This is a genomic window from Streptomyces sp. NPDC026673 (assembly GCF_040638135.1).
Taxonomy (GTDB): Bacteria; Actinomycetota; Actinomycetes; order Streptomycetales; family Streptomycetaceae; genus Actinacidiphila.
Genome location: NZ_JBEZXR010000067.1, coordinates 1 through 48,777, shown reverse-complemented (window position 1 = coordinate 48,777; position 48,777 = coordinate 1). Strand labels below are relative to the sequence as shown.

Annotated in this window: 23 protein-coding genes; 12 read left to right on the top strand and 11 right to left on the bottom strand. The window is 71.8% G+C overall.

All coding sequences use genetic code 11. The annotated features are described in order from the left end of the window. Positions 1–117: 117 nt before the first annotated feature. A complete protein-coding gene (locus tag AB0F62_RS32970; protein WP_361807813.1) occupies positions 118–414 on the bottom strand; it encodes a hypothetical protein in 297 nt (98 codons plus the stop codon). Between the two features lie 49 nt (positions 415–463). Beyond that, on the bottom strand, positions 464–1,330 hold the full coding sequence (locus AB0F62_RS32965; RefSeq protein WP_361807810.1) for a hypothetical protein: 867 nt from the start codon (positions 1,328–1,330) through the stop codon (positions 464–466). Between the two features lie 182 nt (positions 1,331–1,512). Here AB0F62_RS32965 and AB0F62_RS32960 point away from each other — a divergent pair, with 182 nt between their 5' ends. Both AB0F62_RS32960 and AB0F62_RS32955 read left to right on the top strand, forming a co-directional pair. Then, positions 1,513–19,428, top strand: coding sequence for a hypothetical protein (locus tag AB0F62_RS32960; protein ID WP_361807807.1), 17,916 nt, complete (start codon positions 1,513–1,515; stop codon positions 19,426–19,428). A 12-nt stretch (positions 19,429–19,440) separates the two neighbouring features. After that, on the top strand, positions 19,441–21,975 hold the full coding sequence (locus AB0F62_RS32955; protein WP_361807804.1) for a right-handed parallel beta-helix repeat-containing protein: 2,535 nt from the start codon (positions 19,441–19,443) through the stop codon (positions 21,973–21,975). A 25-nt stretch (positions 21,976–22,000) separates the two neighbouring features. Here AB0F62_RS32955 and AB0F62_RS32950 read toward each other — a convergent pair whose 3' ends face one another. Beyond that, positions 22,001–23,770 (bottom strand): MOSC and FAD-binding oxidoreductase domain-containing protein, encoded by a 1,770-nt coding sequence (locus AB0F62_RS32950; protein WP_361807801.1) that lies wholly within the window; start codon positions 23,768–23,770, stop codon positions 22,001–22,003. A 235-nt stretch (positions 23,771–24,005) separates the two neighbouring features. On the opposite strand from AB0F62_RS32950, the gene AB0F62_RS32945 reads away from it, so the two are divergent. Beyond that, the gene (locus AB0F62_RS32945) at positions 24,006–24,779 is read left to right on the top strand and encodes a GNAT family N-acetyltransferase (protein WP_361807798.1); all 774 of its coding nucleotides are present in this window, start codon (positions 24,006–24,008) and stop codon (positions 24,777–24,779) included. Between the two features lie 11 nt (positions 24,780–24,790). Here the strand turns inward: AB0F62_RS32945 and AB0F62_RS32940 are convergent, their stop codons facing one another. Next, complete coding sequence (locus tag AB0F62_RS32940) at positions 24,791–25,702, bottom strand: helix-turn-helix transcriptional regulator (RefSeq protein ID WP_361807795.1); 912 nt, start codon at positions 25,700–25,702, stop codon at positions 24,791–24,793. A gap of 162 nt (positions 25,703–25,864) precedes the next feature. On the opposite strand from AB0F62_RS32940, the gene AB0F62_RS32935 reads away from it, so the two are divergent. Further along, complete coding sequence (locus AB0F62_RS32935) at positions 25,865–26,701, top strand: arylamine N-acetyltransferase (RefSeq protein ID WP_361807792.1); 837 nt, start codon at positions 25,865–25,867, stop codon at positions 26,699–26,701. A gap of 51 nt (positions 26,702–26,752) precedes the next feature. On the opposite strand, the gene AB0F62_RS32930 is transcribed toward AB0F62_RS32935, so the two are convergent. Then, entirely contained in the window at positions 26,753–27,805 is a 1,053-nt protein-coding gene (locus tag AB0F62_RS32930) for a sulfite oxidase (protein WP_361807819.1), read from the bottom strand. Between the two features lie 91 nt (positions 27,806–27,896). Continuing rightward, positions 27,897–29,189 (bottom strand): GAF domain-containing protein, encoded by a 1,293-nt coding sequence (locus tag AB0F62_RS32925; protein WP_361807789.1) that lies wholly within the window; start codon positions 29,187–29,189, stop codon positions 27,897–27,899. 173 nt (positions 29,190–29,362) lie between these two features. On the opposite strand from AB0F62_RS32925, the gene AB0F62_RS32920 reads away from it, so the two are divergent. Beyond that, positions 29,363–30,886: an aldehyde dehydrogenase family protein gene (locus AB0F62_RS32920; protein ID WP_361807786.1), complete on the top strand. Its 1,524-nt coding sequence runs from the start codon at positions 29,363–29,365 to the stop codon at positions 30,884–30,886. A gap of 76 nt (positions 30,887–30,962) precedes the next feature. Here the strand turns inward: AB0F62_RS32920 and AB0F62_RS32915 are convergent, their stop codons facing one another. After that, entirely contained in the window at positions 30,963–34,490 is a 3,528-nt protein-coding gene (locus tag AB0F62_RS32915; RefSeq protein WP_361807783.1) for a DNRLRE domain-containing protein, read from the bottom strand. 552 nt (positions 34,491–35,042) lie between these two features. Between AB0F62_RS32915 and AB0F62_RS32910 the strand changes: the two genes are divergently transcribed. Together AB0F62_RS32910 and AB0F62_RS32905 are read left to right on the top strand one after the other, a co-directional pair. Beyond that, positions 35,043–41,669, top strand: coding sequence for an RHS repeat-associated core domain-containing protein (locus AB0F62_RS32910; RefSeq protein WP_361807816.1), 6,627 nt, complete (start codon positions 35,043–35,045; stop codon positions 41,667–41,669). 101 nt (positions 41,670–41,770) lie between these two features. Continuing rightward, on the top strand, positions 41,771–42,673 hold the full coding sequence (locus AB0F62_RS32905) for a hypothetical protein (protein ID WP_361807780.1): 903 nt from the start codon (positions 41,771–41,773) through the stop codon (positions 42,671–42,673). A gap of 33 nt (positions 42,674–42,706) precedes the next feature. On the opposite strand, the gene AB0F62_RS32900 is transcribed toward AB0F62_RS32905, so the two are convergent. Next, on the bottom strand, positions 42,707–43,453 hold the full coding sequence (locus AB0F62_RS32900) for an STAS domain-containing protein (RefSeq protein ID WP_361807777.1): 747 nt from the start codon (positions 43,451–43,453) through the stop codon (positions 42,707–42,709). Between the two features lie 560 nt (positions 43,454–44,013). On the opposite strand from AB0F62_RS32900, the gene AB0F62_RS32895 reads away from it, so the two are divergent. Next, positions 44,014–44,208, top strand: coding sequence for a hypothetical protein (locus AB0F62_RS32895; RefSeq protein WP_361807774.1), 195 nt, complete (start codon positions 44,014–44,016; stop codon positions 44,206–44,208). Here the strand turns inward: AB0F62_RS32895 and AB0F62_RS32890 are convergent. Both AB0F62_RS32890 and AB0F62_RS32885 read right to left on the bottom strand, forming a co-directional pair. Continuing rightward, positions 44,186–44,452 (bottom strand): DUF4235 domain-containing protein, encoded by a 267-nt coding sequence (locus tag AB0F62_RS32890; protein WP_361807771.1) that lies wholly within the window; start codon positions 44,450–44,452, stop codon positions 44,186–44,188. The genes AB0F62_RS32895 and AB0F62_RS32890 overlap by 23 nt on opposite strands. Continuing rightward, entirely contained in the window at positions 44,449–44,865 is a 417-nt protein-coding gene (locus tag AB0F62_RS32885; protein WP_361807768.1) for a DUF3618 domain-containing protein, read from the bottom strand. The genes AB0F62_RS32890 and AB0F62_RS32885 overlap by 4 nt, the downstream gene beginning before the upstream one ends. 334 nt (positions 44,866–45,199) lie before the next feature. On the opposite strand from AB0F62_RS32885, the gene AB0F62_RS32880 reads away from it, so the two are divergent. The 3 genes from AB0F62_RS32880 (at position 45,200) to AB0F62_RS32870 (ending at position 46,433) form a co-directional block, all read left to right on the top strand. Further along, on the top strand, positions 45,200–45,550 hold the full coding sequence (locus AB0F62_RS32880) for a hypothetical protein (RefSeq protein ID WP_361807765.1): 351 nt from the start codon (positions 45,200–45,202) through the stop codon (positions 45,548–45,550). 158 nt (positions 45,551–45,708) lie between these two features. Continuing rightward, positions 45,709–46,119 (top strand): hypothetical protein, encoded by a 411-nt coding sequence (locus AB0F62_RS32875; RefSeq protein ID WP_361807762.1) that lies wholly within the window; start codon positions 45,709–45,711, stop codon positions 46,117–46,119. 125 nt (positions 46,120–46,244) lie between these two features. Then, a complete protein-coding gene (locus AB0F62_RS32870) occupies positions 46,245–46,433 on the top strand; it encodes a hypothetical protein (protein WP_361807759.1) in 189 nt (62 codons plus the stop codon). A gap of 142 nt (positions 46,434–46,575) precedes the next feature. Here the strand turns inward: AB0F62_RS32870 and AB0F62_RS32865 are convergent, their stop codons facing one another. Then, entirely contained in the window at positions 46,576–46,863 is a 288-nt protein-coding gene (locus tag AB0F62_RS32865) for a hypothetical protein (RefSeq protein WP_361807756.1), read from the bottom strand. 362 nt (positions 46,864–47,225) lie between these two features. Here AB0F62_RS32865 and AB0F62_RS32860 point away from each other — a divergent pair, with 362 nt between their 5' ends. Then, positions 47,226–48,605 (top strand): MFS transporter, encoded by a 1,380-nt coding sequence (locus AB0F62_RS32860; RefSeq protein ID WP_361807753.1) that lies wholly within the window; start codon positions 47,226–47,228, stop codon positions 48,603–48,605. The last annotated feature ends 172 nt before the right edge of the window (positions 48,606–48,777 follow it).

The window sequence follows — 48,777 nt, the reverse complement described above, 5'->3', positions numbered from 1 at the left end:
GATCCGGCCCCCCGGGTGAGGTAACGCCACGTCAGGGGGCCGGGGAAGCCGTCGGCCTGATCGCCCTTCCAGCCAGCCGGGTGGGATGCTTCCCACCCGGCCCTTCGCGTGCGGCCGCTACTTCTTGAAGTTGCTCGCGACCTGGGAGTCGAAGTCCTCGGCGCCCTTGGCGATGGAGGTGAACGCCTCGCCGAAGTTCTCCAGGCCGTGGATGGCCTGGGTGAGGCTGCTGGTGAACTGGGTGTAGGCGTCACGGATGGCCCCGCTGGCCTGGGGCAGCACCAGCTCGTCGTTGAGCATGCTCTCGACCTGGCCCTTCAGGCCCTCGAGCCGGGCCATCCACTCGGTGCAGGTGGACGCGTGCGCCGCCGCCCGCTGCCGGACGTCCTCGGGAACGATGTGAATCGCAGGCATTGCATCGCCTTTCTTCTCTGATGACGGGCCTGTGGGGGGATGTTCCCGATCAGGCGATCTTGGGGTTGGTTCCGCCGTGGGTACCCGGGTTCTGCGGGTGGGTGTCCGGGTTGTTGGGGTTCTTCGGGTCGTCGGGGTCTCCGCCGGGCTTGTCGCCGCCGGAGTACGTCCACTCCGGCGTCTTGCCGTCGGAGCCCTTCGGGCCGCGGGTGTACTCGGTGTGGCCGCCGTCGCTGTTCGTGACGGTCATGGTGCCGCTGCCGTCACTCTTGACGTTGGCCACCGTGTGCGCGGTACTGCCGTCCGGGTACGTGGTGTCCGTCGTGTAGCTGTCGCCGTTGTAGTTGGTGGTGGAGGTGTACTTCTTGCCGTCGTACTCGACGGTGGTCACCTCCTTGGTGACGTGGCCGTCCTTGTCGACCTCCACGTGCGAGTCGATGTGGCCGCGGTTGGTGTCCAGGTGGAAGTCGGGCGGCGTGTCACCGGGGTCCGTCGCGGAGCAGAAGTCCGGCAGCTCGCCAGGCCCCTTGCATTCGTCCAGATGCTGCTGCTTGTACTCCCACTGCCTCTTCTGATCCCGCCAGTTCTGCACGTGCAGGTTGGCGCTCATCACACCGATCTGGCCGCCCAGCTCGGAGTCGAACTCCCGGAACGCCTCTCCCACGGAGCCGAAGGCCGCGGCGAGCTCCTTGATGCCCTTGTCCGCGCGCCCCATCGTGCTGCTGGCGTTGGTGTGGAAGGTCGACATCGCGGTGGCCACCGCCTCATTGCCGAGTACCGTCAGCGCCTCGCCGTAGCCCGAGCTCAGCCGGCCGAAGATGCCCTTCTTGATGAGCGGGTCGATCTCGCCCGCCAGGGTCTCCAGGCGCTGCTTGGCGTCGTTGAGGACGTCGTAGTCGATTTTGATCTCGGGCACGGGGGACCTCCGGTCGGCCCTTGGAGAATCCGGTCACCTCGACCACGCACCACGCCCCCCGCCGGTTCACGGTGGCGCGCGGGTTTGACCCACGTCACATGAACCACCCGCGTGTCCCGCGCGTGGTCCACATGGAGAGCTCTGCCGTGCTCCTCCGCTCCGACCTGGGAGGGATCCCCCACATGCCTCGCCCGAGCGACTGGAACGTGGTCGGTCTCCACGGGGACCCCACTCCGGGAGACCCGGCCCAGATCCGTCAGCTGGTCACGGACCTGTCCACGATCGGTTCGCAGGCGAGGTTCATCGCGACGGCCATCGACGAGGTGATGAACACCGCCGACAGCAGCGTCTTCGCCGGGCAGACCGCGGACGCCCTGCGCGGCAAGATCGACGACCGGCTGCGCAACCACATCAACGACGTGGCCGACTCCTTCGAAGAGGTCTCCCGCACCCTGGGCGACTGGGCGAACAGGGTCGAGGAGGCCCAGGGCAAGGCCGACGGTGCCCTGTCGGCCGCCCGCGGCCTGCCGCAGGACGACCCGCAGCTGGAGGTGCACCGGCAGACCGCCCAGAGCGCGGGTGCGGAACTCGGCGAGCACGGAAACACCGTCGCCGGCGTGATCAACAAAGCCTCCGACATCCGGCTGCCGATCTCGGATTGCCAGGTCTTCTGGGAGATGTTCCAGATCCTGGCGATCATCCTCATCGTCCCGGCGCTGATCTTCGGTGGTCCGATCGCCCTGCTCGCCTTCGGCGTCAACATGACGCTGTTCGTGAAGGCCGCCATCGACTTCGCCCGCGGTGACATCGGCTTCCTCGACCTGTTCCTCGCCGGGCTCGGCATCATCGCCCCCACCACCAAGGCGCTGCCGATCTTCAGCATCGGCAAGCTCATCAAGGGCGGCGTCACCGCCGGCCTCCAGTGGGGCCGCGGCAGCATGCTGTCCCTGCGGGACATCATCAGCGGGTTCCGGTTCGCCACCGTCTTCACCGGGCTCCGGGACGTGGCGCGGATGAGCCTGACGTGGGTGCGCCAGGGCGGCCTGTGGGTCATGCAGAACTTCCACAACCTGCCCGCGCTCGCCGGCTCGGTGTTCGTCAAGAACGGGCTCGTCGTCGTGCAGGGCATCCGCGCCATTCCCACGGTGGTGCGCGGCTGGTCGACGGCCGTACGGGCCGGCGCTCCCGGGGCGTGGAACAACTTCCGCCTCTTCACGCAGGAGACCTGGAGCAGCCAGATGGGCGGCGCCAAGTGGACGCGCCTGCTCCTTCCCGTGACGCACACCGACATCGCGGAGTACGGGCTCAAGGGCGCCCTGCGCATGGGCTTCTGGGACCGCGGTGTCACGGGCCGGGGCGTGTGGGACCTGCCGGTGGGCGGCACGGCCGCGCACACCGCGAGCGCCGTGCCGATCGGCCCGCACGGCGCGACCCCGCACTTCGACGTCGCGCACGCCAACATCAACATGGCCCGGATGGACCTCTCCGACGTTCGCCTCGGCAACTTCGGCGACGCCCACACGTCCATCCGCCCGGCCTCCTTCTCCGTGGCGCCCATCGAGACCGTCGACCTGAGCGGGCTGCGGGTCGGCACGATGAACCCGGTCTCGGTGCACGGGGCGACCTCGCTGGTCGACGGCTCGACGTCCGGCTTCCGGGCCGTCCGGCACATGGACGACGTGGTCGACATCGCCGGCACGCAGCTGAACCGGATGAAGATCGACGCCTTCGACGTGACGCCCGGCCACATGACCGAGGGACTCGGCGTGAGCGCGGCGGCCCCGGGCGGCCACGTGACGCACTCCTCCGGCCTGTACGTCCCCGGCTCCGCGGGAACCCCGGCCGTGCACGAAGGCGTGGACATCGCCGCCCTGGCCGCCAAGGGGAACGGCAACCTGCTCGCGCAGGGCCAGATCGGCATCCTGACGGCACCGCAGGGCACCGGCGCGCTGCACACCGCCCTCACCGGCGTGCCCGCGCCCGCCCCGGGCACCACGGCGGTCCACGACCTCCTGGCCGCCCCCGGCACCCCGGGCGCGGGCGCCGCGCACACCGCGCTGACCGGTGTCCAGGCCCCGCCGAGCGCTGCCGGTGCCCACGACCTCCTGGCGGCGCCGGGTGTGCCGGGCGGCGCGCACGGCCCGGTCACCGGGGTCCCGGGGCACCAGAACGGCGCGGTCGCCGGAGGATCGGCGTTCGACCTGCTGGCGGCAGGCCCGAAGGCCACGCCGAACAACCCGGTCCCCACGCACATCGGATCCGCCCTCGGCGACAACGTTGCCGACGCCGCGCGCGCCCACCAGGCCCATCTGACCCTCGACGAGATCGTGCACCCCGCCGGCAGCGGCCGGCCCGGTTCCGCGGTCACCGACACCGCGCCCGGTTCCGCCGCCCACGCGGCCCCCGCTCCCGGCGCGCCCAAGGGCGGCGTGCACGGAACGCCCCCCAAGGACGCGGCCCGCTCCGCGCTCGACCTCCTCGACGACGGCCGGGGCGTCCGCCCCGTCGACGGCCCGGCCTTCGCCGGCGCGCCCGGAACCGGGAAGGCCGTGGACGCCGACGCGGGCCACGCCTTCGCCGGCGCGCCCGCGCGGAGCACCGACGACGTGGTCGTCACCCCGGGCACGCACGACAAGGTCGCGGTCACCGGGGACGGACACCTCGCGGTGCCGCTGCGTCAGGACTCCGCCCCGGTCCCGCCCGCGAAGTCGGGCGGCGGCCGCGTGCACTCGCACGAGACGGAACTGTTCCACGAGGTCAACCTGAAGCTGGGCAAGATGGGGTCCGGCGCGGTGACGGTGGAGACCGTGACCGCCGCCCGCCAGGTGCTGGAGGACCTCCGCGGCGCCGGCTTCACCAAGGTCGACGTCCGGGCGCAGGCCGACCAGCTGGCCGTGCACCTCCACGGCCAGGAACGCGGGAAGCTCCCGGGAGGCGCGCACCCCTCGGATCTCGACGACGAGCTGAAGATGCCGGGATCCTGGCCTTCCGAGAACGAGGTCCCCCAGGTCACGTCGCGGCCGGCGCCCGAGAGCGAGCGGGTGAAGATCGAGCACGTGCCGTCGGGTTCGCACTGGGAGATCAAGCCCAAGAGGGACGACATCAGTCGCGCGCTCATTCCGGACGCCGAGGACCTGGCGGTGGCCCACTGGCTGCGCAATTCGGAGGACGTCCATGTGTGGGACACGGCCACGGCAAGCCAGGCACGGCAGGAGTTCGATACCGCGCTGCGGGATCTGGACGACCTCAGGAACGCGCGGAACCAGGCCGGCACCGACGACGACTTCGGCAAGGCCCTCCAGCACCAGGAAGAGACGTTCCTGGAGAACCAGAAGCTGTTCGAGCTCCTGAGCGGGCGTCCGGAACTGCAGAGGCTGCAGGAGCCGCAGTTGGCGGCCGTGATCATGATCGAGCGGCGCGCCCTGCGGAGCCTCGACAGCGACCGGAAGCTGCTGACGGACAATCTGCTCAGCTGGAACAAGGAGCGCTCCCTCTGGAAGTGGGCGGAGGGGTACGTCGAGAACGGCAAGGTTCCCGAGGGCCTGATCGACTCCGTCCAGAAGCACCTGCAGCAGGGCATGCCCCTGACCGTCAACCGGAACCTGGCCGAACTGAAGGGCGCCACGCCGCTCCTGGACGTGATGATCCAGGACAACAAGGCCCTCTTCCGCAACGTGTGGGAGGTCAAGGGCACCGACCCCGGCCAGGTGTCGTACCTGAACGCCCGTGGTCCCGCCGAGGAGTCGCTGGGTTACCCGGCGACCGTCAAGCGGACGACGAACGCGTCCGGGAGTTACCCGGGTCTGGAGGGCCAGAAGTTCGCGCCGGGTCCCGGAGACCGCGGGACGCTCCCGCACTACGCCGCCGTCACGTCCGACTTCCGCCCACAGGGCGCCTCGCGCTACGGCTCGGCGGTCTTCCACCTCAAGCCCGAGGTGGTCCAGCGGGCCACCTTCACGCCGGGGGACAGTTTCGGACGGGGTCTGGAGGGCGCCGAGGGCGTCACCGGCCTCGGCAACATGCTGCCGCTGATGAACAACGGCCGCGCGGGGCTGGTGCGCCTGGCGTTCGCCGAGGCGACCGACTTCACGTTCGACGCCGAGTTCCGCCAGCTCCGTGACACGGGCAAGCTGGAGGAGCACCTGTCGAGGGCCGGGTACTTCGAGGCCCAGATCCACGGCGGCGTGACGTGGCAGGACCTCGACCGCGTCGTGCTCTTCGAGGACGGCCGGGGTGCGGCCGCGATGCTGGACGACCAGATGAAGCTCCAGCAGTTCGCCCGTGACAACGGCTTCTCCTTCACCGTCGTCCTCGGGCCGGACGCCAAGGCGGCACACGCCGGTGGCACGCACGTCACCGTTCCGGACACCTCTCCGGCTCCGGGCGGAGCCCTGTCCGCTGCTCCCTCCCCGGCCCCGGCCCCGGCCCCCGCCGCCGTCACCGACGCCACCGCCGGCGCACCGGGCGCCCTCACCGACGCGGGCCGCGGTGGCGGCCGGATGAGCGTGTCGGACTTCGGGCGTCTGGCCGACATCGAGGGCGCGCGAGTCGAGAGGATCCTGGGGCCGGCCGGTGGAGAGCTGCGCCGCACATGGGGGGAGCTCGTGGCCGCCCGCAACGACCAGGGCGACGCGATCTCGCGGTTGCGCCATCCCGGCGACGCCAGCACCTCGACCGGCCCGGGCGTGACCGATCTGACACTGCAGCACCAGATCGATGCCGCCAAGGCGCGGATCGACGCCGCGTGGAACAGGCTCACCGAACTCCACGGCGATCCCGCGCACATCGACGCGCAGATGAACGAACTCTTCGCCGACGGTGCCAAGATCCGGGGCACCGGTGTCGGCGCCGGCCATGGTGCGACGGGACCTGTCGGCACCCCCCACCTCGACGCCAATGGCGCCACCGGCAACCCGGTCGACGCCCACGCGACGACCGACGAGGTGCTCACCGGCGGCAGCCACGGATCCACCCGCGGGACGGGCACGTTCGACGGCCCGCTCCACGGTGACGTGCGGATCACCTCAGGCGACGGACACACCGTCGCTCCGCCGCGCCAGGAACCGGCACCGGCACCGGCACCGGCGACCGGGTCGGGCGGCGGGCGCGTGCACTCGCATCAGGCGGAACTGTTCCACGAGGTCAACCTCAAGCTGGGCAAGATGGGCGCGGACGCCGTGACGGTGGAGACCGTGACCGCCGCGCGCCAGGTGCTGGAGGACCTCCGCGGCGCGGCCTTCACCAAGGTCGACGTCCGGGCGCAGGCCGACCAGTTGGCCGTCCACCTCGCGGGCCCGGAACGCGGGAAGCTCCCCGGCGGCGTCAGGCACACGGACTTCGCCGACGACGCGCCCGCCACCCCGGGGCCGGGCGGGCACCACGCGCCGCCCGTCCCGCCGAGGCCCGAGAGCGGCCTGCTCGCGGGGCTCGACGACCTGGTCCTGGACGACACCGGAGCGCCGGTGCGTTCGCGCTTCGACTTCGACGACGACTCGGTGCCGGGCTCCCCGGTCGGCGAGCACGGCACCGATGACCTGGACGGCTTCTCGGAGTTCGTCGACCTGATCCGCCCGCTGCGGCAGCACGTGGAGCGGGCCATCGACAACCCCGCCGCGGACATCGAGGTGGCCCTCGTCGCCAGCCCCGGAGGCCGGACCTGGCGCGAGTTCTCCGACGACGTCGGCCACGCCATGGTGGCCGTGATCCTGCCGGGCGAGCGGCAACCGCTCACGATCGGCTTCTACCCCGAGGACGGGAACCTCTTCGGCAAACCGGGTGCCATCGTCAACGACGCCGAATACCTCGTATCCGGGCACGTCCGCGTACTCGGCACCTACCGGATCACGGCGGCGCAGCTGTTCGACGGGTACCGCTACGCGATGGCCAACTCCGGTGCCGTGTACGACCTGTTCCGCTACAATTGCGTGCGGTTCGCCGAGGGCTTCGTCTCCGCCGCGCTCGGCAAGTCCGTGGCGGACCTGTGGGTGGCGGCCCCGTACCGCCTCGTCGACACGATGCTGCGCCGCGACGGCGCGTGGCACTGGGCGGACGGCACGTCGCCCGTGGCCAAGCTGACCGCCGACGACACGATCCGGTACCAGGACGCCTTCGGGGAGGTGGAGGACTGGCGGCGTGTCGACCCGGACGGGGCGCGAGACGCCACCGACCAGGCGAAGACCTTCGTGTTCTTCGACCACCAGCGTCCCCTGATCGACGGCAACATCGCGACCGTTCCGCAGAAGGAACGTCTCGCGATCCTCGGCCAGTTCGAGAAGATGATCACCCACACCATCCTCACCTCGGGTGACGACGCGGGACGCCAGCTGTCGCGCCAGCTGGGCGAGACGTACGGCACGCTCCGTCCGGGGCTGTCCGACCTGCCGGGACCGTCCGTGACGGTGCCCGCCGCCGACGACTCGCTCTCCGGGATCGGGCGGGGTTCCGTCGACAGCGTGCCGGAGCCGGTGCCGAGCCCCGGTGGGTCGGCCGCGGGGGACTCCGCCGGTCACCTGCCGCCGTCCTCGGTGCACTACCCGTCCGACGTGCAGCACCTGTTCGGCGAGATCGACGACATGCTGCACGAGATGGGCATGTTCCGGCACTCGGTGGACGACCTGCCGTCCGGTCCCCCGTCACCCGTGCACCCCGGGACCGGCGGTGACGTCCACGTCGGCACCGGCGGGGACGACGTCGTTCGGTTCATGGACGAAACACGGCCGGTGCGGCAGCACCTGGAGCACGCGATCGCCGACCCCGCCGCCGACATCCGGCTGGTCCTGGGGACCGACGGCTCGACGGGCGCCCGTTCGCTGACGGTCTGGCTGCCGGGCCGTGACGCGCCGGTGTCCCTGGGCCCCGGCGCGCCGGGCGAACCCGGTGTCGTCCGCGGCACCGCCGACGGGGCCCCGGCGGGTGGGACGCACGTCCTGGAGGAGCACCGGATCACGGCGGCACAGCTGGAGAACGCCTATCTGTACGCGGCTCGGAACCTGCCGCTGTGGCACACCGACGCGGGCCGGTTCACCGACGGGTTCATGGACGCGGTGCTCGACGCGCGGCCCGCGGCGCCCGAGGGTTCGGTGGGCACGGCGGTCCACGACGTCCCGGACACACCCCCTGCGGTGGGGGACAAGGGGAAGGGCAAGTCGCCCACCGGCACCGGCACCGGCACCGGCACCCTGGACACCACCGGTACCGGATCGGACCACGGCGGCGTGCGCGGGAACTCCGCGGACGACCTGTCGGAGATCGACGCGTCGGCCGCCATCACCGACGCCCGCCGCGAGCTGATCAACGCCCGGACGATCCGCGACGACCTGCAGACGCGCTACGTGGACGGCGTCGGCACCTCGGCCGAGGTCGACGGCGTCCGCTACCTCGAGTCGTGGCAGCAGGTCAGGCAGGCCGACGCCGCTCTGGCCCAGGCGGAGGCCCACTGGAACGACCTGACCGGCGGAGCGCCGCTCCCCGAGGTGCAGGCCTACACCGGCCACGGCCTCGGCGGCGGCGCGCCGCGCCTGCCGGAAGGACTGCGTTCGCTGCTGCACCTCAAGGGCCGCGGCGACGTACTCCCGCCGGCTCCCGAGGGAGTCGTGCAGTCCGTGGACCACGTCCCGTCGGCGACCCACGTCGTCACCCCCCTGGAGGGCGGCACGTTCAGCCACGCCCTGGTGCCCAGCGGCCAGGACCTGACGGTGGCCCACTGGCTGAGCGAACCGCAGTCGGCCCACGGCTGGCCCAAGGGCCAGGGCAAGGAGGCCTACGAAGGCGACCTCAAGGCCCACCAGGACATCCTGTCCAAGGGGCTGGCGGGCGCGGAGCACGACGACGCGCTGAAGTCGGTGCTGCAGCAGCAGAAGAACTCGTTCGACGAGAACGTGCGGCTGTTCCAGGCTCTCGAGGGCCGTACGGAACTGCGGAACCTCCGCATGCCGCAGCTCTCCGCGATCGTCATGGCCGAACGGCGCGCCATCCGCACGCTCGCGGCGGACACGGACCAGCTGACCACCAAGCTGCGCGGCGACGACTGGGAGTGGGCGAAGGGCTACCGGCTCGACGGGGCGGAGGCCGGTGAGCTCGTCACGAAGGTCCACAAGCATCTGCAGGACGAGCTCTCGCTCACGGTGAACCTCAAGCTCGGCAACCAACTGCCGGGCGGCGGGACGCTGCTGGACGCGATGACCGCGGACCAGCAGCTGCTCCGCAACGCATGGGAGATCGACAACGCCGGCGCCGGGTACTACGTCACGCGCGGCAACACGGAAGAGGCCCTCGGCCTGCCGTCGTCCGTGAAGCGGACGACGGACGCCTCCGGGATCTACCCGGGCCAGGGCGGCAAGCAGTTCGCCCCGACCGCGGCCGACATCGCGGACCTCCCGAACTACGCCGCCCTCACCTCCAAGTACCGGCCCAGCGGCGTGAAGATGTACGGGCAGGCGGTCTTCCACCTCAAGCCCAACCTGATGGAACGGGCCACGTTCACGCCTGCGGACAGCTTCGGCCAGGGCCTGGACGGCGCCATGAGCGTCACCGGGCGAGGCAATATGCTGCCGCTGCTCAACCACGGCCCCGAGCAGCTGGTCCGGCTCGCCTTCGCCGAGGCGACCGACTTCCAGTACGACAGTGTGTTCCGCGGCCTGCGCGATGCCGGGAAGATCGAGGGAAGGCTCAACAGGTACTTCGAGGCCCAGCTCCACGGTGGCGTGAAGTGGGACGACCTCGACCGCGTCGTGCTCTTGGACGACGGCTTCAACCCGGCTGGGCTGCAGGCGCAGAAGCTGCAGCTGGAGCAGTTCGCCACGGACAAGGGACTCTCGTTCACGGTCGAGGTCCACAACGCGCGACCGGGCGCCGCGGTCTCCGCCCCGGGCGCGCCCCCGACGCCCCCTGGATCCGGTGGCGCCCATCCCGGCGGAACCGGCGGCGCCGGTCCCTCGTCGGTGCATGGGCCCGGGCCGACCAGCGGCCACCCGGGCGGTCCCGGCACTCCGCCCGCACCGGGCGGCAGCAAGGCCGGTGGCGTGGCCGGTGAAGTGCACGAGAATTACGAGGACCTTCGCTTCACCGCCTCGCTCCTGGACGAGGGCGGCGTGCCCCGGGCGGACCTCATGGACGAGGCCGCCAGGATCGCGGACACCCGGCACGTGCTGTCCCGAGAGGACGAGCTCTTCCACACGGTGAACCTGAAGCTCCAGAAGCTGGGGCAGGGCACCGTCACGCGCGCCGAGTTCGACGACGCGTTCCGGACGCTTCAGGGCACGCACGGCGGGTCCCTGCCGCGGATGAACACCCGGGCCCTGGCCGAGGACGTCACGGCGGTCGTGCTCGGCGAGGCGCCTCCGAGGATGCGCGCCGGCATGCCGCCCGCGTCCGTCGCGGATGACGCGGCGGGCGGTGTCTCGGCACCCGCGCCCGCCGCGCCCGCCGTGCCCGCGGCACCCGCGGCACCCGCCGTGCCCGCGGCACTCCCGGCCGTCGACGGCCGGACGGTCGTCGGGATCACGGGTCATGACGGCGTGGTGGTCCGGGTGGAGAACGGCACGCCGCAGGTGCTCGGTGCCGGTGCCCACCACTTCGACGTGGTGGACGTGCAGAGGAACGGTGCCCAGTTCACGGTCCGGCAGTTGGACGCAGGTGGCTCCTCCGTGCACACCTGGACGTACCGCCGTGTGGGCCGGCTGGGAGTGGCCCAGGAGACCGTGACGTTCTCCGGCGGCCACTTCGGTGGGGCGAGCGTCATGATCAAGGGCGCTGACGGGCTCGTCGTGCGGGTGGGCGACGCCACGTGGCCGGCCAAGCTGAGCGACGCCGGTGAGATCATCGTGGCCTCGCCGGTCGGCAACCAGGTCTACCACCCCGTCACGGGTGCCCTGATCCGCGGCGAAACGCCCGCGCGGACCCCGCTCGCCCTGCCCGCTGACCTGCCTCCGGCTCAGGGCGACAGCTGGCGGGCCGCAGTCCACCTGGCTCAGACGCATCTCGGCAGGGCGGCCTCGGACAACGAGATCAAGCTGTACATGCAGGGCGTCATCAGCGGGGCGTTCACCTCGAAGAAGGGGTACGGCGGCTACGTCGACCCGGCGCTGGCGGCGGATCCGGATTTCCTCCGGAAGGTCGAGCATTTCAACAAGGTCACCAAGGACCTGCTGCACGAAGGCGCCAACGAGCCGATGACGGTGTGGCGCGGCGTGTCGATGGACCCGCACGCCGCACAGGCCACCGAGTTCATCGAGCGGCTCCCCGCCTCCACGTCCAACAACCGCGCGTTCCAGGCGGAGTGGGCGAAGAACGGCGTCAGCAGCAACCGCGTGGTCTTCGAGATCGACGTCCCGGCCGACCACGGCAAACTCGCCATGGCGTACCCGCCCGGCTACGGCAAGGCCGGCGACGACGCGCCGGCGCTCAACCAGGACCAGTGGGAGGTGACGCTCTCGCCGACCAAGCTGGTCCGGACCGGGCCTTCCCGGATCGAGGACGGCATCACCGTCATCCCCGTCCGCGCCGAGCAGATCCCGGCGAACGACCTCAAGGGTCTGATCGGCCAGAAGTGGGAGGGCCTTGACTCGGCCACCGCCTTCGCCGACTTCGGCAGGGCCTTCGAGCAGGGGGCGGTGCGACGCTGGGAGGGGCTGGGGGACGCGGTGGTCCGCCAGGAGGCCGCCGGCCCGTCCACGAAGAAGTTCGTGATCAGCCGTCCCGGACTGGCCGGCGAGCTCGAGGTGAAGATCACCCACCATTCGGACGCCAACACGGTGTCGGTCGGCATCACCGGTGGCCAGGGCCAGTTCAGCGGTACGTGGAGCGGCACCGACTTCAGGAATCTCGCCGCCGACCTGCGCGGCACCGTGCTCCACAACAACGACCTCTTCAACCCGCTGCCGACTCCCTCGTCCTGGTCGGCCGCCTCCCCGCCCGCACCGATGCGTACGGAGCCCGTACGCGGGACGGAACCGGTCCACACACAGGTCACCGACCTCGACCACACATCCACCCCGCATCTCGACGCCGCGACATCCGGCGGCGGCGTCGCACCCCGCGCACCCGCGGCCGCGAGCGGCCCGTCGACGGTGGGTGCGTTGCCGGACCTCTCCGCGGCGCGGCCGCTCGCGCACGAGTTCCCGGGGTTGCGGGGCGGGACACGCCCGATGCCCGCGGCACACCCGCCGGCCGACCTCAAGCCGCTGAACGACGCCCTGAACGCGCACGCCGTCGCTACGAGCGAGCTGCGCCAGGCCGAGAACCGCCTGGTTCAACTGCCGGCCGGCTCCCCCAAGCTGCCGGCGGCCGCGGACGGTGTGACCGCCGCCACCGAGCAGGAGAGGCTGGCCATGGCCGCGCTGAACGGCGCCGTTGACGACCTCATCCGCTCGCGGAACCTGACCCAGGTCGAGGTCAACAGCCTCGTCGACCGGCTCGCCGGATCGAGTTACGTCGACCAGGCCGTACACCTGCGCGCGCACGGCGACGACCTGGACCGCTTCGCCCGCACGCCGGAAGGCTCCGGCCGCCCCGACCAGGTGCTCTGGAACGGTACCGAGTTCGAGGCCCAGGCGGGCGAGGTGCGCCTGAGGGCCACCGACCTCGAGAACGCGCTGCAGCCCGGTTCCACGATCACCCACGGGGAGATCCGCGCCCTCACCGAGAAGCTGAGGGAGGCGTCCAGGTTCCTGTACGCGAACCTGGACGGATTCGTCAAGAACGCCTCCGACCTCGGCGGCGCCTATGCGCTGCGCGCCCAGCACAGGGCGCTCGTCCTCGCCGCGGACCACTTCCTGAAGCTCGTGGACGATGCCGTCGCCGCGACTCCCCCGGGGGAGGCGGTACGCCTGGCCCGGTCGTTCGACGTCGAAAAGGCATACCGCGGCCTGTCGGGCGGAGCTGTCGACACCGTGCGCAGGTACCGGGTGTGGGGGGCGTACAAGGACGTACCGACGGGCCATCAGTGGGGGAAGGTCCTGCCCGACGCCGAGGGGAAGTGGGCCTCGGCGATCGGGGACTTCCCCGGCAACCTGACGACCGGGCAGCAAGGCCGGTTCGTCAAGAACCTCTCCGGCGAGAACGTCGCGGTGTTGCGCGAGGAGTTCGACACCCTCCTCCGCGGGCTGGACACGGAGGACGCGCGGGCCCTGCGCGATCTCCGGAACCACGTGCAGAACCTCCCGCACAGGATCAAGCACGCAACGCCCGCATACCTCACCATGGCCAACAGCGGGTTCATGATGTCCCAAGGCGAACTGGAGCGCCGGGGGCTGAAGTTCCTGGCCTCCGGCAAGAGTTCGGTGAAGAACACCTCCAACCTGGGCAACGACGACTTCGTGTTCTTCCGGATGGAGGCGGGCGACGCGCCGATGCAGACCCGGTACGGGCCCACCACTCTGATCTTCGACGCCAAGGTGCTGGAGGAGAGGGGCGGCTGGGTGTCGCTCCACGACCAGCTCAACCCCCTGGACCGTCCGACCATGCGGAACCTGGAGTGGGAGGGGAAGAGCGTCCGCACGGCGGCGTTCGACGAAGGCTTCACGGGAACGGGTGAGCGGGCCAGGTGGACCTACACCTACCCGGACGGCACCACACGGTCCGTCTCCTTCGAGCAGGAGGTCTTCCACGGGGCGGACGTGAAGGACGGGCTCGCCCTGTCCGTCGTCCGCGAAGTGCACGCCATCGGCGGTGACTACAAGGCCCACGTGCTGAGGGTCATGGGCAACCCGGACGAACTGCGCAAGGTCGTCTCCGACCTGTTCCGCCCCGAGGCGAAGTTCGGCGGCAACCTGCCGTTCACGCCCCTGGGGGCCAAGGCGGCCTCCGGACGCTGGACCGGCCTTGTGGACGTCCACAACCCGATGGGAGACGGCCGGTACTTCCCCGACGGCACCGTCGACCCGATCGCCAGGGCCGCGGGCAAGCTGCACGACGAAGCACTGGACCGGCTCCGCCAGGCCGACAACGGCATCGCGAGCGGGTACACCAACTCGCTCAATTTCAACCTGCGCAAGGCGCAGGCGCACGCCGAGCAGTCGGTCAACCTGACCGATGACTTCAGGAAGACCGCCACCGGCGACCGCCTGGCGATGGCCGAGAGGCTGTTCGTCGAGCGCACCGCGCTGCTCGACGACATCAAGAGCCGGCTGGCGGCGGCGCAGGAACCTCCGGCGCACCCTCCCATCGGGGATCACCAGAAGCCGACGCACGCGCCGGCCGACGGTCAGCAGAAGCCGCCGCCCGCGGTCCGGAAGAAGCCCGTCGTCCCCAAGCCCAAGGCGGGTTCCTCCACCCAGCCCGCACCGTTCACGCTCCCGCCGGAGCTGGACCGGGTGATCTCCGGTGCGCTGCCCGACGCGACCGACGACATGCGTCTGGTGATCGGGAAGCTGGTCGAGAACGGCGGAAGCGTCCACCTCGAGAAGTTCGACGGCGCGAACATCACGAAGGCCTTCGGGATCGGCCGCAACAGGGTGGACGCCGCCGTCAAGGCCATGTCGGATCACGCGTACCAGTACAGCGGTGACAAGGTGATCGGTCTTCGCGACGAAGCGCGCAAGGTGTTCATTCCGCAGAAGCCCGTGTCCGACCTCCCCTCGACGTCCTCGGCGCCGGGTGCCGCCCCCGAGGCACCCCTGCCCGGCGCCGGCGGCTCCGGCCTCCAGCCGCCGCACACGATGGGCGGCACACCCGCGTCCGCGCCGGCCGTGGGTGACGGTTCGCGTGCTCCGGGTGCGGGGCCGCTGGATCTGACGCTGGACCCGGACTGGAGCGCGGCGCGTGGCGCGGCGGCGCCGAACACGGTGAAGCACTCGTGGGTGGACCCGGTGTCCACGCCGCGGGGCGGTGGCGCTCACGCGCCGCGGTACGAGGTGCGAGCCGGTTTCGACGTGCGTACGTTCCCGTTGGGCGGGCATACCGTCACGGATCTGACCGTGCGGGTCCGGCTGGCCGCCGACGGTCTGTCGCCGTCCCGGGCCGACGCGCTGTGGGAGCGTGCGCTGGGCGGTGTGGAGAGGGTCTTCAACCGTCCCGGTGGGGTGCTGGGCGACGGCAGCGTCCTGCACGTCACGCTGGAGCGCGTCACGGGCAATGCCGGCGACGCGCATCTGAACGTGCGGGTGGGCGGCCCGGACGGTGCGATGAACCAGCACCAGTGGCGCATCGACGCCACCGAGCAGGATCTCGCGCACGAGCTGGGTCACCAGTTGGGTCTGCGGGACGAGTACCGGGACTCGACGGCGGGCCACCGGCCCGAGGTCGACGGCAGCCTCATGGGCAACTACCACAACGCCGCCCCGGAGGGCCTGACCCAGGGCGGACTGCGCTCCCGCTACCTCGACCTCATCCACGCCCAGGTCCGCAACCACGACCACGTCCACCTCCACGTGCCGCACGCCCATGCCGTCACGGACGACGCGGTCGCACCCCCCTCGCCCGGCAAGGGCCGTGCCGACGCGGACGGCGCCTCGCCGGACCAGGGCCGGGACCTGACCCCGCGCCCCGGCGATCCCATGTCCGGAGCGGACGCCACCCAGGCCGTGCAGGACGCCGTACGCAACCTCGCACAGGCGAACCGGCGGTTCCGGGAGCTCCAGGCGCTCGACCTGGTCGGGACCGGGTCCTCGAACAGGGCCGGGCTGGAGGCGGCGCGCGAGCGGGTGGTCACCGCGGAGGCCCGTCTCGCCGAGGCGGAGGCCGCCGAGCTGAGGGTGGCGGCGGCCGAACACGCGTCGCCCGCGCCCGTGCCGTCCGTACCGCCGGTGCCATCCGTGCCTCCCGTGCCGCACGCGCAGGACGGAATCTCCGGTTCGAGCTCGGCGTCGTCGCTGCGGGACACGGACTCGCTGTCCGGCACGGAGACCTTCCCCACCGCTCACGGATACTTCTCGGAGTCCGCCGAGCCCCATCCGCGCCGGATCGACGAGGCCGACGGGACCTTCACCCGGTACGACGAGCACGGCACCACCCTCGCCACGGGACGGCCGCTCCCGGCGCTGCCGGGTGTGCCGGACGGTCTGAACCTGGTCACTCCGCCGCAGGGTGCCGCCTGGCTGGAGGACGCGACCGGCACGCGCATCGCCCACTTCCGCGGCCAGGAGGTCACCGCCACGGCTGACGGCCTGCGGGTGACCCACGTGCACACCGGCGGTCCCCGGGACGGGGAGTTCATCCAGATCGGCACCGACGGCACCCTGGTCAAGCAGGGCTTCAACGTCCTGGACAAGGGCAGGCCCACGCCCTACCAGTACGTCCTGGACCACCCGAACGGCGTGTGGGAGCGCACCGGCCCCGCCGGCACCGGAACGGGCGTGTTCCACCAGGGCAGGGCGGACCTGACGGGCGCCGCGAACGGCAGGGTGGTGCTGCTCAGCGCGACCGGCGCACCGGTCCCCGTCTTCGAACGCCGGGTGCTGCCCGGCGGCGGGCTCCTCGACTCCTTCCGTCGCACCGACACCATCGACTTCGGCCGTGCGAACCCGCGTACGAGCTGGGCGCGCTGGGGTGACGAGGCCACGCTGTCGGGTGCGGGGATCCGCGAGTACGACACCGCGGGCACCGGCTGGCGGGACCTCGACGGGCGCGGCAACGTCGTCCACGAGTACCAGAGCGGTCTGCAGAAGCACGGCAACGGCACGGGTCACACGCTGGCGCTGAAGAACGAGAACGGCGAGCTGCGCTGGCACCGCTACGACGGCGCCGCCAAGGAACTCGCCGACGGCCCGCGGACCCCGGACCGGTACGACTCCGGCTGGACCGACCTCGCCGACGACGGGCAGACCCTCGTGCAGCGCAAGTGGGGCATGGGCCACTTGCCCGAACACGCCGGCCAGTACGAGGAGCACAGGCTCGTGCAGGACGCGGCCGCGCCCGGCGGGTGGAAGACCGACGGGACCTGGCAGCGCCAGTCGCCGCACGGCAAGGAGGCCGGCAAGGCCGAGGTCGTCGACGGCCACCTGCTGGTCACCGAGCGGTGGCGCGAGCAGCGTCCCCCGGTCTGGGTCCGCAAGGGCTTGCTGCCGGGTGCGGGGCACGCGCAGGGCGCCTACGCCCATGTGCTCGGCGACAACGCGTACCAGCTGTTCACCTGGCAGAAGCGGCCGATCGGCAACGGGACCGGTGCCGCGTCCTCGGGCGTGCGCTACGTCGGCCTCGACGGCGCCGTCCTGGACCTCACGGCGAACGGCGACTTCGCGCGCCTCACGGCCACGTTGCACGACGGCACCACGCTGAAGGTCGGCGATCACGCCCGCGGCCCCGGCTACGCCCCGGCCGACGCCTCGTACGTGCCCTGGGAGGACTCCGGCGGCCGGCGCGGCTACCGCGTCCCGCAACAAGGGTCCCCCGACGGCCCGCTGTGGCAGGACCGCTTCCAGGGGCCGGACGGCCGCCTGAGGGTCGCGCGCGAGGGTCTGGCGGACGGAGTCGTGCGCGAGTACGTCGACGCGCCGGTCGTCGGACATCCTTCCGGCCGCGGCGCCTGGGTCACCCGCGACGCGCACGGCAACCTCACCGGCATGCGGTACCCGAACCCCGATGGCGCCGCGAACAGCTTCATCGAGGGCCTGGGGCGGGCGGACTCCGCGAAGTGGACGTGGCGGGAGACGGACGCCCAGGGCAATCACCTCGGGCGTTCCGGCACCAGGGAGTTCTTCCGCGGCTCCGACGACCCGAAGCTGTCGTGGGACGACTCCTTCCGGGACCTCGACGCGGACCGCAGGCTCGTGCGCGAGCGCCGCATGCTGGACAACGGCCGCTACGTGGAGGCCTGGCGCGACACGTCCGCCGGGGAACGCTGGCCGACGTCGACGTACGAACGGAACGGGAACCCGGTCGCCTCCGCCCCGGGGCAGCAGGTCCGCACCTGGTGGAACGGCACGGCCTGGCAGGACCAGTGGTCCCGCGGCGCACGGCACTTCCGTGACGAACTGCGGCCGCTGCCCGGCGCCGACGGTGCCACCGTCCGGCTCCGCGAGGTCCCGGTCGGCCTCGGCGGCCCGCTGCGGGTGCGCGAGTACGACCCCGCGGCCGCGACCCCGCACTCGGTGTGGAAGGAGTTCGACCACGGATCCGTGGTCCGCGAGCGCAGGGCGGAGGGCACCGGCTACCTGGAGACCGACGCCTGGCGCGGCCGGTGGAACCGCTACGATGCCGGCGGCGAACTCGTCGCCCAGCGCACCGACAGCGGCCTGGTCTGGGAGCGCGGCGGTCCGTTCGACCAGATGAGGCTGGTCGGCAACGAGTACGACCACCGCGGGCCGCTGACGGAGATCCGCGGCTGGGGACGCCGGATCCGCGAGGCCCAGCGCATGCCGTGGTCGGGCACGGTTGCCCCCGACGGCGCCGGTGCGGCGCTCCGCGAGGCCCGGTACGAGCCGTACTGGCGGACGGTGGCGTACAAGGCCGCCCTGGAGTTCGGCCAGGAGTTCGTCCTGGAGTTCGGCGCCAACCTGGCCGTGAACGGCATCGTGGCCGCGGCCCAGAACAAGCCGTTCACCGGCAAGGACGCGCTCAAGGCGTTCGCCAACGCCGCCGTGTCCTCGGGCGTCAAGACCGGTCTGGGCATCGCGGTGCACGAGAACCGGATCCCGGGGCTCCGAAACCTCGGCAACCTCAAGACGACCCTGGCCAACATCGACGGCGGCAAGCACCCGCAGCGCAGGCCGTTCAACCACGACAAGACCTGGACCAACGAGTGGGCCGGTAACGAGACCCCGACGCGCTGGCGCGGAGGCATCTACGACTTCACCTTCAGCGCGGGCACCAGCGTGATCTCGGGGTGGGTCAACGGCGCCATGAACGCCGCCGTGTGGGGAGTGAGCGACGCCAACGGGAACACGGTCAGGCTCAGCGGCGCGGACGCCTTCCTGGACGGCGGCATCAACGCCACCGCGGCACTGACGACCGCGGCCTCCACCGCTCTGGTGAAGAACGTGATGGTGCTGGGTGGCGGCAGCCGGCTCTTCCACCGGCAGGGCTTCGCGGACTTCTGGATCCAGCTACCCTTCAAGATCTTCGAGAAGTCGATCCAGTCGGTTTACCTGACCGGTGCCTACCGTGCGAGCATCAACCCGTCCTGGTACCAGGCACCACCGGCCGGCACCCAGCAGAAGCAGTAGAGGATCCGGAACATGACGCGTCACACCGTGGCACCGAAAGGACAGGGCGGCCGGGGGGCCTTCCACCGGATCGCCGACGCGGTGCGCGCCGCCGCCCCCGGCGACGTGGTGGTGATCGCCCCGGGCACCTGGACCGAGGCCGTGGTGCTGGACCGTGCCGTCGTGCTCACGGCGGAGCACGGCCGCGGCAGCGTCGTGCTGGCCGCGCCCCCCGGGGACCGGCCCGCGCTGACCGTCGACGGCCCGGACTGCGCCGTGCACGGCGTCACCGTGTGGGGAGCCGACGACGGCGCGCCCGCGATCACCGTCTCGCCGCGCGCCGGACTGGTGCTGGAGGACTGCGCCGTCGAGGGCGGCCGCATACAGGCCCGCGGCCCCGAGGACGAGGAGAGCGGGACGACCGCCCTGATCCTGCGGCGCTGCCGCCTCGAACGCGCCCGGCTGGCCGGCCTGCACCTGGCCGGCGCGGTCCGTGCCCGGGTCGAGGACACGAGCGTCACGGGCGTGGACGGCACGGGCGTCGTCCTGTCGGGCACGGCCCGGCTGGACGCGGCCCGCCTGCGCCTCGACCGTACGTCGGGATCGGGCGTCCGGCTGCGCGGCAGCGCACGCCTGCGGCTCGCCGACTCCACGCTGACCGGCACCGGCCGGGCCGGGCTGCTGCTGGAGGAGGCAGCCGAGGCCACGGCCGGCGAGCTGCGGATCGAGTCGCCCGGCGCGGCCGGTGTGCACGTCACCGGCACGGCGCGCGCCGAGCTCACCGACTGCCGGATCCGCGGCGCCTCCGCCAGCGGGGTGGTCGTCCAGGACAACGGGGTGTTCAACGCGGAGGGCTGCGCCGTCGCCGACGCGGGCGCCAACGGGCTGCTCGTCACGGGCGCCGCGCAGGCCCGGCTTGCGGACTGCCGGATCGACCGCAGCGCGTTCAGCGCCGTCCACCTGTCCGGCACGGCCACCGGACGGCTCACGGACTGCCTCGTCCGCGACTGCGCGGAGCACGGCGTCCACGCGGCGGGAGAGGCCCGCCTCGAACTCGCGGACTGCGGGATCAGGAACGTGGCCATGACCGGCGTCGCCGTGGCCGAGCAGGCCGTGGCGACGGTCACCGGCTGCCGCATCGACGACGTCGCGACGGGCATCGGCGTCGGCTCCGCGTCCGAGAGCCGGGTCGAGCACACCACGGTCACCGGGACCAAGGACATCGGGGTGCAGGTCGCGACCGGCGGCACCGCGGTCCTCACCGGCATTCGGGTCACCGGGGCGGGCGCGGCGGGCGTCGTCGTCGACAAGGGTGCCGAAGCCACCGTCAACGGCGGCTCGGTGGAGGACTGTGCCGGATCCGGCGTCGTCGTGTGGACGGGGGCCCGGCCCTCGGTCGCGGACCTGCGCATCGAGCGGCCCGCCAAGAACGGCGTCTTCCTCGCCGAGGGCGCGGGCGGCACCTTCACCTCCCTCGACGTGTCCGGCTCCGGCTTCCCCGCGCTCCACGTGGGCGCCGGAGCGGATCCCGTCCTGCGGCACTGCCGGATCCGGGACTGCGCGGACGCGCTCGGCACGGACGAGGGTGCGGCGCCGCGGCTCGAGGACTGCACCGCGGACGGCGTCCCGCTGACGTTCGGGGAACCCGCGGCCGCCCCGGCGGTGCCGGCGGTCCCGGGCGCCCCCGCCGCCCCGGCGGCCGGGACCCGCCCGCCGGCCGTGGCGGACGGGGAGGAGGAAGCGCCCGAGGAGACCCTGGAGGATCTGCTGGGCGAGCTGAACGCCCTCGTCGGCCTCGACCGCGTCAAGCACGACGTCGGCTCGCTGGTGAAGCTGATGCAGACGGTCCGGCGCCGCGAAGAGGCCGGGCTGCCCGCGCCGCCGCTCAGCCGGCACCTGATCTTCGCGGGCAATCCCGGCACCGGCAAGACCACCGTGGCCCGCCTCTACGGCAGGCTCCTGAAGGCCCTCGGCCTGCTGCGCGAGGGCCACCTCGTGGAGGTCGACCGCACGGCCCTGGTCGGCGAGTACGTCGGCCACACCGGCCCCAAGACGACCGCCGCCTTCAACCGCGCGCTGGGGGGTGTGCTCTTCATCGACGAGGCCTACACCCTCGCCCCGGTCGGGGCCGGGAACGACTTCGGCACGGAGGCCGTCGCCACCCTGGTCAAGCTCATGGAGGACCACCGCGACGACGTCGTCGTCATCGCCGCCGGCTATCCCGGCGACATGGACCGATTCATCAGCTCCAACCCCGGCCTGTCCTCCCGCTTCGGTCGCACGCTGCTCTTCGAGGACTACGGCGCGGACGAACTGGTCTCGATCGTCGAGTACCAGGCCGCGGAGCACCAGTACGAGCTGACCCCCGCCGCCCGCGAGGAGCTCACCCGCCTCTTCGAGCTCCTGCCACGAGGCGAGGGCTTCGGCAACGGCCGGTCCGCCCGCCAGATGTTCCAGGAGATGACCGAACGGCAGGCGCAGCGCGTCGCCGAACTGGACGACCCGACCGCGGACCAGCTCATGGCCCTGGAGAACCAGGACCTCCCCCAGCCCGCGACCCGCGGCTGACCGTCGGGGGTGGCGGTCGGGCGTCCTACAGGTCCAGCACCAGGTCCGTCCGCGGCCGCGAGCAGCAGATGAGCGCGTTGCCCTCGGCGGGCTCGTCGACGGGCTCCGGCGCGTACGCGACGCCGCCGGTCAGGACCGGCGTCTCGCAGGTGTGGCAGACGCCCGTACGGCACGACCAGCGGGTCGGCACGTCGCACGCCTCGGCGAGTTCGAGCAGCGTCCCGTACCCCGGGTGCCACGGCACGCTGATCCCGCTGCGGGCGAAGGACACCGACGGCCCCGTCGGCTCCCCGGGCGGGGGAGCGGGCCGGTGCGGGGCGCGGGCCGTCGCGTCCACCACGCCGGGGTTGATCGACGACAGCGCGCCGAAGGTCTCGGTGTGGACGCGCTCCGCGGGCAGCCCCCCGGCCACCAGCGCCTCCGTCATGTCGTCCATGAAGGCCTGGGGCCCGCAGACGTAGGCGTCCGCGTCCGGCGGCAGCTCGAGCGCCGCGATCCGCTCCGCGTCGAGCCGGCCCGCCCGCGTGTAGTCGGCGCCCTCGCGATCGGCCGCACGCGGCCTGCTGTAGGCGATGTACGCGTGCGCCCCCGCCAGCCGCCCCACCAGGGACCGGGACTCCGCGGCGAACGGATGGTTCTCGCCGTCGCGTGCCACGTGCAGCCACCACACCTCGCGCCGGCCGCAGGCGTCGGCCAGCGCGTACAGCATGGCCATCACCGGCGTGGCGCCCACTCCGGCGGAGAGCAGCACCACCGGCGTGTCGCCCTCGCCGAGGACGAAGGTGCCGCGCGGCGCGGCGACGTCCAGCAGGTCGCCCTCCCGTACATGCCGCCGCAGGAAACCGCTGCCCGCGCCGTGCGGCTCCTGCTTGACGCTGATCCGGTACTCCGCCGCGCCGGGCCGCCCCGACAGGGAGTAGGTGCGGACCAGCGGCGGGCCCTCGGGATCCGGCCGCATCCGGAGGGTGAGGAACTGGCCCGGCATCCCGGCCGGCAGGGGGCTCCCGTCCTGCGCGGCCAGGGTCAGCGAGAAGATGCTGCTGCTCTCCTCCCGGACCCGGGCCACCCGCAGCGGGCGGAAGCCCGGCCACGCCGGGGGAGGGGCCGCCGCCCCCGTCAGCCCGGGGTTGCCCGCCGTGGCGCCGTCCCCCGCCGGGGTGTCCAGCAGCGCCCGCATCGACGCCTGCCACCCTGGGCTCAGCGCGGGGATCCGCAGCGCGCGCTCGACCTGCTCGCGCGGGTGTCCCGGCAGGTAGAGCAGCGCGTCCATCTCGGCGACGGTCATCGCCTCGGGCCCGGTCTCCAGCTTGACGATCTCGTCCCCGGCCGTGACCTCGCCTTCCTCCAGGACCCGGAAGTAGAAGCCCGGGCGCCCATGGGCCACCAGCAGCGCGGCCATCCTGGGCTCGGCCATGCGCATCCCCACCCGGTAGCAGGTCACCCGGGGCTGCGTGACCTCGAAGACCGCGCCGCCGATGCGGTACCGGTCCCCGATGCACACCTCGTCGTCGGGCAGCCCGTCCACGGTGAAGTTCTCGCCGAACTGGCCGAAGGCGAAGTCGTCCCGTCCGAGCTCCTTTTGCCAGTGGCGGTACGAGTCCAGCTGGTACACGAGCACCGCCCGCTGCTCCCCGCCGTGCCCGCCGAGGTCTCCCTGGCCGTCACCGTCGATGTTGAGCCGCCGGACCATGCGCGGCCCGGAGACAGGTTCCTTCCAGACGCCCGTGTACGTCGTCCGGCCCTGCCACGGCACGTTCTTCGGCAGGCCGACGCTGACGGCGACGAGTGTGGCCATACGCCCATCTCCCTGGTGGGGCGAGCCCCCGCCTCCCGGCCACGCTATTACGGCGGTCGCGCCGCGCAACCCGGCCGGCGGCACCGCCGCGGCCCGCCCCGGGGCAGGCAACGCTCCGAGATCGCCACAGCCTAGGGTGAGAGGTCCCGGCACCGGCCGGGATTGCGCGAGGGCACGACGCTGTTGACCCACCCGACAGCCGTCGGCCCCTCATGGACGGAGACCCGCACCACCCATGTCCACCAGCGTCGATCACGCCCATCCCGCGGAGTCGGAGTCCGGCGGCGAGCCCGCCGACGCCGGTGCCCCGCACCCCCTGGACAACCCCGTGTGGGCCGCCCTGAGCGGCGCGCACGCCCGCTTCGCGGAGGTCCGCGGCCGCGCCGCCCGCTATCCGGCCGAGATGTCCCCCTTCGCCGCCGTCGCCGACCAGGCCGACCCCGCGGCCTGGCACGACCTGGCCGGGCTGATCGGCCCCGGCGGCACCGCCCTGGTCACGGGTTCGCCCGTACCGCCCGCGGGCTGGGACGTCGTGGAGGGCGGGGAGGGCGTCCAGATGGTGGGCACCGCACTGCGCGCCGAGCACGACCCGGAGGCCGTACGGCTCGGGCCCGGCGACGTCCCCGACATCCTGGACCTGATCGCCCGTACCCGGCCGGGGCCCTTCCGGACGCGCACCGTCGAGTTCGGCAGCTACCTGGGAATCCGGGAGAACGGCCGTCTCATCGCCATGGCCGGCGAGCGGCTGCGCCCGCCGGGCTGGACGGAGATCAGCGCGGTCTGCACCGACCCCGACCACCGCGGCCGCGGCCTGGCGAGCCGCCTGGTGCGCGCCGTCGCCGCCGTCATCGAGGAACGCGGCGACACGCCGCTGCTCCACGCGGCGGGGAACAACACCAACGCGCTGCGGCTCTACGAGGCCATGGGCTTCACCCGGCGCCGCCACCCGCAGTTCCTGCTGGTCCGCGCGCCGAAAACCGACGCGCAGGGCCGACCTGACCCGGCCTGACCTGGTCCCGGTCAGCGCCCCGGCTCGGTCCCGGCCTCGCCGCTGACGGTCCGCTCCCGGGCCTCGCCCGCCCGGGCGGGGGCCGCGGGACGGCCGCTCCCGCCGGCGGTGCCGGCGGCCAGCGACCCGAGGAGGGCCAGCGAGCGGGCCGCCTCCGATCCCGGCTCGGCGTGGTAGATCACCAGCAGTTGTCCGTCGGTGCCGTTGACCGTGAGCTTCTCCCGGTACAGATCCATGTCGCCGACCTGCGGGTGCCGCATCCGGGCCAGCGCGCCCTCGCGCCGGTGCACGTCGTGGCGCGCCCACAGCTTCCGGAAGCGGTCGCTCTTCAGCGACAGCTCCCCCACCAGCGCGGCCAGCCGGGGGTCGTCGGGATCGGGCCCGGCCACCGCCCGCAGGCTCGCGACCGCGTTCACCGTGGCGGTCTGCCAGTCCCGGTGCAGTTCCCGCTCCTCCGGGTCCAGGAACGCCGCGCGGAGCCGGTTCACCCCCGGCACGTTGTTCGGGGACAGGGCCCGGGCCAGGGGGTTCGCGGCCAGGACGTCGAAGTATCTGCCCTGTACCAGCGCCGGCATCGGCAGCTGGTCGAGGAGCTGAAGGAGGTGGCCCGGCACCTTCTCCGGGGCCGGGCGCCTGCTCCGGCGCGGCCTGGGCCCGACCAGCCCGATCAGGTACGCCGTCGCGTCGGCGTCCAGCCGCAGCACTCCCGCGAGCGCCTCCAGGACCTGCGCGGACGGATTGCGGTCCCGGCCCTGCTCCAGCCGGAGGTAGTAGTCGGCGCTGATGCCCGCGAGCATCGCGACCTCCTCCCGCCGCAGCCCCCGCACCCTCCGCAGGCCGCCGCCGGTGAGACCGACGTCCTCGGGCCGGACGAGCTCCCGCCGGGCACGCAGGAAGTCGCCGATCGCATTCGAGCCGTCCATGCGCACCACGGTAGTTCGCCCTCCGGGGCCGTGCCTGGCCCTGCCGCCCCCAGGAACGGCGGCGCCGCCGCGCCACGGTCCCGGCGCGGGACGACCGGCCCGCCCGGACCGGTGGGCCCCTCGCCCGCCGTGGCGATCCCCGCGCATCCGTACCGTGGGCGTATGACCCTCGATCTCGACGCCTATCTCGCCCGCATCGGCTGGACCGGGGAGCGCCGGCCCACGGCGGAGGTGCTGCGGTCCGTGCACCGCGCCCACATGCTGGGCATTCCGTTCGAGAACCTGGATCCGGTCCTCGGCCGTGCGCCCTCCCTCGCGCTGCCGGACCTGGAGGCCAAGCTCGTCCGCGGTACGCGCGGCGGCTACTGCTACGAGCACAACACCCTGTTCGCTGCGGCGCTCACCGCCCTCGGGTTCCGTGTCACGCTGCTCACCGCGCGCGTCCTGGTGGGGGCGAAGCCCGGGGACGTCCGCCCCCGGACCCACATGCTGATGCTCACCGGCGTGCCCGGGGAGCCCGTGCCGTATGTGAGCGACGTCGGCTTCGGCAGCATCGGCGCCCTGCTGGAGCCGTTGCCGCTGGTCGCGGGGAGCGAACTGCACGACGTCCCGCGCCGTCACCGGCTGGTCCACGCGCCTCACGACGGGCCGCTGGAGCTGTGGAAGCTGCAGACGTACGCCACCGGCCCCGGCGACGGCCCCGGCGGCGGCGCGTGGGAGGACCAGTACGCCTTCACGGTCGAACCGTTCGAGGCCCCCGACTACGAGGTCATCAACTGGCACATCGCGACCAACCCCCGTTCTCCCTTCGCCCGCGGGGTCCACGCCCAGCGCACGACCGCCGACACCCATCTGTCGCTGAACGGGCGCCGTCTGACGGAGACGGCAGCCGACGGCACCCGCGAGGAGCGGGAGCTGGCCGACGCGGATGAGGTACTGCGGGTCCTGGCGGACGAGTTCGGGGTGCGGCTTCCGGAAGGAACGCGCCTGCCGGGGTGACGGACGGGCACCGGATGCCCGTGCCGCACGGATGCCCGCGCCGCGCGGGCCTCAGGCGCCGTCCGCCAGGCAGACCACCGGTACCCGCTGCACCAGGTTGTTGCCGAAGCCGCCGCGGTTCCACGGCTGCTCCAGCGGCTGGGTGTGCCCCTCCGCGTCGGTGGCACGGACGCTGAGCACATGGTGCCCGGGCGTCGCCTCCCAGGTCGTGTGCCAGTGCCGCCACGCCCAGGGGTGCCCCGCGTCGTCGAGTTCGGCCTCGCGCCAGGTGCGGCCGCCGTCCGTACTCGTCTCCACCCCGGTGACGGGCGCCCGGCCGGACCACGCCCGGCCCTCCAGCCGCTGCGGGCCCGGCCGTACGACGCGGGTGCGCGTCATGAAGTCGGGGAAGCCGGGCGGCACCATGAGGGCGCGCGGCGCGATCCGCGTCACCGGCTCTCCGGGCTCACCCGCCTCCTGGCGGAAGCGGTAGGCGACGGCCTGCTGGAAACCGGTGAAGGGCGTGTCGGTGAGCGTGATGTCGCGCAGCCACTTGACGTGCGCCATGCCGTACCAGCCGGGGACGACCAGCCGGACCGGGTGGCCGTGCTGGGGTGGCAGGGGTGCGCCGTTCATCGCGTACGCCACCAGGACCTCGGGGTCCTCCGCGGTGGCGGCGGCGACCGTGAGCGACCGCTGGTAGTCCTGTTCGACCCCGCGCTCGACGCCGTGGTCGGCGCCGGTGAAGACCGCCTCGACGGCGCCGGGCCCGACGCCCGCCTCCCGGAGCAGCGTGCGCAGCGGCACCCCCGTCCAGTCGGCCGTACCGACCGCCTCGGTCAGCCAGGGCTGGCTGACCGGCCGGGGGGCCAGCCCCGCGCGTCCGTTGCCCGCGCACTCCATGGTGACCCGGTGCGTGACGGCCGGGTAGCGGCGCAGGTCGTCCAGGGACAGTTCGAGCGGGGTGCGGACCTCGCCGCCGATCGTGAGCCGCCAGGTCCGTGCGTCGGCCCACGGGATGTCGAAGTGGACCAGCACATAGTGCAGGCCCGGGGGCGTGACGTCGTAGCGCAGCGCCTCCAGGGGCAGTGCGTGATTGCGCGCCGCCAGGCCCAGTTCGTCCATGCCGATGCCCTCGGCCGGGTCGGCCAGCCGGGCCGCGGTGCTCACTTCTGCGATGCTCGGATCGTCCACCCCACCAGTGTGCCCCGGGAGGTCACAGCCGGGCACGGTCGAGCAGCGCCCGCAGCACGGGACGCCGCGGCGACTCGCGGGGCAGGGCGCGCAGCGCCGCCTGGAGCAGGTCGACGTCGTCGTGGTTGCCGGGGCGGTCGAGCCAGTCGAGCAGCAGTCTGGCGTCGCCGCGCTCCCGCAGGGCGCGGCGCAGGGCCCAGTCGAGTTCTTCCCGCGCGTCCACGATGGCCGGGGCGTCCGAGCCCGGCAGCAGCGCGCCGGGGTAGCGGGCAAGGGCCCGGCGGTGGGCGCCGCGCGAGAGGAGGGCCCGCACCTCGTCGGCGTCCGTGGTGGCCGGCAGCAACAGCCGGTACGGGCGCGAGCCCAGCACCTGGGAGTCGAGCAGCCGGCGCAGCCGCGACATCTCGGCCCGCATCGTGACCCGCGCCGACTCGTGCTCGTGCAGTCGTGCCGCGAGCGCGTCGGCGCCCAGCCCCCGCGGATGCCGGGCCAGCAGGAACACGATCTCCGAATGGCGCGGGCTCAGTTCCACCGTCCCGTACGGGGACACCAGCAACGCCCGGTCGCGCGCCAGCACCTCCAGCCGGGCCGTCGCGGTCCCGGTCGCCGGTGCCTGCGCGGACGGCAGCGCGCCCCGCAGCCGCAGCAGCCGCAACTCGGCCTCCGCCGCCGCCACGGTGGCCCGTACCAGCGCCAGGGCGTGCGGCGCCGCGATGTGGTCGCCGCCGGTCAGATCTATCACCCCGATCACGGCCCCGGTGTCCGGGTCGCGGACCGGGGCCGCCGAGCAGCTCCACGGGTGCACCGGCCGGATGAAGTGCTCGCCCGCGTAGATCTGCAGCGGCCGGCCGAGGGCGACCGCGGTGCCGGGGGCGTTGGTGCCGGCCGCCTCCTCCGCCCACTCCGCGCCCTCGACGAAGCCGATCCGCTCGGCGCGTGCCGCCAGCCCCGGAGTGCCCTCGACCCACAGCAACCGGGCGTGCTCGTCGCCGATCGCCACCAACTGGTCGCTGTCCTGCGCCGGTTCGACGAGCAGGCTGCGCACCACGGGCAGCACGGCCGCCATCGGATGCTCCCGCCGGTACTCCCGCAGCTCCGCGCCGCCGAGCCCGGGGGAGCGGGGACCGTCGGCCTCCGGGTCGACACCGCGGCTGAGCGAGCGCCGCCAGGAGTCGCGGACGACATCGCGCAACGGCCGCGGCGACCGGCCCGTCGACAGGAACTCCTCGTGGGCGCGCGCCACGTCCCGCCGCAGGAGGTCGGGATCCGTCCCCGGCGGCCAGGCCGCGTAGGACGTCGCGTACGACACAGTCATGGCGGTCCCCGGGAGTCGGCACGGTCCGGTGCCCGGCGGCACCGGGTGGGGTGCTGCCGAGTGTAGTTCCGCGGTGGCGCTCCGCCGCAACCCTGTTGCAACCTTGCGCGCCCTACGGTCCGGTCAACCGCCGTCCGCGACGGAGCGGGCGGCTCGCTATGGGAGGCCGCCCCATGACCCGGTACGCCAACCCCGGTACCGCCGACGCGATCATGTCGTACCAATCGCGCTACGACCACTGGATCGGCGGCGAGTACGTCCCGCCCGCGCGCGGCGAGTACTTCGGCAACCCGACCCCGGTCACCGGCGAGGACTTCACCGAGATCGCCCGCGGCACCGCCGAGGACGTCGAACGGGCCCTGGACGCCGCTCACGCGGCCGCGCCCGCCTGGGGCCGTACATCCGTGACCGAGCGGGCCAACATCCTGGGCAGGATCGCGGACCGCATGGAGGCGCACCTGGAGGAACTGGCCGTCGCCGAGAGCTGGGAGAACGGCAAGCCGGTCCGGGAGACCCTCGCCGCCGACATCCCGCTGGCCATCGACCACTTCCGCTACTTCGCGGGCGCCATCCGCGCCCAGGAGGGCAGCCTCGCCGAGATCGACGACGACACCGTCGCCTACCACTTCCACGAGCCCCTGGGCGTCGTCGCGCAGATCATCCCCTGGAACTTCCCGATCCTCATGGCGACGTGGAAGCTCGCGCCGGCGCTGGCCGCGGGCAACGCCGTCGTCATCAAGCCCGCCGAACAGACCCCGGCCTCCATCCACTTCTGGATGAGCCTGATCGCCGACCTGCTGCCGCCCGGCGTCGTCAACATCGTCAACGGCTTCGGCGTCGAGGCCGGCAAGCCGCTCGCCTCCAGTCCGCGCGTCGCCAAGGTGGCCTTCACCGGCGAGACGACGACCGGCCGGCTGATCATGCAGTACGCCTCGCAGAACCTGAAGCCCGTCACCCTGGAGCTGGGCGGCAAGAGCCCCAACATCTTCTTCGACGACGTCTCCAGCGCCGACGACGACTTCTACGACAAGGCGCTGGAGGGCTTCACCATGTTCGCCCTCAACCAGGGCGAGGTGTGCACCTGTCCGTCCCGCGCGCTGATCCAGGGCGGCCACTACAACGCCTTCCTGGAGGCCGCCGTCACCCGCACCGAGAAGATCGTCCAGGGCCATCCGCTGGACACCTCCACGATGATCGGCGCCCAGGCCTCCAACGACCAGCTGGAGAAGATCCTCTCGTACTTCGACATCGGCCAGCAGGAGGGCGCCAAGGTCCTCACCGGCGGCGAACGCGCCGAACTGGGCGGCGAACTGGCCGGCGGCTACTACGTGCGGCCCACGATCCTGGAGGGCGACAACCGCATGCGCGTCTTCCAGGAGGAGATCTTCGGCCCGGTCGTCGCCGTCACCTCCTTCGGCGACTTCGACGACGCCATCGCCACCGCCAACGACACCCTGTACGGCCTCGGCGCCGGTGTCTGGACCCGCGACGGCAGCACCGCCTACCGCGCCGGGCGCGCGATCCAGGCGGGCCGTGTCTGGACCAACTGCTACCACGCCTACCCGGCGCACGCCGCCTTCGGCGGCTACAAGCAGTCCGGCATCGGCCGCGAGACGCACAAGATGATGCTCGACCACTACCAGCAGACGAAGAACCTTTTGGTCTCGTACTCCCCGAAGAAGCTCGGCTTCTTTTAGGAGCGCGAGGTCACACGCCGCGAGGAACCGACCGCCACGTGTCGGCGGTCGGCCCCTCGTCGCTCGTGCTCCTCGCTCAGCCGATGGCGATCCGGTTCTTCCAGTAGCTTGCCGTGCCGATGATCTCCGTGCCCGAGCCGGAGAGGGCCGTGCGGCTGCCGGCGTAGAAGCGCACGGTGCCGTTGGTGTGGACGGTCCAGATATCGGGGATGGAGTCGCCGTTGGCGTCCGGGGTGCCGATGAGCAGATAGATGTTGTCGCTGCCCCAGCCCGATGCGCCGTAGACGTTGTCCACGCCGTCCGCGGAGTTGGCGGCGCTGGCCAGGGAGTTGAGGTCGGTACCGGTGCCGCTCGCCTTGCCCTTGCGGTACAGGAGCCGGCCGGAGACGTCGGTGCGGTACACCATGTCCGTCACGCCGTCGCCGTTGATGTCGGCCACGGTGACGATGTCCCGTTCGGTCCAGGGTGAGGATGACAGGCGGATCGCCTGGTCGATGGTGGCGCCGTGGTAGCCGGTGAAGGCCCACAGTTCGTCGCCCATGGTGGCGAAGAAGTCCGTGCGGCCGTCGCCGGTGGCGTCGCCTGCGGAGACGATCTGGGTGAGGGATGCGGGGCTCGGCGCGTTGGCCGGGAGGAGGATCTCCACGCGGCGGTCGATGTTGACCGCGCCATAGCCGTCGCCGGGGTACACCCACAGCTTGTCGCCCAGGCGTACGACCAGGTCCTGCAGGCCGTCGCCGCCGTAGATGTCGCCGTTGTGGGTGATCAGCGCGCCCTTGAAGTGACCGGAGGGGGCGGAGACGAACGGTGGCAGGTCGTCGCCGTTGGGGTCCTTGTCGGGGTTGGCCCGGTAGGCGCCGGACATGGAGTAGTCCAGGTCGCCGCTGCCCTTGGTCAGGTCGTTGAGGGCCTGGGAGGGATACATGACCAGGTTGCCAGCGTCGGAGACGACCATCAGGTCGGGGAGTTTGTCGCCGGTGAAGTCGCCGGGGGAGTCGGCCTGGTCGCGTGGGGTGACGTAGAAGAAGTACTTGGTCGGCTGTGAGGGGTTGCCCGCGCCGTCGACGGTGCGCACGTACAGCACATTGGGTCCGGCCGTCGGCGGTTTGGCGTTCGCGAGGGTGGCGCTGACGCTTGTGGCCGTCCCGGAGGTGCGGTTCAGGGAGAACGGGTAGTTCGCCGAGTTGAAGCCGTACTCGTAGCGGACGACGTCGGTGTTGAGTGCGCGGACGGTGAAGGAGCCGGCCGTTCCGAACTTCTTCGTGGACCAGTTGGCGTCCTCGGCGTCGTTGCCGAAGCCGTTCTCGGTGCCGTCGGCGTTCGGGAAGTCGGTGGAGCTGACCTTCGGCGGTTTGGGTGCGGTGGTGTCCAGGACGAAGCGGCACGGCGTCGTGGCGGGTGTGTACGAGGAGCTGGCGTTGGCGTCGTCCACGGCCCGTACCCGCCAGGAGTACAGGGTGCCGTTGGTGAGCTTGCTGGTGGAGAAGGCGCTGGTGGTGCGCAGCGCCGTGTCCTTGTCGCCGCCGACGGAGACCTTGCCGGTGGAGCCGAGCAGGTCACCGGTGGTGTCCCACTTGCCGGTCGCCCACAGGTCGAAGTCGAGGTAGTCGAGGTTGCTGTCCTTGTCGGAGCCGCGTGCGGTGAACGTCAGGCTCCCGGAGCCCATGCGGACGTACGGTTCGGTGGTGGTGCACTTGGCGTCGGGGCCGAGGTCGAGCGATTTGGAGTCGATGGTCGGCTTGCGGTTGTAGACGAGTTCCAGGACCGGGGCGTTGTCGCCGTTGGCCTGGAACTTCTTCCAGGCGTACTGCGAGTTCTCGTCGGCGGCCCGCATGCCGAAGGTGATCGAGTCCCTGCCTTCGTCGGCCCTCTTCTGGGCGGCCTTGCGCACGTCGAAGGTCTCGTACGCGTCGCGGCAACCGGACTTGTAGCCGTGGGCGAAGCTCTTGGACGCGAGCTTGTTGCCGTCGGACAGCTTGGGCGCGTTCTTCCAGTTGGTGTGTCCGTTGACCGCGCCGGTGAGGTGCACGCTCATCGAACGGGAGCTGCAGGACCAGGCGTAGGTCTCGAGCATGCGCAGCTTCGCGCTTGTGATCTTCGTGCCCTTGAGGTCCTTGTCGAAGGCGATGTTGAAGTACGAGCGCGAGGTGCCCCAGGTGTCCGACTCGAAGCCGACACGGGCCTCGTGGGTGCCGCCCTTGTTGAAGCCCTTGCCGTTGTAGAACGTGGCGTTGGGGTGGCGGCTGTACGCGGTGGTCCAGTTCTGGGTGTGCTTCTTCACCGACGGGTCGATGAACACCGGGTACGTGGTCGCCGGGTCGGTGAGGAAGTCCGGGACGGGGGTGAGCAACCAGTTCGCGCCGGACAGATCGGCCTCGACGAGCTCACCATGCGAGTCCGGCGAGGGCCCGTCGAGCCCGGGCAGGCTGAGCGTGGCCGCGGAACCGGTCTGCGAGGGCGCGGGCGTCGGCTCGGCCGGGGCCGTCGGCAGCGGGGACTCCGAGGCCGTGGGTTCGGGGCCGTCGGTGGCCGGCGGGAGTGTCTCGGGGGCGGTGTCGCCCTGTTCGTCGGTCTCGATCGGTTCCTCGGTCGGACTCGCGCTGCCGCTCGGCTCCTCGGTGGCCGGTGTGCTGGGCTGCGGGCTCTCCTCGGAGGTCGGCTGCGCGGTGGCGCCGACGCCGCCGTCGGTGACGGCCGGCGAGCCGGCACTGTCCCACATCAGCGGGGTCGGTGACACCGCGACCTCGTCGCCGTAGGCGTTCTCCGCGCTCAATGCGCTGGTGACCGGGTCGAGCCGGAAGGTGAGGTCGGCGGAGGTGATGCCGTACGACAGTTGCCGGGCCCGGGGGTCGGCCGCGGCCGCGCGGTTCTTGAGCACGAGTACCTGGGCGAAGCCCTCGTCGTCGGCGGTCAGCACGAGATCGGCACCCGGGAAGATCTCGGGATACAGCGCGCGCGAGCCGTCGATGACCGGGGCGGGGACCGGGCCCGGCCAGGTCAGCTGGATGCTGTGGCCGTCGACGGTGAGGGTAACCAGGGGGCTCGCGGTGTCGGTCGCACCAGTGGTGCGGACGCTCTTGACCAGGGAGATCCGGTTGACCAGGGACACCCGGTGGCTGCCGGAGCGCGAGGCGCGGGCATCGTCGTGGGACTGCTGGGAGTCGCGGGAGGTGGTGCCCCTGCTGTCGGCCTTGGAACCTGCCGAGAACACCATGCGGGCGTTCGTGGCCTTCGGCTCCCAGCCCGCCTCGGTGCGCCGCAGGTCGTAGTCGACGGGCTTCCACTCGCCGTCCACCTTGGCGTGGACCGGGGAGGAGTACAGCTTCTTGGCCAGGAACCCGTCGGGCCGCGCCCAGGTGGTCGACCGGGCGGTGCGCGATGCGGTGACCTCGATGGCCTTCCCGGTCTTGGTGGCCTTCGTCAATGCGGCTGCCTCGGTGACCGGCCTGGCGTTCCGGTTGCTCCTGGGGGCGTTGCCCGAATCGGAGTCGTTGAGGCCGAGGCCGATGAAGGTGATGCCGGTGGCGGCGAGAGCCGTGGTCAGTACGGCGGCGGTGGTCCGTTTTCCGGGCGCACCGAGCCGGTTGCGCACCTTGCGCGTCATCGGGCGAGTTCCCCTTCCCCCTTGGAACCGGCACGGATGAAGGCACGGCCGGGGTGCCGATGATGACCTATCAGCGGGCTGCCGTCACGCTGTGCAGCCGGGGCGGGGAACCGAGCGGTTCAGCCAGGCCGGCCGGCGGCGGGGCGGGGATGATGCGCCGCCAACGTTCCTGCCCGTCATCTCTTTGACGGGCAAATGTCACCAATCAACTCCCGACTCGGTCCATTCGAGGACCGCTTGAGCGGAAAGTCATCGAATTGCCCGATTGGCCGTGCCTGATCCGGCCTTTCCTTTACCCGCGATTTCCTCACCCTTGGGTCGCGCTGATCGATGTCTCCACTCATGGGTCGTGAAGATTGTCACATCCACACAGTTGATGTAGCGGAACTTCACAGCGCCACCACAGACTTACCGCCATCTCACGTCATCTGACGTTTCATCAAGCGTGGTCCGTTCCTGGCCCCGCCTCAAGTGGTCCGGGGGGCCCTCGCCGTGTTCGGTCGTCTTGCCCGTGTCCGCCGCAGTAGCGTGCGCCGCCTGCGCAGGGCCGCTGTGCCGGCCGTCGGCGTGGCACTGGTTGTTGGGCTGCTGCCAAGCCAGGCCCTGGCGCTGCCGCCCGATCCGTCGGTCGCCGAGAAGGGCCGCGAGACCCTCGAGTTGGAGGCGCTCGGCCAGGACGAGGCGGTCACCGGCGAGGTCTTCGAGCGGGACCTGGAGACCCTGAAGGTCGAGGTCCCCGAGGACCTGGAGCAGGCGCCGGCCGGCACTGCCACGCCACCCGCCCCCGCCGCCGACTCGGTCACCTTCGGCTCGGCAGCGGGCGCGGCCCAGGCCAGTACGGCCGCAAGGCAGGTGGAACTCACCCCCGTCGGAGATCTCCCCGTCAGTCTCGGCCAGGCCCCCGACGCGGCGGCCCCGACCGGTACCTGGAGCGTCCAGGTCTACGACCGCACCTCCGCCGTCTCCCAGGGCGTCGACGGCGCCGTCGTCAAGGTGCAGGCACCCGCGACCGGGTCGGTGCCGGTCTCGGTCAAACTCGACTACGCCAAGTTCAAGAACCTCTATGGCGCCGACTGGGCCTCCCGGCTGCGCTTCGTCCAGTTCCCCGAGTGCTACCTGACCACGCCCGATGTGGAGGCGTGCCAGGAGTACGAGGAACTGGAGACGACCAACGACACCAAGACCCAGTCGATCACGGCGACGGTGGACACCGCGGCGGACGGGACGACCTCCCAGGCCTCGGCCAACGGGTCGACGGCCCCTGCCGGTCCTACCGTCGTTCAGGCCGGTTATCGCACGTCGAGCACGTCGGCCACCCCGGTCGCCGCGACCGGCGACGCCGCCGTGGTCGGTGCGGTCGACTCCGGCGGCGGGTCCGGCGGCAGTTTCAAGGCCACGCCCCTGGTCTCCGACGGCAAGTGGGAAGCGGGCGGCTCGTCAGGTGCCTTCACCTGGTCGTACCCGCTGACCATCCCGGCTGCCCCGGCCGGCCCGGCCCCGGGTATCGCCTTCGCCTACAACTCCCAGACGGTGGACGGCCGTACCGCGGTCTCCTCCCCCCAGGCCTCCTGGGTCGGCGAGGGCTGGGACTACGACGCCGGCCACATCGAGCGTCGCTACCGCTCCTGCCAGGACGACCGCAAGACGCTCAACTCCGGCGCCCCCAACAACACGGCCAAGAAGGACAAGACCTCCGATCTGTGCTGGGTGTCGTACAACGCGGTGATGTCCCTGGCGGGCAAGACCACGGAGCTGGTGCGGGACGCGCCCTCCGGCAGCAACCCCGAGACCGACACCGAGATCTACCGCCCCCAGCAGGACGACGGCACCCGCGTCGAGCGCAAGACCGGCGGCAGCAACGGCGACAACAACGGCGAGTACTGGATCCTCACCACCACCGACGGCACCAAGCACTACTTCGGCCTCAACCAGGTCGGCGGCGGCCACGCCGACACCAACTCCGTCTCCACCGTCCCTGTCTTCGGCAACCACCCCGGCGAACCCTGCCACGCCACCGCGTTCGCGGACTCCCGCTGCGGCGCGGGCAAGAAGCAGGCCTGGCGCTGGGGCCTGGACAAGATCGTCGACGTGCACGGCAACACCCTGGTCGTCAACTGGAAGCAGGAGACGAACTACTACGCCGTCAAGAAGAAGTTCAAGTCACCCGAGCAGTACGACCGATACGCCTACCCGGCCACCATCGAGTACGGCATGCGATCCGACCTGACGAAGCCGTCCGCGGCCGTTGAGTTCGGTGTCAAGCAGCGCTGTCTGAAGTCCGATACGGCCTGCGACGCGGCCAACTTCGCCAAGACCGACGACCCCGGCGCCTACCGCCCCTGGTGGGACACCCCCGGCAACCTCAACTGCAAGTCCACGTCCAAGCTGTGTCCCGCCTTCCCGTCCTTCTGGACACAGATGCGCCTGGACACGGTGACGACCAAGGGCGCCCGCGCCGGTCAGACCGGCCTGGGCAAGGTGGACACCTACGAGCTCCACCAGTCGTTCCCCGAGGACTGGTACGACACCGCCCCGGGCCTGTGGCTGAACTCGATCACCCGCCGAGGCTACGCCCCGGGCGACTCCACCGGCACCCTCCAGCACAAGGACGGCGTCAGCTTCGCCGAGTACTCCGTCGGCTCCACCTCGCCGCTGCGCACCCGGCTGCAGGACCGCCAGCTCCCGAACCTCGTCCTCGCCGGACCGAACGACCAGCGTCCCGCGTTCACCCGGCCCCGCATCGGCACCGTCGCCACCGAGTTCGGCGGCGACATCGAGGTCGAGTACACCGGCGGCTGCGCGAGCGAACCGTCCGAGGACAAGGGCAAGAGCAACGGCACCTGCTACCCCGTCCGCTGGTCTCCCGACGGCGACGAGAAGACACCCGCCAAGTCCTGGTTCAACAAGTACGTCGTCCACTCCGTGACCGAGACCGACAAGGTCACCTCACGCGGCAAACCCGTCGTCACCAAGTACTCCTACACCGGCCCCGCCTGGTCCAAGAGCGACGACGAGTTCACCCGCCCCTCCCTGCGCACCTACAGCGACTGGCGCGGCTACCGCCAGGTGGCCGTCACCAAGGGCAGCAAGAGCACTTCCCAGCAGGGAGACCCGCAGTCCCAGTCGTATGTGGAGACGCGCTACTTCCAGGGCGTCGGCGGTGAGATCAAGGACTCCACGGGCGCGTACACGCTCCTCGCGGACGACGCCCCCCAGTACGCGGGCATGACGGCGGAGAGCATCGTCTACCTCAACTCCGACAAGCGCTGGCAGAAGCGGACGCTGACCTTCCCCTGGTCCAAGCAGACCGCGTCCCGCGCCCGGGAAGCGGAGAGCGGCGCGGACATGGAGCCGCTGCTCGCGCATCGCAGCGGCATCGAGCGCACCGACGAGATCCAGCGCGTCGACACCGGCTGGCGGGCCGTCCGCACCCTCACCCAGGTCGACGACACCTACGGTCTGCCCATCCAGGTCGAGACGAACGTGGTCAAGCTGAACGGCTCCGGCGAGACCCTCTCCGACCGGACCTGCACCAAGACCACGTACGTACACAACACTTCGACCTGGCTGATCGGGCTGCCCAAGGAGGACCGGACCACCGGCACCTCCTGCGCGGCCTACGACACCGCAGACCCCGCCACCCAGCTGAAGACGGCGACCCGCACCACCTACGACGACCTGACCTACGGCGCGACCCCGACCAAGGGCCGGATCACCTCGCTGGCCGAGACCAACGGCGCCGGATCGTCCTACTCGATCGTCACCGACACCACCTACGACGACCTGGGTCGCGTGCGGACCGTCACCAAGCCGGGCCAGGGCACCAGCGAGATCCAGTACACCCCGGCAGACGGCGGCCCGCTCACCGCGAGCAAGCTGGTCAACGCCAAGGGCCACGCCACCACGACCACCTTCGACCCCGGACGCAGCCTCCCGCTGACGGTCTCCGACGCCAACGGACGTACGTCACGCACCGAATACGACGCCCTCGGCCGACTGGTGAAGGGCTGGACGGCGCCCCGATCGGGCGCGACGGACCCCGACGTGGTGATCGCCTATCAGAGCGCGATCGCCACCAGCGTCCAGACCCGCCCCGCCACCGTCACCGTCAAGACGCTCAAGGACGACGGCACCTACAGCAGCAAGGTCACCGTCTACGACGGCCTGATGCGCGAGGTGCAGGTCCAGACCGATGCCCACGGACCCGGCCGCGTCGTCAACGACACCACGTACAACGACCACGGCCTCGTCGACGAGCAGACCGGCAAGTACCTCGCCAAGGGCGAGCCGGCCGCCGAGCTGTTCGTCCCCCGGTCCAAGGCCCAGGTTCCCAGCTGGACCAAGAGCCGCTACGACGGCATGGAAAGGCAGGTCCGCCTCTCGACCTACCTGGACGGCGACTTCAGGTACGCGACGTACACCAGCTACAGCGACACCAGCACCTATGTGGACCCGGCCGGTTCGACCACCCCGAGGACCCGGACCGAGACCGACGCCCTCGGCCGGGTGACCTCGGTGCAGCACTACAGCCAGGACGGCTCGGCAAGCACCACCGGGCGCACGACCGGCTACGAGTACGACTCCCGCGGCAACCTCGGCAAGGTCACCGACCCGGCCGGCAACCTCTGGTCGTACACATACGACGCCCGCGGCCGGGTGACCTCCGCCACGGACCCGGACACCGGCAAGACGGACACCTGGTACGACGACGCCGACCGGCCCAACAAGGTGACCAGCTCCCGGTCGCTGACCACGTACACGGAGTACGACGACCTGGGCCGGATCACCAAGATCCGCGAGGGCTCCGCGACCGCCACCCCGACCAAGGAGTACACCTACGACTCGCTGCCCGGCGGGCTCGGCCGGCCGGTCGCCTCGATCCGGCACACCGCGAACGGCGACTACGTCAACCGCGTCACCGGCTACGACGCCGGCTACCGGCCCACGGGCCGCGAGACGGTCATCCCCGCCAACGCGATGACGACGGGCGTCGCCGGGACCTACGCCTACACCTACACCTACACCAAGGTCACCGGACGGCCCGAGTCCGTCACCATGCCCGCCGCGGGCGGGCTGGCGAAGGAGAAGGTCGTCACCCGCTACAACGGCGACGGCCTGGCCGAGTCCACCTCCGGTCTCGCCTGGTACACCTCCGACGTCACGTACTCGCCGTTCGGCGAGACCCTGCGCACGGTCTCCGGCTCCCAGCCGTACCGGGTGTGGACGACCAACTTCGTCGACCCGCGCACCGGCAAGCTCCAGCGCACGGTCGCGGACCGCGAGACCTCGGGCCCCCACCGCATTAGCGACAGCTACTACGCGTACGACGCCTCCGGCATCATCACCTCCCACGCCCGCAAACTGGCGGAGGCCACCGGCGAGACGTGGGACACCCAGTGCTTCACGTACGACGTCATGGGCGAACTGCTCAACGCCTGGACCTCCAACGTGGCCCCCACCGGCAACGGCACCGGCTGCAAGGCGTCGAACGGCACCACCTGGGGCCCGCGCACCGACTACGAGACCTCGTCCGGCCCGGTTGCCGACGCCCCGGACGCGGCGACCGACACATCCAGCCCCGACGCCTCCCTCGGCAGCACCCTGGCGGCCGCCGCTCCCGCCACGGCCACGGTCTCCACCGGCGCCACCGCCTACCGCCAGTCATTCACCTTCGACTGGCTGGGCAACCGGGCCGCGATGACGGAGCACGACCCGGCGGACGCGACGAAGAACGTCGGCTACTCGTACGGCTACGGGAGCACGCAGCCCCACACCGTGAAGTGGATCAGCTCCACTCCGTCCGGCAAGGGCAGCAGCTACTCCTACGACGCGGCGGGCAACACCGAGGTCCGTGACCTGGCCAACACCACCCAGGACCTGGACTGGACGGCCGAGAACAAGCTCGACACGATCACCGACGACGGCATCAAGACGACATACGTCTACGACGCCGACGGTAACCGCGTCCTGGAGAACTCCCCGTCGGGCTCGACCCTCTACCTGGGCGAGACCGAGCTGACCACGAACTCCTCGGGCACCATCACCCGCGCCGCACGTGCCTACGTCCACGCCGGCGCCCCCACGGTGGTCCGCACCACCACCAACGGCGCGACCACCGGGCACAAGCTCAACGCCCTGCTCGCCGACCACCTCGGCACGGCGAGTACGACCGTCGACCTGGCGAGCGGCCAGACGGTCACCCGCCGCGCCTTCAAGCCGTACGGCGAGGTCCGCGGCCCCAAGCCGTCGACCTGGCCCAACCGCCGCGGTTACCTCGGCGTCGGCATCGACGACGCGGCCACCGGCCTGACCCACATCGGCGCGCGCGAGTACGACCAGGCGTCCGGACGCTTCCTGTCGGCCGACCCGGTCGTCGACATCGCGGACCCGCTGCAGATGAACGGGTACGCGTACAGCAACAACAGCCCGATCAGCAAGAGCGACCCGACCGGCCTCATGCTCTATTACGAGGGCGGCGGCAGCGGTACCACCAGCACAAGCACCAGCAGCGGCAACGGCTCCGGAGACACCCGCAAGGGCCGCGACGGCAAGGAGATGGCCGCGGACCGGATCCGCCACAATGCCGCGGTCGCGGCGGTGGCCGTCTATCTCAGATTCCTCTGGCGGAGCAACCCGGACGTGCAGGTGAAGACCGAGTACTACATCCCCGGAGCAGGGCGCAAGAAGGGAACCGGCGGCTTCGCCGACATCGTTGTGATCTTCCCGGACTACATCTTCGTATGGGAGATGAAGTCGGCGAAGACCGCGGAACTGGACGGTCCCAAGACCCTGGACCGCTACATCAAGGGGCTGCAGAAGATCGAGCGGAAGGAAGGCACCTTCCGGACCGTCGAGCGGGGCAACAACCTCCCCCAGATCACGACCCTGGACCCGCTGGACCCGAAGAAGCAGCTGGTCGCCGAATCCACCCAGCAACGCAAGGGATCCACCCGCACGGGCAAGGAATACAAGGGCGTGATCGGCTGGTGGACGCGCAACATGCCAAAGCGCGGCAAGGGGCCCGACGGGTACGAGCGTGAAACGGTGCCGGTCCTGGAGAAGGTCCAGGTCTGGCAGCCCACCCCGGAGCAGCAGCGAGACATCGCGCTGGGAGCCGCCACGTCAATGGCCATCTACGTGATCGGGAAGATGTTCACCAGCCCCTTTGGGCTGGGTTAGCGCGGACGGGTAGAGTGCGCCCAAAAGCCAGTCAGATCCTTGGACGGTTCACATTGGGCGCACTCCACTCGGTCGGTTCCGACGTCAGTCACGGTCTTTTCGTGGAACTGACGGTCCACGCGGAAGACCCTGAGCAACTTCGGAACGCGGCCCTCGGCTGGCTCACCGACGGTGTCCGGGAATACGGCCGGCCAGAAACTATTGACGCACTGCCGGAGAACGCCAAGGTCTCCGCGAAGGGATTCTCGCGGGTCATCCAGAGTATTCCCGGGAAGAACCAAAAAGGCCTCTGGGGATACGTCCATGTCTCTCCCCAGGGGACTTTCGGCGTCCTGTACAACCCTTACACAGCCGCTGCGCTTCCCTGGCTGGACCGGCACCTTGCCGAGCAGCCCGAATCAGCGGGCGTGAACATCGGCCGTTTCTCCGAGGACGGAGAAGTCGGGAATTCTGACATCTCCTTCACGGTCGTCTTCGAGGAGGACGTGCCGGACCAGGTGAAGCTCGGACTCCACCTGGACACCGCGGCCCTGGTGGCTCCGGAGACGACGGCCGCCGAACACGAGCGTCTACTCGATGTCGTCAGCTGGGCCTGTGACCGGTACGACGCGGTGTTCGGCCATGTCTCCTACCGCCGCAGCGGCGGGGCCACCGAACTGGAGAGCCGACTGCGGGGCCGGCCAAGCGACCCGGTGAGCAACGCCCCGCAATGGCGCACCCTGCTCAGGGGCTATTCCTGGCTCATGGTCATGCCCGCCGAAATCGCCGAACACCTGGGAGGCCGCCAAGCCTTGGCAGACACAGGCGCGTTCTGGGCACTGTCGTCCCTCCCGAACGGCTCGCTCCTTCTGCAGGCCACGTCCACCTTCCAGGAGTACGACCGAGAAGCGGTGCGCGCCGTCCACCGTGCCGTTCGTGACGTGCTCGTCCAAGGCGATCTCCGCAGCCCCTCACCGATGCCGGACCAGCCGCCGACAAACCTGGTGGTCCACGACGACGACTGACCGACTTCCCGGAAGACGGGAGAGGCGCCCGCGTCAGCGGCGTGCCCGCTCCGGCAGGGCGGTGACGATGATCTCGCGGGTGGCCGTGCTGTCCTCGACCGCGCGGAAACCGGCGAGGGCCAGCGCGTCGAGCACCGCCTTGTGGAACGGACGGCGGTGCGCCCCGGCCGGTGCCGCCTCGGCCGCCGGTTGGGTCCCGGTCGGCCGCGCCCCCTTCGCGCCGGGGCCGAGGAGAGTGTCCCAGCGCACGACCACACCCCGGGGCCCCGCCTCCACGACGGGGCCGTCCTCGCCGCCGCCGTGGTGCCCGAGCGGCAGGCCGGCGTCCAGCAGGGCCAGGCACACCGCCGTGTGCAGGCGCCGGACGTCCGCGCCGAGGCGATGGGCCGCCGGGCGGGAGGGGGTGAGCGCGCCCCGGTTCCCGGTGAGATCCAGCAGCCGCAGGACGGTGTCGCTGACGGCGGTCACGGTCAGCGTCCGGTGTCCCGCCATGGCGCGGTTCCGCAGCTCTATCAGGACGTCGAGGCCGGCTCGGTCGCAACTGGTGATGTCCCGCAGATCCAGGTCGAGACCGTCCCCCGCCTCCAGCGCGGTGAACAGGGCACGGCGCAGTTCGGGCACGCTTTCGGCGTCGAGCTCCCCGATCAGGACGGCCTGGGTGCACGCGGCGCCGAGCGGACTCAGCAGGATGGTCAGACGGGTATGGAGCTCGCCCGGCCCGGCGAGTTCGGGTCCCGCGGGCACGGAGTGCACCCGCAGATCGGGAGACCGGTCCGACATGCCGTACCTCCTGCGCTTTCGTTGCTCGCCGGTGCGCGCACCACCTCGGCGTCGACTGATCGGAAAACGTGAACAACACCCGGACACCCTCATGAACATTTCCGGGCAAAGGGGTGACATCGGCATGATATGTGCTGGAGGGCCGGTTGGCGCCCGGTGTGCCGTGAGCGTCCGTGCGCGCGTCGCGGAGGCGCCTGCGGCCGCCGTGTCACCGCCCCGGGCAGGTGGGCGGGCGGGCACCTGCGGGCGCACCGGATCACGCGTTCCCGGCCCCCGGAAGGGCGGCGGCGAGCGGCCCGCGTGCCCCGCGCCGGCACCGGGGTGCGGGCGCCCGGCGCCACCGCGACCGGCTCGGGCCGGGAGACCGCCCGCGGCCGTGCGGCCCCGGGAGAGGTGTTCGTCCGGTCGCGACGGTCGGCGCGCCCTTCGACATGCGGGAGGCCGGCCCCGCCACAGGGCCGGCCCTCCTGGGTCCGGGTCCGAGAAGCCACACGGATTGGGACATCCACCACAGTAGGGCCCGCCACTGACAGTCGGCGGCCGCGGACAGGGTCCGTACGGTGAGTGCCGCGAGCGAGGTGTGGGCGGGGCTGCGGGAACGCGTGCCGGGCCTGGACGAGCCGCTGACAGCCGGCGAACCGGCCGAACCGGAGGGGCGGATCGGCGTACGCCTGCCGGAAGAGTGCCGGCAGTTCCTGCCGGCTGCGGGGGAGCCCCCGCGAGGCGTGAGACTCAGCCCGGCCGGACGCCGGTGAGACGCCTGGCGGCGGTCGCGCCCGCGCGGTCGACCGCCGCCTTGGCGAGGGCGAAGATCGCGCCCTGCAAGGCCGCCGAGGTGAGCACCCCGGCCCAGGCGCGGTCCTCGTCCATTGCGTCGGGAGCGTCCTGCTCGTGGCCGAGCGCCTTCCACGCCCGCTTGAACAGCGCGTCGGCGATCAGGCCGGAGACCGCCCCCAGGGCCATGCCCACGGGCCTGTAGACGATCTTCGCCGGCTTCACCCGCGCTTCGTGGCGCGGCGTACGAACAGGAACACCCCCAGCGCGGCTCCGGCGCCCAGCAGGGGCGCGCGGTGCGCCCTGGCGGTCCTTGCGGTCCGTCCAACCCCCGCGCGCAGCGCCGCGGGGGCCTTCGCGCGGGCGAGCCGCCCGGCGTGCGCGGCCTGACGCCGTGTCCGCAGCGCCGCGCGCACGGCCCTGCCACGGACGGGTTCGGGGGTCTTCGTGCGGACCAGATCCCCTATGCGGGACGCCGCCTCGTGCGCCTTGGCGCCGGCCCGGCCCGCCCGGTGCATGAGGGTGCCCTGGACGTCGTTCCTCGCGGTCAGCGCGGCGACGGTGCGGCCCAGTTCCTCGCGGGTCGCCTCGGCGCGCCGCCGCAGTTGGTCGGTAGCGGGGGACTTGTCGCTCGTCATCGGTGTGCCCTTTCCTCGAGTTCGGCGAGTTCGGCGAGTTCGGCGATGTCGGCGAGTTCGGCGATGTCGGCCTCGACGCCGTCGATCGCGGTCTGCGGCGCGGAAGGCGCGGTCCGGTCGAACGGCCCCGCGGCCCGCCGCCCCGGCGACCACGGCCGGGCGGCCCCCGTCGTGCGAGGAGCCCGAAGAGGCCGCCGCCGAACAGGCCTCCGTCCGGTGCGAAGCGCCGGCCCTCACTGCGCGCCTTCCCGGTCCGCGCCGCCTCACGCGTGCTCACCACGCTGACTGGACGTCAGGCAGCCCATGACGGGGCCCGGTCGGGCAGGATGGGGACATGAAGACTGCCTCCGCGGCACCGTGCTCGGCGCTCTCCCTGTGGTCGAAGGACTCGGTGCTCTCGATCGGCTCGGTGGGGTCCGTGCTCTCCGTCGGCTCCGTCGGCTCGGTGCTGTCGATCGGTTCGGTCGGCAGCGCCCTGTCCGCGGGCTCCATCGGGTCCGCGCTGTCGTTGATCTCGGCCGGCTCATGGTTGAGCACCGGTTCCGTGCTCTCGGCCGCGTCCCGGTGGTCCGTGTTGTCCTGGCGTTCCTCCCGGGGGTTCCGCACCGCCGGGGTGGTGGCCGCGGTGGCCGGGGCGACCGTGCTGGTGCTGTCACGTACGGCGGGTGACGCGGCCCACCACTGAGCACCGGGCGGTCGTACGTCCGGGGTGTCGCGCTCCGGCCAGCGGAGTGATCAAGTGTCGACTCGCCGTGCCGCGCCGCGGTCCGGGTGGGTGCGCGGGGTTTGGATGGTGCCGGCCGCCGGGCGGCGGCCCGTGGATCTGACCTGGTGGAGGCCCCCGTGCGTGTCCGTCGTGTCGCTGTGTCCGTCCTGTCCGCGGCGATGCTGGTGGTGGCGGCGCCCTCCGTTCGCGCCGCGGAGGGGTGGACGCCGCATCGCGACGGTGGCCGTACCGTGCGGCTCGCGGTGTACGAGTCGGGACGCGTCGGCCACGCCGTCATCACCGTCCACCGGGTGGGGCGCGGCTGGGATGTGGACGCCCTCGTCACCAAGGAGGTGGACGAAGCCGGTTGCCTCTACCTCGCCGCCGACGACGGCAAGGACGGCGGCCAGGGCCGGGAGATCGGCGCCCAGTGCGGGTCCGCGGACACCACCACCCGCATGATCAGCCACACGGACTTCCGCCGGCTGATCCTCGGCTGGGTCGACGGCGACGGAGTCCCCGGCAGCCACCGCAGCGTCAGGCTCTGACATGGCGAACGTGGCGGGGCGAACGGCGAGGACGGGGGCAGGCTCCCCTGCGGAGGCGCCCGCCGGGAACGCGACCTCGCCGGAACCGCCGGCCGGGAGGCGTCCCCGTGGGGTACGACTGCACGATGGACTGTGAGCGTTGCCTGGAACCCGTGATCGAGGGGCCGGAAGGCGGCTACGTCTGCGGCCTGTGTCTGTTCACGGTGGAGCCCCCCGGGTACAACAAGCGCCGCGAGGAGGGGCTGCGGGCCGTCGCGGCCGAACGTCTGCGGCGCACGCTGGAACGCCGGGCACGCAAGGGGCCGCCGGTCTGAGGCGGCACCCTCCCGGGACGCGGGCGGCACACCGCCGGACCCGGCGGTCACGGCCTGGCCGGCCCGCAACGCCCTTCCTCGGAGCGGCGTCGACGCGGTCGCGTCCACCGCCGAGCCGCGGCCGTTCGGGGCGCTCTTCGAGCTAGGCGTCCGGTAGTCCGTACGACCTGTCCGGACGGTCAGGCCCGGCACATGGTTTCAGCGCGCTCGCCTGGGGCATGTCCGGGACCTCGGTCAGGCGGACGCGGGCCGTCGACGACATCGCCGGGGCCGGTACGCCCGACGGGTCGGCCGGTGCCGTGGCCGCCTCCCGGGTACGTCCCGGGCCGGCGACCGTGCTGTCGCAGGCCGAGGTCAGCACTGTCCCGGCCGCCAGGGCCAGGGAGAGCGTGACCAGTGTGCGACGGCGTCCGCGAGCATCCGTGATCATGTGGGCGGCCTCACGGCCTCACGGCCTCACGGCCTCACGGCCTCACGGCCTCACGGCCTCACGGCCTCACGGCCTCACGGCCTCACGGCCTCACGGCGTGGAGGTTCGGATCCCTCGGCTCATCCTGGAATCGGTGCGGGCGCCCGGCGACTCGGCTCGGGAGCATAAGCCGGGCCGCACACCCGCACGGGACCGCGGGCGCAGGGCCGATCGGGTCGGAGGCCCCGGGTGCGCGCCGTGACCGGCATCCTTGGCGGGACGTTAGATCTCGGCGCCGGACCTTTTCCGGGCGTGGCGCGGGCCCGGATGCTCTGGGCACTTCGCCCCGCCCCCCGTCAGGGCCTACTCCTCTGGAGCCGCCGATGTCGCCGACCTCCGCCGTGCCCGCGTCCCCCTCCGGGCGGGAGCGCGGCAAGCGCCGCCTCGCCCTCGTGGGCGGTTCGCTCGGCAATCTCGTCGAGTGGTACGACTGGTTCGTCTACTCCAGCTTCGCCCTCTACTTCGCCGACTCGTTCTTCCCCGGCGACAATCCGACCACGCAGTTGATAAACACGGCCGGGATCATCGCCGTCGGCTTCCTCATGAGGCCCGTCGGCGGCTGGGTACTGGGCCGTGCCGCCGACCGGCACGGCCGCAAGAGCGCGCTGACGCTGACCGTCACCATGATGTCGGTCGCCGCCCTGCTGATCGCGATCGCCCCGACGTACGGGCAGGCCGGTTACACCGGCGCGCTGATCCTGCTGTTCGCCCGGCTGCTGCAGGGGATGAGCATCGGCGGCGAGTACGCCGCCAGTGCGACCTACCTCACCGAGGCGTCGGCCCGCGATCGGCGCGGTCTCGGCTCGTCCTTCCAGTACGTGTCGATGACGGCCGGCCAGCTGCTGGGGCTCGCGGTTCTGATTTCCCTTCAGCACCTCATGACCGCAGACCAGTTGCACGGCTGGGGCTGGCGGGTTCCCTTCGCGCTCGGCGCGGTCTTCGCGATCGTGGTCTTCTGGATCCGGCGCAGGCTGGAGGAGACCGACGCCTTCACCGAGCAGGCCGGCTCCCCCGACGACGCGCGCGGCTCTCTCACGCTGCTGTGGCAGCATCGCCGCCAGGCGCTGCTGGTCATGGCGCTCACCCTGGGCGGCACGGTCGCGTACTACACGTACACCACGTACCTCACCAAGTACCTGATCGGCAGCGCCGGCATGGCCAAGGACACCGCCGCGCTGGTCAGTTTCACCGCACTGTTCGTCTTCGCGCTGCTCCAGCCCCTGGCCGGGGCGTTGTCGGACCGGATCGGCCGCCGGCCACTGCTGATCACCTTCGCCGTCGGCTGCACCCTCGGCACGTACCCGATCATGACGGCGCTCGGCGCGGCTTCCTCCTACTGGCCCGCGCTGGGCCTCTCGCTGCTCGCGCTCGTCATCGTCACCGGCTATACCTCGATCAACGCCGCCGTGAAGGCGGAGCTGTTCCCGACCCGCGTACGGGCGCTCGGTGTGGCGCTGCCGTACGCGATCGCCAACGCGCTGTTCGGCGGCACCGCGGAGTACGTGGCCCTGTGGTTCAAGGACGCCGGCCATGAAACGGTCTTCTTCTGGTACGTGTCGGCGTGCGCGCTGGTGTCCCTCGTCACCTACGTCCTCATGCCCGACACCCGGAACGCCGCGCTCAGCCGTGCCGAGGAGGCGGCCGACGACCGGGCGCCGCAGCCCGCGCGGTCACCGGCCGAGGGCGTGGTGCCCCAGGCCTGACACGGCTCCCGTCGAGGCGCGCGGTCTCCCGGTCCCGGCCGCGGTGCCGGGACCGGGACCGGGAGACCACCGGTCCGTCAGTGGCGGACGATCTGCGGGGCGATGTCCTCGGTGAAGCCTTCGTCCTCGGAGGGCGCGAACTTGGCGGCCTTGGCGACGGTGGTGCCGCAGA

Coding starts and splice junctions, on each gene's coding strand:
- AB0F62_RS32900 (WP_361807777.1), bottom strand. CDS start 43,453: ATGTCGGACCGGTCTCCCGATCTGCGGGTGCACTCCGTGCCCGCGGGA.
- AB0F62_RS32970 (WP_361807813.1), bottom strand. CDS start 414: ATGCCTGCGATTCACATCGTTCCCGAGGACGTCCGGCAGCGGGCGGCG.
- AB0F62_RS32955 (WP_361807804.1), top strand. CDS start 19,441: ATGACGCGTCACACCGTGGCACCGAAAGGACAGGGCGGCCGGGGGGCC.
- AB0F62_RS32915 (WP_361807783.1), bottom strand. CDS start 34,490: ATGACGCGCAAGGTGCGCAACCGGCTCGGTGCGCCCGGAAAACGGACC.
- AB0F62_RS32960 (WP_361807807.1), top strand. CDS start 1,513: ATGCCTCGCCCGAGCGACTGGAACGTGGTCGGTCTCCACGGGGACCCC.
- AB0F62_RS32930 (WP_361807819.1), bottom strand. CDS start 27,805: ATGGACGAACTGGGCCTGGCGGCGCGCAATCACGCACTGCCCCTGGAG.
- AB0F62_RS32945 (WP_361807798.1), top strand. CDS start 24,006: ATGTCCACCAGCGTCGATCACGCCCATCCCGCGGAGTCGGAGTCCGGC.
- AB0F62_RS32870 (WP_361807759.1), top strand. CDS start 46,245: ATGGACTGTGAGCGTTGCCTGGAACCCGTGATCGAGGGGCCGGAAGGC.
- AB0F62_RS32925 (WP_361807789.1), bottom strand. CDS start 29,189: ATGACTGTGTCGTACGCGACGTCCTACGCGGCCTGGCCGCCGGGGACG.
- AB0F62_RS32950 (WP_361807801.1), bottom strand. CDS start 23,770: ATGGCCACACTCGTCGCCGTCAGCGTCGGCCTGCCGAAGAACGTGCCG.
- AB0F62_RS32920 (WP_361807786.1), top strand. CDS start 29,363: ATGACCCGGTACGCCAACCCCGGTACCGCCGACGCGATCATGTCGTAC.
- AB0F62_RS32865 (WP_361807756.1), bottom strand. CDS start 46,863: ATGATCACGGATGCTCGCGGACGCCGTCGCACACTGGTCACGCTCTCC.
- AB0F62_RS32885 (WP_361807768.1), bottom strand. CDS start 44,865: ATGACGAGCGACAAGTCCCCCGCTACCGACCAACTGCGGCGGCGCGCC.
- AB0F62_RS32880 (WP_361807765.1), top strand. CDS start 45,200: ATGAAGACTGCCTCCGCGGCACCGTGCTCGGCGCTCTCCCTGTGGTCG.
- AB0F62_RS32940 (WP_361807795.1), bottom strand. CDS start 25,702: ATGGACGGCTCGAATGCGATCGGCGACTTCCTGCGTGCCCGGCGGGAG.
- AB0F62_RS32935 (WP_361807792.1), top strand. CDS start 25,865: ATGACCCTCGATCTCGACGCCTATCTCGCCCGCATCGGCTGGACCGGG.
- AB0F62_RS32860 (WP_361807753.1), top strand. CDS start 47,226: ATGTCGCCGACCTCCGCCGTGCCCGCGTCCCCCTCCGGGCGGGAGCGC.